Source organism: Filimonas zeae (genome assembly GCF_014641615.1).
GTDB classification, from domain to species: domain Bacteria; phylum Bacteroidota; class Bacteroidia; order Chitinophagales; family Chitinophagaceae; genus Filimonas; species Filimonas zeae.
The window spans coordinates 519,045-576,715 of sequence record NZ_BMIB01000002.1 but is presented as its reverse complement, the minus strand read 5'-3'; the positions used below and the strand labels follow the sequence as shown (position 1 = coordinate 576,715).

General features: G+C 47.0%; 46 protein-coding genes, 5 tRNA genes and 1 pseudogene (2 of these 52 cut by a window edge). 24 read left to right on the top strand and 28 right to left on the bottom strand.

What is annotated here, in order from left to right:
* The 4 genes in view from IEY13_RS09225 to IEY13_RS09210 are tightly spaced (at most 22 nt apart) and all read right to left on the bottom strand, a layout consistent with a single transcriptional unit that may run on beyond the window.
* On the bottom strand, positions 1-697 hold the 5' portion of the coding sequence (locus IEY13_RS09225) for an HlyD family secretion protein (protein ID WP_188951687.1). 614 nt of this gene lie to the left of the window's left edge; the window shows 697 of its 1,311 coding nt (coding positions 1-697); it begins with the start codon at positions 695-697; its stop codon lies off the left edge, out of view.
* Positions 698-706: 9 nt separating this feature from the next.
* Positions 707-2,935 carry a peptidase domain-containing ABC transporter gene (locus IEY13_RS09220; protein ID WP_188951686.1) on the bottom strand — a complete coding sequence of 743 codons (2,229 nt, stop codon included), beginning with the start codon at positions 2,933-2,935 and terminating at the stop codon, positions 707-709.
* Positions 2,936-2,955: 20 nt separating this feature from the next.
* Entirely contained in the window at positions 2,956-5,193 is a 2,238-nt protein-coding gene (locus tag IEY13_RS09215; protein WP_229687802.1) for a DUF707 domain-containing protein, read from the bottom strand.
* A 22-nt stretch (positions 5,194-5,215) separates the two neighbouring features.
* A complete protein-coding gene (locus IEY13_RS09210) occupies positions 5,216-7,438 on the bottom strand; it encodes a glycosyltransferase (RefSeq protein ID WP_188951684.1) in 2,223 nt (740 codons plus the stop codon).
* A gap of 321 nt (positions 7,439-7,759) precedes the next feature.
* Here IEY13_RS09210 and IEY13_RS09205 point away from each other — a divergent pair, with 321 nt between their 5' ends.
* The 3 genes from IEY13_RS09205 (at position 7,760) to glf (ending at position 11,248) form a co-directional block, all read left to right on the top strand.
* Positions 7,760-8,257, top strand: coding sequence for a hypothetical protein (locus tag IEY13_RS09205; RefSeq protein WP_188951683.1), 498 nt, complete (start codon positions 7,760-7,762; stop codon positions 8,255-8,257).
* A gap of 74 nt (positions 8,258-8,331) precedes the next feature.
* The gene (locus tag IEY13_RS09200) at positions 8,332-10,128 is read left to right on the top strand and encodes an erythromycin esterase family protein (RefSeq protein ID WP_188951682.1); all 1,797 of its coding nucleotides are present in this window, start codon (positions 8,332-8,334) and stop codon (positions 10,126-10,128) included.
* Positions 10,129-10,132: 4 nt separating this feature from the next.
* Complete coding sequence (glf, locus tag IEY13_RS09195) at positions 10,133-11,248, top strand: UDP-galactopyranose mutase (RefSeq protein ID WP_188951681.1); 1,116 nt, start codon at positions 10,133-10,135, stop codon at positions 11,246-11,248.
* Here the strand turns inward: glf and IEY13_RS09190 are convergent.
* The 10 genes from IEY13_RS09190 to IEY13_RS09145 all read right to left on the bottom strand — a co-directional run bounded on the left by IEY13_RS09190 (position 11,240) and on the right by IEY13_RS09145 (position 23,657).
* Positions 11,240-11,980, bottom strand: a complete 741-nt coding sequence (locus IEY13_RS09190) for a sulfite exporter TauE/SafE family protein (RefSeq protein ID WP_188951680.1) — start codon at positions 11,978-11,980, stop codon at positions 11,240-11,242. The genes glf and IEY13_RS09190 overlap by 9 nt on opposite strands.
* Positions 11,973-13,172 carry a molybdopterin molybdotransferase MoeA gene (locus IEY13_RS09185; RefSeq protein ID WP_188951679.1) on the bottom strand — a complete coding sequence of 400 codons (1,200 nt, stop codon included), beginning with the start codon at positions 13,170-13,172 and terminating at the stop codon, positions 11,973-11,975. The genes IEY13_RS09190 and IEY13_RS09185 overlap by 8 nt, the downstream gene beginning before the upstream one ends.
* Positions 13,173-13,182: 10 nt before the next feature.
* Positions 13,183-14,166: a GTP 3',8-cyclase MoaA gene (gene moaA, locus IEY13_RS09180; RefSeq protein WP_188951678.1), complete on the bottom strand. Its 984-nt coding sequence runs from the start codon at positions 14,164-14,166 to the stop codon at positions 13,183-13,185.
* Entirely contained in the window at positions 14,163-15,926 is a 1,764-nt protein-coding gene (locus tag IEY13_RS09175) for an XdhC family protein (RefSeq protein ID WP_188951677.1), read from the bottom strand. The genes moaA and IEY13_RS09175 overlap by 4 nt, the downstream gene beginning before the upstream one ends.
* 4 nt (positions 15,927-15,930) lie before the next feature.
* A complete protein-coding gene (locus IEY13_RS09170) occupies positions 15,931-18,147 on the bottom strand; it encodes a xanthine dehydrogenase family protein molybdopterin-binding subunit (protein ID WP_188951676.1) in 2,217 nt (738 codons plus the stop codon).
* 10 nt (positions 18,148-18,157) lie between these two features.
* Positions 18,158-19,135, bottom strand: a complete 978-nt coding sequence (locus tag IEY13_RS09165) for an FAD binding domain-containing protein (protein ID WP_188951675.1) — start codon at positions 19,133-19,135, stop codon at positions 18,158-18,160.
* Positions 19,132-19,725: a (2Fe-2S)-binding protein gene (locus tag IEY13_RS09160; RefSeq protein WP_188951674.1), complete on the bottom strand. Its 594-nt coding sequence runs from the start codon at positions 19,723-19,725 to the stop codon at positions 19,132-19,134. Before IEY13_RS09160 ends, IEY13_RS09165 begins: the two co-directional genes overlap by 4 nt.
* A 195-nt stretch (positions 19,726-19,920) precedes the next feature.
* Positions 19,921-22,158 (bottom strand): xanthine dehydrogenase family protein molybdopterin-binding subunit, encoded by a 2,238-nt coding sequence (locus tag IEY13_RS09155; protein ID WP_188951673.1) that lies wholly within the window; start codon positions 22,156-22,158, stop codon positions 19,921-19,923.
* Positions 22,159-22,174: 16 nt separating this feature from the next.
* Positions 22,175-23,194: an FAD binding domain-containing protein gene (locus IEY13_RS09150; protein ID WP_188951672.1), complete on the bottom strand. Its 1,020-nt coding sequence runs from the start codon at positions 23,192-23,194 to the stop codon at positions 22,175-22,177.
* Positions 23,187-23,657, bottom strand: coding sequence for a (2Fe-2S)-binding protein (locus tag IEY13_RS09145; protein WP_188951671.1), 471 nt, complete (start codon positions 23,655-23,657; stop codon positions 23,187-23,189). Before IEY13_RS09145 ends, IEY13_RS09150 begins: the two co-directional genes overlap by 8 nt.
* Positions 23,658-23,764: 107 nt before the next feature.
* Here IEY13_RS09145 and IEY13_RS09140 point away from each other — a divergent pair, with 107 nt between their 5' ends.
* From IEY13_RS09140 to IEY13_RS09115, 6 genes are all read left to right on the top strand, one after another.
* The gene (locus IEY13_RS09140) at positions 23,765-24,634 is read left to right on the top strand and encodes a hypothetical protein (RefSeq protein ID WP_188951670.1); all 870 of its coding nucleotides are present in this window, start codon (positions 23,765-23,767) and stop codon (positions 24,632-24,634) included.
* Positions 24,635-24,848: 214 nt separating this feature from the next.
* A tRNA-Trp gene (locus IEY13_RS09135) sits at positions 24,849-24,920 on the top strand.
* Positions 24,921-25,051: 131 nt separating this feature from the next.
* Positions 25,052-25,125 (top strand) — tRNA-Gln (locus tag IEY13_RS09130).
* Between the two features lie 7 nt (positions 25,126-25,132).
* Positions 25,133-25,216, top strand: a tRNA-Tyr gene (locus IEY13_RS09125).
* Between the two features lie 193 nt (positions 25,217-25,409).
* Positions 25,410-25,483 (top strand) — tRNA-Gln (locus IEY13_RS09120).
* A gap of 8 nt (positions 25,484-25,491) precedes the next feature.
* Positions 25,492-25,575 (top strand) — tRNA-Tyr (locus tag IEY13_RS09115).
* 101 nt (positions 25,576-25,676) lie between these two features.
* Here IEY13_RS09115 and IEY13_RS09110 read toward each other — a convergent pair.
* Complete coding sequence (locus IEY13_RS09110; protein WP_188951669.1) at positions 25,677-25,979, bottom strand: ankyrin repeat domain-containing protein; 303 nt, start codon at positions 25,977-25,979, stop codon at positions 25,677-25,679.
* Between the two features lie 50 nt (positions 25,980-26,029).
* Here IEY13_RS09110 and IEY13_RS09105 point away from each other — a divergent pair, with 50 nt between their 5' ends.
* Positions 26,030-26,449, top strand: coding sequence for a hypothetical protein (locus tag IEY13_RS09105; RefSeq protein ID WP_188951668.1), 420 nt, complete (start codon positions 26,030-26,032; stop codon positions 26,447-26,449).
* A gap of 3 nt (positions 26,450-26,452) precedes the next feature.
* Here IEY13_RS09105 and IEY13_RS09100 read toward each other — a convergent pair whose 3' ends face one another.
* Positions 26,453-26,842 (bottom strand): response regulator, encoded by a 390-nt coding sequence (locus IEY13_RS09100; protein WP_188951667.1) that lies wholly within the window; start codon positions 26,840-26,842, stop codon positions 26,453-26,455.
* 161 nt (positions 26,843-27,003) lie between these two features.
* On the opposite strand from IEY13_RS09100, the gene IEY13_RS09095 reads away from it, so the two are divergent.
* Together IEY13_RS09095 and IEY13_RS09090 are read left to right on the top strand one after the other, a co-directional pair.
* Complete coding sequence (locus IEY13_RS09095; protein ID WP_188951666.1) at positions 27,004-28,158, top strand: zinc-dependent alcohol dehydrogenase; 1,155 nt, start codon at positions 27,004-27,006, stop codon at positions 28,156-28,158.
* A gap of 11 nt (positions 28,159-28,169) precedes the next feature.
* On the top strand, positions 28,170-28,667 hold the full coding sequence (locus IEY13_RS09090; RefSeq protein WP_188951665.1) for a hypothetical protein: 498 nt from the start codon (positions 28,170-28,172) through the stop codon (positions 28,665-28,667).
* Positions 28,668-28,776: 109 nt separating this feature from the next.
* Here the strand turns inward: IEY13_RS09090 and IEY13_RS09085 are convergent, their stop codons facing one another.
* Together IEY13_RS09085 and IEY13_RS09080 are read right to left on the bottom strand one after the other, a co-directional pair.
* On the bottom strand, positions 28,777-29,244 hold the full coding sequence (locus IEY13_RS09085; protein WP_188951664.1) for an ankyrin repeat domain-containing protein: 468 nt from the start codon (positions 29,242-29,244) through the stop codon (positions 28,777-28,779).
* 300 nt (positions 29,245-29,544) lie between these two features.
* Entirely contained in the window at positions 29,545-30,399 is an 855-nt protein-coding gene (locus IEY13_RS09080) for a PKD domain-containing protein (RefSeq protein ID WP_188951663.1), read from the bottom strand.
* Positions 30,400-30,577: 178 nt separating this feature from the next.
* Between IEY13_RS09080 and IEY13_RS09075 the strand changes: the two genes are divergently transcribed.
* The 10 genes and pseudogenes from IEY13_RS09075 (at position 30,578) to IEY13_RS09035 (ending at position 41,831) form a co-directional block, all read left to right on the top strand.
* On the top strand, positions 30,578-31,276 hold the full coding sequence (locus IEY13_RS09075) for a hypothetical protein (RefSeq protein ID WP_188951662.1): 699 nt from the start codon (positions 30,578-30,580) through the stop codon (positions 31,274-31,276).
* Between the two features lie 223 nt (positions 31,277-31,499).
* Positions 31,500-32,132 (top strand): porin family protein, encoded by a 633-nt coding sequence (locus IEY13_RS09070; RefSeq protein WP_188951661.1) that lies wholly within the window; start codon positions 31,500-31,502, stop codon positions 32,130-32,132.
* A 136-nt stretch (positions 32,133-32,268) separates the two neighbouring features.
* On the top strand, positions 32,269-32,871 hold the full coding sequence (locus IEY13_RS09065) for an RNA polymerase sigma factor (RefSeq protein ID WP_308421161.1): 603 nt from the start codon (positions 32,269-32,271) through the stop codon (positions 32,869-32,871).
* A 54-nt stretch (positions 32,872-32,925) separates the two neighbouring features.
* The gene (locus IEY13_RS09060; RefSeq protein ID WP_188951659.1) at positions 32,926-34,104 is read left to right on the top strand and encodes a FecR family protein; all 1,179 of its coding nucleotides are present in this window, start codon (positions 32,926-32,928) and stop codon (positions 34,102-34,104) included.
* A 245-nt stretch (positions 34,105-34,349) separates the two neighbouring features.
* A complete protein-coding gene (locus IEY13_RS09055) occupies positions 34,350-37,667 on the top strand; it encodes a SusC/RagA family TonB-linked outer membrane protein (protein ID WP_188951658.1) in 3,318 nt (1,105 codons plus the stop codon).
* Between the two features lie 12 nt (positions 37,668-37,679).
* Positions 37,680-38,360, top strand: a pseudogene (locus tag IEY13_RS30430) (RagB/SusD family nutrient uptake outer membrane protein); the annotation flags it as partial.
* A gap of 165 nt (positions 38,361-38,525) precedes the next feature.
* The gene (locus tag IEY13_RS30425; protein ID WP_373286925.1) at positions 38,526-39,086 is read left to right on the top strand and encodes a RagB/SusD family nutrient uptake outer membrane protein; all 561 of its coding nucleotides are present in this window, start codon (positions 38,526-38,528) and stop codon (positions 39,084-39,086) included.
* Positions 39,067-40,356, top strand: coding sequence for a redoxin domain-containing protein (locus IEY13_RS09045; protein WP_188951656.1), 1,290 nt, complete (start codon positions 39,067-39,069; stop codon positions 40,354-40,356). The genes IEY13_RS30425 and IEY13_RS09045 overlap by 20 nt, the downstream gene beginning before the upstream one ends.
* 321 nt (positions 40,357-40,677) lie before the next feature.
* Entirely contained in the window at positions 40,678-41,097 is a 420-nt protein-coding gene (locus IEY13_RS09040) for a hypothetical protein (protein WP_188951655.1), read from the top strand.
* Positions 41,098-41,120: 23 nt separating this feature from the next.
* Entirely contained in the window at positions 41,121-41,831 is a 711-nt protein-coding gene (locus IEY13_RS09035; RefSeq protein WP_188951654.1) for a hypothetical protein, read from the top strand.
* A gap of 122 nt (positions 41,832-41,953) precedes the next feature.
* Here IEY13_RS09035 and IEY13_RS09030 read toward each other — a convergent pair whose 3' ends face one another.
* The 3 genes from IEY13_RS09030 to IEY13_RS09020 form a co-directional block, all read right to left on the bottom strand.
* On the bottom strand, positions 41,954-42,340 hold the full coding sequence (locus IEY13_RS09030) for a DUF7793 family protein (protein ID WP_188951653.1): 387 nt from the start codon (positions 42,338-42,340) through the stop codon (positions 41,954-41,956).
* Positions 42,341-42,419: 79 nt separating this feature from the next.
* Entirely contained in the window at positions 42,420-44,177 is a 1,758-nt protein-coding gene (locus IEY13_RS09025; protein ID WP_188951652.1) for a thiol-activated cytolysin family protein, read from the bottom strand.
* Between the two features lie 53 nt (positions 44,178-44,230).
* A complete protein-coding gene (locus IEY13_RS09020) occupies positions 44,231-45,460 on the bottom strand; it encodes a hypothetical protein (RefSeq protein WP_188951651.1) in 1,230 nt (409 codons plus the stop codon).
* 174 nt (positions 45,461-45,634) lie between these two features.
* Between IEY13_RS09020 and IEY13_RS09015 the strand changes: the two genes are divergently transcribed.
* The gene (locus tag IEY13_RS09015) at positions 45,635-47,644 is read left to right on the top strand and encodes a tetratricopeptide repeat-containing sensor histidine kinase (protein WP_188951650.1); all 2,010 of its coding nucleotides are present in this window, start codon (positions 45,635-45,637) and stop codon (positions 47,642-47,644) included.
* Positions 47,645-47,681: 37 nt separating this feature from the next.
* Positions 47,682-48,320, top strand: a complete 639-nt coding sequence (locus IEY13_RS09010) for a response regulator (protein WP_188951649.1) — start codon at positions 47,682-47,684, stop codon at positions 48,318-48,320.
* A gap of 3 nt (positions 48,321-48,323) precedes the next feature.
* On the opposite strand, the gene IEY13_RS09005 is transcribed toward IEY13_RS09010, so the two are convergent.
* From IEY13_RS09005 to IEY13_RS08975, 7 genes are all read right to left on the bottom strand, one after another.
* Positions 48,324-48,662 carry a hypothetical protein gene (locus tag IEY13_RS09005; protein WP_188951648.1) on the bottom strand — a complete coding sequence of 113 codons (339 nt, stop codon included), beginning with the start codon at positions 48,660-48,662 and terminating at the stop codon, positions 48,324-48,326.
* A 153-nt stretch (positions 48,663-48,815) separates the two neighbouring features.
* Complete coding sequence (gene xth / locus IEY13_RS09000; protein WP_188951647.1) at positions 48,816-49,589, bottom strand: exodeoxyribonuclease III; 774 nt, start codon at positions 49,587-49,589, stop codon at positions 48,816-48,818.
* Positions 49,590-49,643: 54 nt separating this feature from the next.
* Positions 49,644-49,946: a GldM family protein gene (locus tag IEY13_RS30120; RefSeq protein ID WP_229687800.1), complete on the bottom strand. Its 303-nt coding sequence runs from the start codon at positions 49,944-49,946 to the stop codon at positions 49,644-49,646.
* A gap of 429 nt (positions 49,947-50,375) precedes the next feature.
* Positions 50,376-50,825: a KTSC domain-containing protein gene (locus IEY13_RS08990; protein ID WP_188951645.1), complete on the bottom strand. Its 450-nt coding sequence runs from the start codon at positions 50,823-50,825 to the stop codon at positions 50,376-50,378.
* A 186-nt stretch (positions 50,826-51,011) separates the two neighbouring features.
* Positions 51,012-53,582: a zinc-dependent metalloprotease gene (locus tag IEY13_RS08985; protein WP_188951644.1), complete on the bottom strand. Its 2,571-nt coding sequence runs from the start codon at positions 53,580-53,582 to the stop codon at positions 51,012-51,014.
* A 112-nt stretch (positions 53,583-53,694) separates the two neighbouring features.
* Entirely contained in the window at positions 53,695-55,080 is a 1,386-nt protein-coding gene (locus IEY13_RS08980) for a RagB/SusD family nutrient uptake outer membrane protein (RefSeq protein ID WP_188951643.1), read from the bottom strand.
* Between the two features lie 11 nt (positions 55,081-55,091).
* Positions 55,092-57,671: the 3' portion of a SusC/RagA family TonB-linked outer membrane protein gene (locus tag IEY13_RS08975; protein WP_188951642.1), read on the bottom strand. It continues 1,017 nt past the right edge of the window; 2,580 of the gene's 3,597 nt are visible here — the last part of the coding sequence; the start codon falls outside the window, past its right edge; the stop codon is at positions 55,092-55,094.

Below are 57,671 nucleotides of genomic sequence, written 5' to 3'. Positions count from 1 at the left end.
ATTCATGGGCGTCTTTGGCAGAGACTTTATTCATATGTGTTTTGTCAATCTCTGCTTCTGCCAGTATATGTTCGGAGAACAGGGTGGAATCCCGTTTATAAAACTTATTGGTAAGGCGCATGGTTTCTGTACTGTTCTCCAGTTTTTTGTGTGCTAAATCCAGCAGGTTTTGCTGTTCTGTTATAGATTGGCGCAATACTTCTTCCTGTTTGGTAAACAGGTTGTGTTTATAGAACGAAACGAAGTGTTCGTAAGCACTGAGAAAGGAGAAGTAGGCAGCATTCAGTTCGCCCAGTGAAACGGTACGCGGAAATGCTTCCAGGCGTATGTTGGGAGCGTTCAGGTTAAAGTTTTCGGCAAGCAGCTGTATTTTCTGCACATCTGCTGCCTGGGCGGCATTTCTGATAATGGCAATGTAATCGCCTTTTTTTACGGCGCTTTGCGAGTGAAAACTGTTCAGATAAATATTGCCGGAGCTGTTGGCTACCAGTTTAACCGGGGCGCTTTCTGCGTTAATGGTAATGCTGCCTGTAACAACATCAGGATACCGTATGGTAAAACCGAATACAGCAAGTAGTATTACTATAAACAATACCACCATACTTATCCAGAAACCAAACCGGTTGGGCATCCGGTCTATAATTTCCTGTATCTCCTCGGTTCTTGCTACGTTTTTTAATTCAGGCTGTTCTGTCATAGCTATAGATTAAACAACTGCTGGTTGTGTGGTGGGTATGGGGTTTACGCTGGTTATGAGGTCTGATTGTGATTGAACCAGCTGATAGTACCTGCCTTTTTTTTCTATAAGGCTTTCATGCGTACCCATTTCTGCAATCATACCATCCTGCATTACTATAATCTGGTGGGCCCTGCGTATGGTGCTTAGCCGGTGTGCAATTACTACCACCGTTTTGTTTTCAAATACCTTTTCCAGGGCAGATACAATTTTTTGTTCGTTAATAGTATCCAGGGCGTTGGTAGCTTCATCAAAAAAAAGATATTCCGGGTTTTTATACAATGCCCTTGCAATCAGCACCCGCTGTTTTTGCCCACCGCTTAGTCCACGTCCCATTTCGCCCAGCATAGTCTGGTAGCCCAGTGGCAGCTGCTCTATTTCGTTGCCTATGTTGGCAGCAGCTACAGCGTGTTTTAACCGTGTGTAATCGGTATGTTCATCATCCAGTACAATATTATTAAGAATCGTATCGTTAAAAATCTGTCCATCCTGCATTACAGCGCCACAGGTGTCGCGCCATTGTTTCAGACTTACATTGTTAATATTCATTTCGCCCATTTTAATACTGCCATACGAAGGGCGGTATAGCCTTAACAGTAATTTCAGCAGGGTAGATTTGCCGCTGCCACTATCGCCCACTATAGCGGTGGTTTTACCATGCGGAATTACCAGCCGTATATTTTTTAACACCAGCGCTCCGTTGCCGGTATATTGAAAAGAAACATTGTCCAGTGAAAGGCTTTTGTTTTCGGGAAGCGTAATGTTGTTAGTGCCTGTTCTTTCATCCTCATCTTCCATCTGGTGTATTTCGTTAAGGCGCATAAAGCTTATTTTGGCCATCTGGGCCGATATAATAAATTGTATAAACTGAACTACGGGGCCATTAAGCATACCAATAATAAACTGTGTGGAAAGCATTACGCCAAAGGTTATTTCTCCGGCAATAACAGCTTTGGCCGAATAAAAGGTAATGCAGAGGTTTTTAAGGCTGTCAATAAACTGTGCCCCGGCGTTTTGTACATTGTTTACAGATAGCAGGTTCAGGTTCACTTTATATAGCCGGGCCTGTATGCCTTCCCACTTCCAGCGTTTGGCCTTTTCGTAGTTGTTAATTTTAATATCCTGTATGCCTTTAATGGTTTCTACCCAGTAACTCTGGTTTTTAGATATAAGTTCAAAATATTCCCAGTCCAGCTTCTTACGTATTTTTAAAAAAGCAGCAATCCAGCCTACATAGAGTAAACTACCCGCCAGAAAAATAAAAAACATAAGGGTGTTGTATATAAGCAGTATTACCCCGAATATAACAAACGTGAGTGTGGAGAATAAGGTGTTTAAAGAGTTGTTCATAATAAACGAACGGATACGTTCATTATCGTTGGCTCTTTGGAGTATATCGCCAGTCATTTTATTCTCAAAAAAAGTAACCGGCAGTTTCATCAGTTTAATCAGATAATCGGAAATAAGCGCTATGTTAATGCGCGAGGTTACGTGCAGCAGAATCCAGTCCCGTACAACGTTAGAGAGTGTAATGCTTACAATAATTGCTATGTTGGCAATAAGTACCAGATTAATAAAGCTAACGTCACGCGTTTGAATACCTACATCAATTACTGCTTTGGATACGAAAGGAAGCAGGGCCTGTAACAGCGTTACAATCAACATTACCAGAAACAACAGTCCAAAACTTTTTTTGTAAGGGTAAAAGTAGTTGAGCATGTTCTGGAAAGTTTTCTTCCGCTCTGTTTTTTCATTGGCTTCGCGCTGCTTAAAAGTGGCTTGCGGTTCAAGCGCCAGTACCACCCCTTTTTTTTCTCCGGAAGCATACCAGTGTTCTGCAAACTCTTTGTGCGAATAGTGCATCAGGCCTTTGGCGGGGTCTGATACATAAATATTTCTTTTGCTGGTTTTGTATACTACCACAAAATGACTGTTGTTCCAATGCACAATAACGGGTAGCGGCATTCTTATGCACAAATCGTCCAGGGTGGCCCTTAATGAAATGCTTCTTAAGCCTATATGCTCAGCAGCGTAACTCAGATCCAGAAAGGATACCCCTTCCCGTGTAATGCCACATTTTTCACGCAGGTATTGCAGTGAGTAAAATTTGCCATAATGCCGGGCAATGCTTTTAAGGCAGGCCGGGCCACAATCCATTTTATCAAGTTGCCGGTCGCAGGGAAAAGAGGTGAACTTCATATATCGTGTACTTGTGGCGTTTAAGAATGAAGAGATTCGCTTACATAAATATCCCTGCTAAGCCCATGCATTTCCAGGTATTGGTTAAGCTCGTCATGGTTGCTGGTTTGTACTGCGCGTGTGTGTATGGAATGGATATCATCAATAATAGCCATGGTGGTGCGGGGGCTGTCAAGTAAAGCCGCCCAGCGAAAATCAATACCCCATCCGGTGCGCGATTGTATAAAAGTGGGCAACACCCGCTGCAAGGCTTCTGCTGAAAAACACGGCTGCATAATTTCTACAAAATTGGTGTAACGCAGCCGGGAGTTTGCCTGTTTTACGGTATGCTGGTACGACCAGTGCAGACGTGCAATAGCAGGTTGTGCTATAGCCAGTGTATATTGCTCCATATAGCTGAAGAGCTTTTCTATTTCAGCCGGGCTGATAAGTATGTCGTCATCCGGCATATAAAAATACCGGTACCTGTTCAGCAGTTCTTTATTCTGGGTAAGGTATTCGTGTATCAGCTGAAACTTATATCCTTTTGATGCATGGAGGAATGCGGTGTCTCCGGTATGTTGCTGGTAAGAATCGTCATATACAATCAGGTGAAGATCGTATGCAGGGTTGTTGTTAATCCAGTTGCGGTGCAGGCTGTTGCTGCCAACGGCGGCAATAATGCAGTTGCTTTTTGTGGCTGATGCGCCTGAGCGTGTTTTTACCGGGTGGTATAACAGCGGTTTTGTCATTTCTTCCGTTTCTATACAGGGGCGGAAGCGCATGGAAGAAAGCGTTTTTCCGGCAGCGGTATGGTACGATGCGGCATAAAACCTGTTGCTGCATCCGGCGGGTACAAAAGCGCCGTTACCCCCAAAATCGTTTATTTCAAAACCTGCTTTGTGCAGTAATGATGGAAGCAGTACCTCGTGGTGGCCCTGCCAGCCTGCCTGTAACGCCTGGTGAAGAAAAGCCAGTGCACGGCCGGAAATGCGGAATATAGGGTTGAACGATTTAAGCCGGTTTGCCAACGGAATATTATCTGCATTGGTATGCTGCAGGGTGGGCCACCAGTGCCATCCAGGTTCCTGCCTGTAAGTAGTGATGTGGCTGGCCATAAAATCTGCAGCCTGTTTGCGTTGTATAAAAAAACGGAAAAAGTTATCCCAGGTATCCCCATACCTTACATCATCTTCCACCAACCAGTAATACTGGTATCCCGGATTGGCCAGGTAATACTGTAGTACCGGAAAATGTATACTACCAGGTAATAGCTGGGGGCTGATAGGGGTGTAGTTGAGGCGGGAAAGAATAGCATCACTGAATGCAAATGGTGTTTCCTGCTGTATGTTTTCCGGTATATCCGGGGTGGATTGGTGATAAAGCAGCACTGTTTTATGCAGGGTATTGCTTTGTATTTCCTGATAGGCCTTCAGTGTGGCTGCATCATTTTTATTGGTAAGAAATAATATTACCTGATTAGGCGGTTGCGGGGCGTATTGCTTATGGGGTGCTGACTGTGGTAAATGGCGTGGTGCGTTTAATATATGCGCATCTATTAAATCTGTTGTTTCAGAAACATGTTCTGTATTAAACTTTCTGGCAAATAATGCTTTGCTTCTTTTTATCAGATTAAAGTGCCGGGGGTGAAAGGTGCGTGGGTGCAGATACGGTTTATCCCATTTAATCAGTTTCAGATTGTGATTAACAATATGACCTGTTATAAAAATTTCATCACTGTTGAGCAGCAGGGTTTGAAAAAAGCTTTCATCGGGAATAACCACCGTTTTGAAATAATTTACAAACGCAGGCTGCTCCTGAACCAGTTGTAATATGAAACGGGCAACCGGTGCCGGAAACGACCACCATTGTGAGCCACAGTAGATTTTCATTACTGCATTAATGCGCTCAAAATTGGGAAACCGTATGCACCCGCCACGGTCCCATTTTTTATGGGGGAGTTCAAAATGGCTGATGTAAATAGCCTGTTCATTGTTTTTTAAATAATGATAAATAAACTGCGGTTTCTTGATAGGATAATCATCGCCGCTTAATAATATAATACGGGTTGTTTGTGGAATGGTTTCCAGAATAAACTCCATACCGCTTAAAGAGGCCGCAACCATTTCAAAACTCCCCCAGCTGGTGGCATGCCGCTGGTTAACAAAGTAAACCGGTAGCGGGGTGTTACAGAATATACGGGTAAAAGGGGTAATGTCCGTTCTGCTGTCTATATGTATAGCAAAAGAAGCGGCGGTATGTTGCAGGGCGTTTACCATGCGCAACAGTTGGGTGGGGTGCTTATGAGCTAGTATGAGATAGGTGATGTGCATATGGCGTAATAGCGTTAAAAGGTAAACCGCACCTGCTTTCTACCAGGTACTTTTTAAATTTATGAAGTGTGGCAGCCGGGTATTGTTGGGCTAGCAGAGATGTGCCGGTTATTTTATGCAGCCAGTTACCCAGGCGGGCCATTTTTTCAGCAGCATTAAAATACCTGGCTCCATAGCCCAGATGAATAGCCATATGCAGGGCCAGTTCTTCTGCGCTGTGCGATACCTCTATTTTGTCAAGCTCTCTTGATAATAGCTGCATTACGTTTTCCTGCATTTGTTTTTGCTGCTGGATAGAATGGTTCTGGCCATGTACGCGATAATCCAGCAGGGGAAGGTTGAGATTGTGGATTTTATGGCTTTCGGCAATTCTGAACCATAATTCATAGTCTTCGCAGCTGCCAAATGCCGTATCGTATAATAAATCTTTGGCAATACTGCTGCGCATGGTAACCGCCGGATGGGCAAAGGGGTTAAAAAACAGCAGGCTTAGTTTTAGCATGTTACTGTCTGTTAACGGGCATATTCTGTTAACAGGTAAGCCTGCAGCATTAATAATATTGTGCTGGGCGCCGGTCATGCCATAGGCAACATGCTCTTCCAGAAAATTTACCTGCCTTTCCAGCCGGTCTGGAGTCATACGGTCATCTGCATCTATACGGGCAATATATTTGCCCTGCGCCAGTTGTATACCCTTGTTCAGGGTGGCGGTAATTCCTTTGTTTTCCAGGTTCTCTATATGTATAATCCGGGTGTCTGTCTGCTGTCTGATAATCGTATCTGTATTGTCGGCAGAGGCATCGTTAATAATAATCAGTTCAAAATGTGGGTAGGTTTGTCTGAAAATACTGCTGAGGCATTCCGGCAGGTACGTGCCTGCATTAAAACAGGGTAATAGTATGGTTACCAGCGGAAGGGTATGTGCAGTGGGGAGTTGGTAAGGCGTATGCCCGTTAGCCGGTTGCAGCAGTTGCTCATACAAGGCTACCGTTTCGCTGGTCATTCTAAGGGCAGAGTAGCGTTGTAAGGCTTGTTGCCGGGCATGGGTGGCAAGTGCTGCTGCTGCCTGGGTATTGTGTAGCAGAAAGTTGATTTTCTGTTCCAGTTCTTTGCCGTTAATCAGGGGGCCTTTGGGGGTAAAGCGTATATGCAGCCGTAGTCCGTTCCGGGTATTGATCATTTCCTGTAAGCCGTCTATGTCTGCTGCCAGTACCGGCAGGCCGCTCATCATCATTTCAATGGCTGTATAACTGCATTGCTCGGTAAAAGAGGGAATAAGCCCTATATCGGCCATAGCGTAGAAGTCGTACAAAGTACCTTTGCAAAGGTTGCCGGTAAAGGTAATATGCGTCCATCTGCCTGTAATAGACTGCAGCGCCTCTTTATAATCGCCGTAGCCGGCAATTACCAGCCGTACATTTTTAAAGGAAGGTTTAGCTGCCAGACGGGAGAATTGCCTGATAACATGTATAATACCTTTTAATACAGTTACCTTTCCCACATACAGTACTATTTTTTCATGGGGGGCAAATCCGTATTTTTTTCTCAGGCGCTCCCTTGTAACGGGGGTATTTCTTTTTAATTCCCCGGGGGAAATTCCATTGGGTATCACTGTTATTTTGCTGCTGTCTATATTATATAAACCGGTAAGCGATCGCCTGGCTGAATTGGTAACGGTAATAATATGGTCAATATAATCGTAACTCATCATTTCCCGGCGCAGCAATACATGGCCAATGGCTGTTTTCTGGTTACGGGTGTAGGCTTTGTTCAGTTGGTAAAAGGTAGGGTAGTCTGCCGCCAGCAGGTCGCGCCAGGGCAGGCAGTGGCATGTTAATACAATTTTTGCATCTGTTGCATTTTTTAAATGCCATCCTAAAACACAATGATTTATCCAGTTCAGATGAATGATGGCGTTTGGGGTATTGCCTATTTCATTAATAATTACCTGTGCTATAGAAGGGTGGGTGCCATTGTGCTCCAATGCCTTGTTAATAGTATGGGGAACATGCAGGTGGCTGATGTTGCCGGTAACTGATTTTGAAATGGCTTCCTGGGGGCATTCCAGCCATATGATGGTTAGCCTGAGCTGCGGGTTTTGGGCCAGCCGGGTGGTAAGCTGATGGGTGTAAGTGTTAAGTCCATTGTTGTTTAGCTGATTGTGCCGGTCAATGAAGTATACAGGTATCATGAACTACGGGTTAAGGTGTTGGTTGTTTAGCAGTTTACTGATGTGTTTGGTTAATGCGGAACGGGGTGTTGCTTTAATATACATAAAGATGCTTTTTTAAAAATATAAACTGAGGGGGCGTTTTCGTTTTTTTAGGGGGACATATTCATTTAAAAAAGGGGGTGAGCGTGGTTGTGAAAAATGTAAGTATATATTATCTAAGTTATTATATTCCTGAAGTTGTTTTTGTGCCAGGCTGGATTTGTTTTTGCAAATAATGTGAATATTATTATATTCTACATTTGTGATAATTTTATTAACCATTTAAAACATTTGTTATTTATGACAAAAAAAGTAAGACTTGCATTTGAAATGCTGGAAAGCGAAATGGAGAAGATTTCCGGCGAAGAATTATCTGGCTTTAAAGGGGGCGATGGCTGGGGCGATTGTGTGTTTCAGTCCATTTCGTTTGCAACTGGTTTGTCAGTAAGCCAGATTCAGCAGGCATACGCCGATCATATTAACACCTATGGCTGGTCTTCCCAAACAGCTTACAACTATGTAGGCATACAGGGTGTAAGCGGTTCTGATGTGGCCTGGCTGATGTCTCAGTACGGCTTATCTTCCGGTTATTACTCTACCGGAGGGTATAACACATCCTCATCCGGCGATGCGGGTATTCTTTTAATTGATCTGGATGGCAACGGAACGCCCGATCATGCCATCAATGTTACGGGTAATGCCAACAGTACCGGCTATTATACTTACGATGCGCAGTCTTCGTCCGGTGGTACTATTTCTATGAACGATCCCAGAATTGTAGGTTCTTACGGGTTTTAATCAGATGCCTTCGGGCATTTAGTACAATATAACCTGTACACGTTGTGTACAGGTTATTCCAACAACCAATGAACGTGAAAAAATACCAACACCAGCTTTTTCTGTTGTTGCTGATAACCCTGGTTTTCAACCTTGCCGGAAAAACACAGACAACAGAAAAAAAGTATGACCTTGATTTCAGTGGCGTTAATGATTGCAGCTGGGGTTGGCTATCCGCACAAAGTCGCAGTAAGTTTGTGTACAGCAATTTTGAGCATGGAAAGCCAGCCCTGAAAGTTTCTTACCGCGCCTATGGCATGGATAAGGCTATGCGTTTTTTACTGCTTAAAACTATTCTGCTGCCTGGCAATGTTAAAGGCAAAAAGTGCCAGGTGGCTTTACAGGCTGCTGTGCCTGAGGGCAAAATGCTTACCCTGTATATTACCACTATGGATGCTGAGGAGCGCCCTATAGTGAACAGGCAGCTTACCTTTTCGGGTAGCGCACTTCAGAAAAAAGCAGTTTCTTTTACTGCCGGCAACGATAAAGCTATCAGCATAGGTATTTACTATCAGGGTGATTCTATACCCCAACAGGTGGTGTGGTTGCAGCGTATACAGGTAACAGTTAATGGAAAAGATATAGGCAATAGCCCGGAGTATGCAGCACGGAAAGATAGTACTGCGGCAGCAGGCAGTTTAAGTAAAAGCAGGCTGGTGCCACTTACTGCAGGAAATGACAGCACGCTGCTTCCGGATATTTCAGACCTGAACAATAACAGACTGATTGGGCTGGGGGAATGCACGCATGGTAGTGCCACCATAAGAAGTGCTGCTTTTCAATTTATCAAAAACCTGATTGTACAGCAGCGGTGCCGTTTGGTGTTACTGGAAACCCCGATGGATGTAACCTTACTGTGGGATTTATATGCCCAGGGCAGTATTGGCGCTGAATATGAGCAGCAGATTACCAACGATGTGAAGATGGGGTTTGGGGATTATGCCCTTTTTATGGATTTTTTGCGTTGGCTGCGCAACTACAATATGCATACAGATAAGCCGGTGCACATACTGGGCATTGATTATGTTATAGCACCTCAGTTGTACCTGTTGGAGTACCACCACGCGTTATTGGGTTCCACAAACGGGAAGTGGTATCTGCAACAGATACAGGATAAAAAATACGACCTTATTTATAACCACGCACAGGCAGATACGCTTCTGAGGCAGAAGCTGGATCAACGCTTTTTTCAGTTATATCTTTCTTACCTGAAAAGTTTGCCTGTTTTGCAGCCCGGCATTCTGATGCCTATGCCCGATGAGCGGGATAGTGGTATGGCTAAGCAGGTGCAAATGGTTATGGAAACCCTTTTACATGCGGGGGAAAAGGCGGTTATTTATGCGCATTCCAGCCATCTTACCGCACTACCCACCAATCGTTTTAAGGAAACCTATTACCCTTTGGGGTATTATCTGAAGCAGCATTACGGCAGGCAATACTTTACTGTCAGTTTTCAGATAGCGGCGGGTTATTATACGCAGGATGTATGTTCCGGTGGTGGCGGACATAGTAAGGATACGCTTAAACCACCACCTGTGTATAGTTTTGAGTACGCAGGGCTGGCTACCGGGCTGCCTTATTTCTATTATCCATCTGCACATATTGGCAGTGGCGTTCAGGCTTTTTGCCGTATAGAGCGTGGCAGCAGATTTAAAAACTGGTACCAGTTTGCTTCTCCCCAAAAACGTTTTGATGCTTTTGTTTTTATCAGAAACAGCGAGCCTTTACGTTTTGTAGAGGACATGCCTGCTTTTTATACCGGTAGCCATATTTATAAACGCAGTCAGGCCATGAAAGCTGTTTTAAAAGAAACCGGAATTACAACACCCTGAAGTTATGTGCGGTGAATATGATTTTTTAATAGTGGGTGCTGGTTTGTATGGCGCTGTGTTTGCCCGTGAAATGACGGATGCGGGATATAAGTGTATGGTAATTGACAGAAGAAAACATACAGGCGGTAATGTGTACTGCGAACGTATTGAAGGTATACATGTGCATCGCTACGGGCCACATATTTTTCATACAAACGACCGGGGTATATGGGAGTATGTGAATGCCCTGGCACCTTTTACCCCCTTTGTGTATTCACCGCTGGCAAGCTATAAGCAGGCGTTGTATCACCTGCCTTTTAATATGCATACCTTTTATCAGCTTTGGGGGGTAACTACGGCTGAGGAAGCTGCTGCTGTTATTCAGCAGCAGATAACGGCAGCGGGTATACGGCACATACCGGCCAACCTGGAAGAGCAGGCCATTGCCCGGGTGGGAACAGAAGTATATCAGAAACTGATAAAGGGATATACCGAAAAACAGTGGGGCAGAAAACCAAGTGAGTTACCTGCCTCTATTATTAACCGTATGTGTGTGCGGTTTACTTACGATAACAATTATTTTAATGATACCTACCAGGGCATACCCGTTGGGGGATATAACGGCCTGATTGCTGCCTTGCTAAAAGGTATTGAAGTAAAAACCGGAGTGGATTATCTGCAATCGCGCGGGGAGTGGAATGAGAAAGCAAAACTGGTGGTGTACTCCGGTAGTATTGATGAGTTTTACGGCTATTGTTTTGGTTGCCTGGAATACAGAAGTCTTTCGTTTGAAGACAAAATACTACCGGTTCGCGACTATCAGGGCGTAGCGGTAGTGAATTATACCGATGCTGCGGTGCCTTATACACGTGTGATTGAGCATAAGCATTTTGAGTGGGCAGAGCAGGCGCACACCGTAGTAACTTACGAAACGCCCCAAACCTGGGAAAAAGGACGGGAAGCTTTTTATCCGGTAAATGACGCGTTTAACAATTGCAGGTATAAGCAATACCGGCAGCTGGCAGCAACAGATGCAAAAATGCATTTTGGCGGCAGGCTGGCAGAATACAGGTATTATGATATGCACCAGGTAATAGCTTCTGCCTTAAAAGCCAGCAGAAACTTTATCGGCTTAATATAAATCAGGCAAAAACAGTTTAAATGCCGCTATCGCCAGCACCAGTGCCAGCAATAGTTTAATGGTTTTTTGCGGAAACTTCATGGCCCCAAACCAGGAGCCCAGCAACCCGCCACAAAAGGCGATGGCTACATAGGCAGTCATTTCACTACTGAAGGAGATGCCTTTGGTTAACTGACCCAGCAGGCCGGCTACGGAGTTAACAAATATAAACAGTGCGCTGATGGCGGCTGCCTGTTTTTGGTTGGTCCAGCGCAGCAGCAATAACACAGGCGAAAGAATAACGCCGCCGCCAATGCCCAGCATACCGGATAACAGGCCAATTACAGCGCCTATCAGCAACAACCATACAGGAGAGGGTTTGGCAGTTTCATTCACCTCCATATCCCGGAAAAATAAAAAGCGGGCTACGGGTATCAGCAGAAAAACGCCTAACATCTTTTTATAAATATCATCATGTATCTGCATGGCCCCGCCCACAAAAGCCATAGGTACAGAGGCCAGTGCCAGTGGTATAAACAGCTGCCTGTTAAAATACCGGCCGCGGTAATAGAATATAAAAGAGGTAAGCGATACAAACAGATTCAGTAACAGCGCGGTGGGCTTCATTACAGCGGCCTGCACACCAAAAAGTGCCATCAGCGCCAGATAGCCGCTGGCGCCGCCATGGCCTACAGAGGAATATAAAAAAGCAACTGCCAGCAGTAACGGGTATATCCAGAAATGATTATCCATAATGGGGTAATAAATACAAATCGGTTATTTCATTTTCAGAAAAAGTGCGTGCTTCGGCAGGTAGCTCTACCAGGCAGTTGGCAACGGCAAAGCTGCGCATACGGTACGATTCCTGTGCGGTAAGTATGGTAACTTTTCCGTTAGCATATATGCCTTTGAGAAAGTGGGTAAGCGGGTGTGGTTTGTTGTGCGTTGCTGCCAGGGGTGCCTGTATTTTTTGCAACTGATCGTTATGGCCGGTATACCTGCGTAGCAGCGGCCATACATACTGATAAAAGCAGGTAAGCACCGAAGATGGATTACCGGGCAGACCCAGTATGGCTTTGCCTTCTTTTACGCCTGCATACAAAGGTTTGCCAGGGCGTTGCAGCACGCGGTGAAACAGTTGTTGTACACCGCAGTTTTCCGCAGCGCGTACCACATAATCAAACTCGCCTACGCTTACGCCGCCGGTAAGTAATACTATATCTGATGGTTGCAGTGCGGCTGCCAGTGCAGCAGTGGTGGCTGTAAGATCGTCTGCTACGTGGTGTACAGTAACGCTGATGCCCATTTCTGCCAGCAATGCCTGTATCATTACCGAAGAGGCTTCATATACCTGGCCCCAGGCAAGTGGCTGCCCGGGTGTTTGCAACTCATCGCCTGTAACCAGCAACGTAACTACGGGTTGGCTGTATACGGTTACCTGGTGAAAACCCATGCCTGCCAGAAAGCCAATGGTAGCGGGTGTTATGCGCGTGCCTTTGGGCAGCGCCAGCTGGCCTTTGCTTATATCAGAACCGGCGTGCCGGAAGTTATCGCCCTGTTTTAGTGCGGGCTGGTGGTAGCTTAGTTGTCCGTTCTGTTCCTGTGTTACTTCCTGCATTACCACGGTATCGGCACCGGCGGGTATAGGTGCACCTGTGAACACACGGGCAGCCTGCCCTGGCTGCAGGGTAAAAGGTGTGCTGCTGCCGGCAGGTATTTTAGCAACTATCTCCAGTGTATTATGGGTAGTGTAATCGGTAAAGGCAAATGCATAGCCGTCCATAGACGACTGATTAAAGGCGGGTATATCTACCGGTGCAAACAGATCTTCTGCCAGTATACAACCTGCTGTGGTGGCCAGTGGTTTAGCTACGGTATGGGGTGTAACAGGCAGCTGTGCCAGCAATGCTTTAGCTTCTGTTACGGATATGAGTGAATGAGACATGTTGTTTATATTAACCTCCAATGCTTATCATGCTTCTGTTAATTACCTGTTCTGCGGCCAGCTGCTGATATGGCTGCTGGTTCAGTTGTCCGCCCAGTTGCTCTGCCTTACCCAGTATATTGGTTTGTATCAGCGGCTCCAGCGGCTGCCCTGCGCGGAGGGCTTCCAGCAAATTGGTTTCATCCGCAGCAAACAGGCAGTTTTTCATTTTGCCATCGGCGGTAAGCCGCATGCGGTTACAGCCTGCACAAAAGGGATTGCTCATGGTGCTGATGATGGCAAATGAGCCTGCAAAACCTGGTATCTGGTAGGGTGTGCTGGTAGAGTGTGCAGGTACGGGCAGGGTAGTAAAGGCATACTGCTGTTGTATCAGTTGTAGTATCTCCTGGCGTGTAAACACCTGTGCGCCCGACCAGCGGTTGCCGGTAAAAGGCATAAACTCAATAAACCGTATATCTACAGGCACGTTACGGGTCCATTCTATAAAATCAGGTATCTCAGCTTCGTTAATGCCCTTCATTACCACCACGTTTATTTTCACCTGCATACCTTTTTGCAGGGCCAGCTGAATATTATCCATGGTTTGTGTAAAGCGATCGCGCCGGGTAAGAAAAAAGAAACGTTCCGGCTGCAGGGTATCCAGGCTTATGTTAATGCTGCTTACCCCGGCCTGCAGCAATGTTTCCATATGCCGGTGCAATAAGGTGGCATTGGTAGTAAGCGTTAGTTTTACAGGCAGCTGGCGAAGGCGCTGAATAATATCTTCAAAGTCTTTCCGGGCCAGCGGTTCGCCGCCGGTAAGCCGTACTTTATTAACGCCAAGTGTGGTAAATATGCGTACTATTTCCGCTATCTCCTGCGGTTGCATCAGTTGCGCTGTGGGTAAAAAGGGATAGTCTTCCTCGGGCATGCAGTACAGGCAGCGGAGATTGCAGAGATCGGTTAGTGAAATCCGTAAATAATCGTGGGGTCTGTTATATCGGTCTGTAATCATGTAATCGGGCTTGTCTTTTCTTCTTCCTCTATTAGTTTCCACCAGGCTTTGCTATCATCCACATCGGTAGCCAATGCGGGGCAGGCTACCTGTTCCACTTCGTTGGCCAGGGCTTCTATCAGATAGCGGGCACCTTTATCGCCCTGTAGCTGTAGTAAGTCTGTAAACAACGATTGATGAAACAGTGCCGGTACGCCCTGGCGCTCTGCATAATAACTGGCAGTTACCCTGGCGCCGGTTTGTTGCTGCCGGTGTATCAGGTTACGCAAATGTTGTGCGGTAAGGTAAGGCTGATCGCACAGCATAATCAATATATGTTGCAATTGCGGATGCTGTTGTGTAAGCCAGGCTACACCGGTACGTATAGAACTGGCCATACCTTCGGCATAAGCCGGGTTTTCCAGTACGGTTACCGGCATGTCCTGTAACTGCTTTTTTACCTCTGCAGCGTTGTTGCCGGTAGTTACGGCTGTGGCAGCAACCCCCAGTGTGCAGGCGGTACGCAGGGCATTACGTAACAGCGTATCGCCTTTATACATCAGTTGCTGTTTGGGAAAGCCCAGGCGTTTACTCTGGCCGGCGGCCAGTACCAGTATGCCATACGTTTCCAGCGGGTTGCTGATGCGGGTATGGCGTTTGTGAATGCTGCCTTTGCGGCTGCGCAACAAAGCGCCTTTGGTTTGGGCAAAAACGGTTTTTATTTCGCTGAGTATAGACAGTGCAATTTCTTCCGGCGTTTCTGCGCCTATGTCCAGTCCGGTAGGGCCATAAATACGTTGTTCCTGTGCGGCGGTTATCGTTATGCCTTCTTCTTTCAGTTCCTGCAACATCCGCTCACGTTTTTTAGCAGGGCCCAGTATACCTATATAAGGCACCTGGCTTTGCAGGGCCTGTTTCAATGCTGCCTTATCGTACGCATAGTTATGGCTCATCAGCAGTATGGCGGTATAGGCATCGGGTGTAACACTACCCAGCGGATTGGTTACTGCGGCAATATGTATGCGGCAGAGGGGGAAGCGTGCTTTACTGGCATAGGCAGGTCTGCCATCAACCAGCGTGGTATCCCAGCCCAGTGTATGGGCCATTTGCACTACCGGTAATATATCGTTGCCTGCGCCTGCTATTACCAGTGCCGGAGCAGGGTGCAGGTATTCCAGAAATACCTGGCAGGGGTAGCTGCCGCCATGTGCCGGTGTATAGCTGATAAAGGCAGAAGCCTGCATGGCAAATACCTGCGCCACATCCGGCAGCAGACGTGGCAGGCCAACGGGCAGTGGGCTGCCGGTAAATGGCTGCTGCTGATGGTTTACCAGCAGGCGGGTACCCTGCTGCGTATCGCGGCTGTTATCCGGGGTAAAAAAAGTGGCTATTACCGCTGGTGTGCGGCTGCTTACGGCTTGTTGCAGTAAGGCAACAGGGTGGTGCGTGCCGGCAGCCAGCGGCTCCAGCAGAATACGTATAATGCCGTTGCAGCCCAGGCTTACGCCAATGCCGGCGGCATCATCATCTTCTGTAGTATCGTAAGTAACCAGTGCAGGCTGCTGCTTTTGCATTACCAGCAACGCCCTGCGCAAAATATCTCCTTCCAGGCAACCGCCGCTAACAGCACCGGTGGTTCTGCCATCCTCCTCTATCAGCATACGTGCACCGGGGGCGCGGTAGGCCGAACCTTCAATATGCACCACGGTAGCCAGCACCGCTTTCTTTTGCTGGTGCTGTGCCTGCTGATATGCTTCTGTTATTTGCCTGATTTCTCTCATCCGGTTAACCCAGTAATATTTTATCCGGCGTAACAGGCAGGCTGCGCAGCCGTTTGCCGGTGGCGTGGTAAATAGCGTTTACAATAGCAGCAGCACAGCCTATAATACCTACCTCACCCAGGCCTTTGGCGCCGGAGGGGTTGATGTTTTTATCGGGCTTGTTAATAAAAGCCACTTCAATAACAGGTGCATCGGCATTTACTGCAAAGTGATAGCCTGCCAGGTCGTTGCCTATCAGGCTGCCATAGCGCTGGTCGGTTGCCTGCTCTTCCATCAGTGCCATACCTATGCCACCCACTACTGCGCCGGATATCTGGTTGGCAGCGGCTTTTTCGTTTACAATGCTGCCACCATCTGCCACGGTAACCATTTTATCAATTTTTACCTTGCCGGTTTTGGTATGTACCTTAACCCGGCAAAAATGCGCGGCAGAGGAGCAGAAAGCGTATTGCTGCCTTTCGGCACCGGGGCCTGAACTGGCTTCTACTTCTACTGTGGTAAGATTGTTTTTCTCAAACAGGGAGGTATAGGCAATGAAATGATTTCCGGCGGTTTGCCAGGAAATACCGGTATCGGATAATACAATATCTGCGGCCTGTGCATTCTTATACGTGTCATCCTGCGCAGCTGCATAACCTGCCAGCTTTTGCTTAAGGGCATTGCAGGTAGCAGCTACCGCACCACTGATAGTGGAGAGGCCGGTGCTGCCACCCTGGCTGGGGGCGGGCGGCAGGTGGGAATTACCCAGTTCTATTTTGATTTTGTTTTTAGCTATGCCGGTTTGTTCATGGGCAATGTTTTGTATGCCCGTGCCGGTACCGGTGCCAATATCCGTCATAGCGGTTTTAACCGTTATAGCGCCATCCCGCTGCATGGTAATACCAGCGCTGGCATTGCCACGTCCGGCATTCCACATACCGGTAGCCATGCCGTAACCTATAGCCCAGTCGCCTTCTTTATCCTGACCGGGCAACGGCTTGCGTTGCTGCCAGTTAATAAGCGCGGCGCCTTTTTCTATACACTCGTTTAAGTAGTGGGTTGACCATGGTTTGCCGCTTTCAGGATCGTGCGTAATGGCCAGGTTTTTTAAACGCAGGGCCACAGGGTCCTGCTTTAGCTGGTAACTCAGTTCATCCACTGTACACTCCACTGCAAAAGCGCCGGAGCAGTCGCCCGGACCACGCATCCACGTAGGGGTGCTCATGTTTAACGGCACCGTAGCTTGCTCGGTTTTTACATTGCTGATATTATATACCATGCGCGAAATGCGGGTAATGCCATCGTTAAAGCTTTCGTATACAGAAGTGCTGTGCCGGGCCTGATGCAGCAAGCCGGTAAAGCGGCCACCTGCATCGGCACCCATACGAACCTTTTGCCACGATTTTGGGCGGTAGCCCGTAAGCAAAAACATCTGCGGCCGGGTAAGCACCAGTTTTACCGGCCTGTTTACCTGCTTTGCGGCCATAATAGCAGCCAGGCAATGCGGCCATACACGCAGGCCGGAGCCAAAGCCGCCGCCTACAAACTCACTGAATACTTCAATATTATCAGCTGGTATGTTCCAGAGCCGTGCAAACGTACGCTGCACGTTATTCACCCCCTGGTTTTTATCGTACAGCTTCAGTTTGTCAGGGCCTTCCCAATGGGCAATGGTGGCATGCATTTCCATGGGGTTGTGTACCTCATGCTCAATGGTATATTCTGCTTCTGACTGATAGGGGGCATCGCGCCAGGCATCGGCACTGCCACGTTCTTTACCTGCTGCATTCAGCGGAACAGCGGCGTGGGCTTTATCAAAATCTACCTTAGCCTCTGTAGTGGTATATTCTGCAGAAATAAGAGAAGCTGCATAGGTAGCATCTTCCAGGGTTTCTGCAATTACCAGTGCAATAGGCTGCCCTTTAAAATAAATGTTATCGGTATGAAACACCGGCAGGCCAAAGCGGGATTCTTTTATTTTGGCGGCATCTGCCATGCCCGGTACCAGCGGTTTGCGGGTATGGGTAATAATATCCAGTACACCGGCTACCTGGCGGGCATCGGTAGTATGAATGCTTTTAATAGTGCCGGAGGCTATGGTGCTGCCCGCCATTACGGCGTAGCACATGTTACCGGCGTGGTACTCCGCAGCGTATTTACCGCTGCCGGTTACTTTGGCTACGCCTTCCACACGCCCTTCCGGTGCATTGGTAACAGCAGGTTGATTTTCAAAAAATCTCATACGGTGGGTGTTAAGCGTTTAAACAATTGTGAAGTGCGGTTTCAATAGCGCCCTGCAGCATGGTTACCTTATAGCCGTTGTGCGATAAAGGTTTGGTGCTGCGTGCGGCAATAGCTGCTGCCTGGCTGAAGTTGGCGGCAGTGGCCTCTTTACCCTGTAAAAATTTTTCTGCCTCGTGCCAGCGCCAGGGCTTGTGTGCCACACCACCGGAAGCCAGCCTGGCAGCCGTAATTTTTGTGCCGCTCAGTTGCAGGGCGGCTGCTACAGATACCAGTGCAAAGGCGTAAGAAGTACGGTCGCGCACCTTAAGGTAGGCGTAGTGTTTATGAAAAGCGTTGGCAGGTATTTCAACCGCCGTAATAAGCGCGTTAACAGGCAGGTTATTGTCAATTTCGGGCGTGGTACCGGGTAACCGGTGAAAGCTGGCAAAGGGAATGGACTCACTTTTGCCGCCGCTGCCGGAAACTACCACACTGGCATCCAGTGCCGCCAGGGCCACACACATATCCGAAGGGTGTACGGCCACACAGTGTTCGCTATATCCCACAATAGCGCTCATACGGTTTTCGCCTTCCAGCGCCCCGCAGCCGCTGCCCGGTTTTCTTTTATTACAGGGCAGGGTAATATCATAAAAATACGGGCATCGTGTACGTTGTAACAGGTTGCCGGCGGTGGAGGCCATGTTGCGTATTTGCGGAGAGGCACCAGCCAGTATGGCTTTGGCTAACAGCGGGTATTGCGACTGAATGGCTGCATGGCTGGCTATATGGCTGTTGCGTACCATAGCGCCAATGCGTATGCCGCGGCTGCTGGTTTCTATACCCGCGCTGAGGGCGGTGGTAACATCCAGCAGGGCATCCGGCTCTGCAATGTGTTTCTTCATCAGATCTACCAGATTGGTACCACCTGCTATATAGGCTTCACCGGCTTTTTTTCCGGAGAGTGCCTGCTTAATATCGTTGGGCTTGCGTAAGGTAAATGGTTTCATCGGGCTGCTACTTTTTGAATAGATTCAACAATACCGTTATAAGCACCGCAGCGGCAAAGGTTACCGCTCATAAACTCTTTAATTTCTTCTACCGAATGGGTATGGCCTTCTTTTACACAGGCCACGGCTGACATAATCTGCCCCGGCGTACAGTAACCGCACTGGAAGCCATCGCATTCAATAAAAGCCTGCTGCATGGGGTGCAGCTGATCGCCTTCTGCCAGGCCTTCTATGGTGGTAATGGGCTGGTTTTGTACCAGCGCCGCCAGGGTAAGGCAGCTTAATACCCTTTCGCCATTTACATGCACGGTGCAGGCGCCGCATTGCCCATGATCGCAGCCTTTTTTGCTGCCGGTAAGCTGCAGCTGTTCGCGCAGCAGATCCAGCAGGGTGGTGCGGGTATCGGCCTGTACCGTGTACTGCTTTTGGTTAATGGTAAGCGAGAGGGTGTTTACGCTTTTTGCGGGTATAAACCGCTTTTTTACATTTTTGTAGAAAGCTTTTACATTGCCCGGTATCAGGGCAACCGCTGCCGCCGCCATGGAAGAGGTGGACAGGAAAAAGCGCCTGCTGTAGGTTTGTTTTTCCATAAACTATCATCAATTCATTGGTTGTTATTGCAAAACAGGCGGCATACCGTTATTGTTGTACGTGTTGGCAGAGCAATAACGGTAAACGACCGAATGCACACAGAATATTGCGTGTTCTAAAACTACGCTACTTATACCACACCACCGCTAACAAAAACAAACAATTACTTATGATATTCAAACCTTTTTATGCATTTACAACAACTCATCAAAATGAATGGGCAGTTTGTTTACCCGTTTGCCGGTGGCGTGAAACACGGCGTTGGCAATAGCGGCGGGCATGGCTACCAGCCCTATTTCGCCCACACCTTTTGAACCCAGTTCGTTAATAAGGGTATCTTCTTCCTCTGCAAAAATTACCTCCAGGGTGTTTATATCGGCATGTACAGGTATATGGTACTCGCCCAGGTTGGTGTTGATGTACTTGCCCAGATGTTCATCCAGAATGGTTTCTTCGTGCAGGGCTTTGCTGATGCCCCATACCATGGAGCCGCTTATCTGGCTGCGGGCCGTTTTAGGATTGATGATTTTGCCAGCCGCTACAGCGGTAATGGCCCGGGTAACTGTAATTGTTTTCAGGTCTTTATCAACCTCTACTTCCACAAAACAGGCGCTGTGGGTGGCTTTGGTGTATTTTCTCAGCTTTATGGCATGGGGCATACCCATACGGGTGGTTTTAATGGGTTTGCCGTTGTTGGCAGCAATAATCTGTTTAAATGAAACCGCTTGCCGGGGTGTTTGCCGCAGGCGTATAGTGCCGTTGGTAAAAATCACCTCCTCCATACCGGCATTTTTAAGGGGGGAGTTGGGTATGGACTGCGCTTTTTTCAGCAGCTTCTTTTTCAGCACTTCTGCTGTTACCATAATGGCTGAGCCGGTAGAAGCTGTAATGGCCGAGCCACCCTGAAACATAGAAAAAGGCTTTTTGCTATCGCCATATTCAAACGTAACAGCTGCTACAGGCAGGCCCATGGCATCGGCAGCTATCTGCGTCATTACGGTTAAGGTACCGGTACCAATATCGGTAGTGGCATTGTGTACCACCAGTTTGCCTTCGGCCGTAATAATGGCTTCTACGCGTGCGGGAAACTGATAGGCATCCCATATGCCCGTAGCCATACCATACCCCACCAGCTTATTGCCACGGGTGGTAACGCCGGGGCGCCCATCTCTTTTAAACCAGTCAAACTGCGTGGCAGCACGCAGATAGCAGGTTTTCAGGGCCTTGCTGGTAAAGGGTTTACCGGTAGAAGGATCGGTTTCTGAATAATTGAGCAGCCGCAGTTGAAGCGGGTCTATTCCTATACGGTAGGCCAGCTCGTCCATAGCGCATTCTATAGCATGCATGCCGGTGCAGCCGCCGGGTGCCCGCATATCGATAGGTGTGTTGAGGTGTAAGGGAACCACCTTAAAATCGAACAGGGTATTGGGGGCGGGGTAAAGCTTATGGCTCCAGGCTACCACCTGTTCTGTATAGTCTTCAAACTGCGATGTTTCAGATACCGCCAGGTGGCTCATAGCCGTAAGTTTACCCGTGGCATCTGCACCAAAGCGGAGGTTCTGTAAGCTTTGTGGCCGGTGGCCCAGCGAGAACATCTGTTTTCTATCCAGTACCACCCGTACATTCCGTTTCAGATGCAGGGCAGCCATTACACACAGAAACAGCTGATACTGTGGCCGCAGGCCCGAACCAAAAGCCCCGCCTACAAAAGGGGCGAGCACCTGCACATTTTTGTAATGCAACCCAAACACGTTGGCAACAAACAGCTGATTGTTTATGGTGCCCTGTGTTTTATCGTATATGGTAAGTTTGCCATTGCCTTCGTAAATAGTGGTGGTGGCAAATAACTCTATAGGGTTATGGTGTTCGGTGCTGTGCCGGTAATCTGCATCTACCGTAAAAGCTGCATTGGCAAACGCTGCCTCAAAGTTGCCGGTTGGTTTGGGTGGCGGGGGGCGCAGGGCGGTGGCAAAGCCTTTTTTGGCGGGCCGTGCTTTTTCCGGGTGGTTTTGCAAACAGGTATCAAACGGCTCTTCTTCCCACACAAACCGGATAAGGGTGGCGGCGTAGCGGGCGGTTTCAAAGCTGGTGGCTACCACCAGCGCAACAGGCTGGCCGTTGTACAGAATATCAGCATTATGCAATGGTTTAAAAACAGTGCCGGGCGGGGCATCCATATCCGTATACTGCAGATCGAACCAGGCAAGGCCGGGTCGGTTTTTATGGGTAAGTACTTCCACCACGCCTTCCACTGCCAGTGCAGGTATGGTATCTACCTGTACAATACGGCCTTTGGTAATGGGGCTGTTTACTACATAACCATGCAGCAGACCGGGCACATTATAGTCTGCCGCGTATCTGGCGGTACCGGTAACTTTTTGTTTGCCTTCGATGCGGCTGAGGGGCGTGCCTACGGCGGGTGTTGTTTTCATAACAGAATATTGTTGATTATGCAGAAGGCTGTGCGCCGGGTAATTGTGTTTCAGGATGCAGGGCCATTAAGCCGTTGCGTATAATAGCTTTTTTGGCCAGTTCTATTTTAAACTGATTATGCGGGTAGCCCTGCGCACCTTCCAGTAATTTGTCCGCTGCCTGTGCAAAGCTTTCGGCAGTAGCGGGTTTGCCTTGCAGTAGTTGTTCTGCTTCCGGTATGCGCCAGGGTTTATGTGCTACGCCGCCCAGTGCAATACGGGCCTCTTTTATTTCGTTGCCTTCCAGCTCCAGTGCTGTAGCTACAGATACCAGCGCAAAAGCGTAGGAATGTCTGTCTCTCAGTTTCAGGTAAGAATAATGATGCGCAAACTCTTTGGCAGGCAGGTCAATGGAAGTAATAATGTCTCCCGCTTGCAGGGCGTTGTCTTTTTCGGGTGCATTGCCCGGTAAACGGTGAAAGTCTGCAAACGGAATGCTGCGTTTGCCTTGCTGCCCGGTTATCTGTACTACTGCTTCCAGTGCGGCCAGCGCCACACACATATCTGAAGGAAAAACAGCAATACAATGTTCGCTGGCACCCAGTATGGCGTGTATGCGGTTGTAGCCCTTTATTGCAGAGCAGCCGGTGCCTGGTTCCCGCTTGTTGCAGGGTACATCGCCATCGTAATAGTAATAACAACGTGTGCGTTGCAGCAGGTTGCCGCCGTTGGTAGCCATATTGCGTATCTGCGCCGAAGCGCCGGCCAGTATGGCTTTGCTCAGCAATGGATAGCGTTGTTCTATTAACGGGTGATAGGCCGTGGCGGCGTTGGTTACCAGTGCACCCAGTTGCAGGCCACCCCCTTCTTTTGCTTCAATGGTATGGTAACCGGGCACACCATTCAGATCAACCAGTGTTTGTGGATGCAACAGGTTGTATTTCCACAGATCCAGCAGGTTGGTGCCTCCTGCAATATACATGGCCTGAGGGTGGCGTTTGGTATGCTGCAGTGCTGCGGTAATGCTACCTGCAGTTGTATAGGTAAAGTTATTCATGGCTGTAGGTTTCTTTTACCTGCATAATAGCGTCTATAATGCCCACATTGGCGCCGCAGCGGCACAGGTTGCCACTCATCAGCTCTTTTACTTCTTCACGGGTGCGGGCCTTTCCTTCGTGCAGCATACCTATGGCACTGCATAGCTGGCCGGGTGTGCAGTAGCCGCATTGGAATGCATCATGATCTATAAAAGCCTGTTGCAGCGGATGCAGTTTTTCGCCATCTGCAATACCTTCTATAGTGGTAATGCTGCGGCCGTTTTTCATAACAGCCAGCGTAAGGCAACTGAGAATGCGTTTGTCTTCGCAAAGTACCGTACAGGCACCGCATTGCCCGTGGTCGCACCCTTTTTTGGTGCCGGTAAGGTGTAAGTGTTCCCGCAGGGCATCCAGCAGCGAAACCCAGGGCGCTACTGTTACAGTACGGGGCTGCCCGTTTACGGTAAATGAGATGTTCGTCATGGCATGAGTTATGGTTTCCGGTACAAAAAAATTATGCCGTGCTGCCATTGCCGCATAAGCGGCCGTTCCGTTAACTTTAATCAGCTTTTACATAACAAGGCCATAACATGAAAAACGCACGGGTATTATTTATACTGCTATGCGCAGGCACTTCTGTACTACATGCGCAATACACACCTGCTTTTCAACGCCGGGAAATTTCCATAGGACCGGAATATGCGATTCCTGTGGCAGCATTCAGAAAAGGTGCGGGTGTATTTGATGCACCCGGCACCAGGTTTCATTACGGTATTGGCGGCTCGGCTAAGTACCTGTACCGTATTAAGCCTGCTTATGGCGTATCGTTACAGGCAGGCGCAATACGATATCATTCCTCCGGACCGGTGCAGACTGTTTCGGGCGGCACTTTCAGCTTTACTGCTATACCGGTTAAGCTGGGTGCTGATATCCGGTATAAAAACCTTTTTGCAGAACCGCAGCTGGGGTTTACGTGGTTTTCTGATAACCATACCATGTACCAGAGCAGATCTACTACCTATGGTATAGGCGTTGGTACTTATGTTATTCCCCATGTAACACTTTCCGGAAATTACGAGCGGTGGAACAGAGGCGGATTTGCGGCCAGCCACTGGGGCCTTCGGCTGGCTTATACGCTTTATCCGTCAACGCCCGCTATGGCAGACAGCGGCAAACCGAAAACCATTGCTACCCCGCATATTCCCTGGTGGTATGATACCGAAAGTACTTACTGGAAAAAGCACCGGACTTTTAAAACCCTGGGCTGGGTATCGGTAGGTGTGGGGGTGCCAATTACACTGGCAGGGCTGGTTACTGCTATTGCCGCTATTGAAAACTCCCGTATACGCACTGGTACCTACGAATGGATGATAGCTTCGGGCGCTGCGGTTACGGTTTCGGCCGTTCCTTTTTTTCTGTTATCGCATCATTATAAGAAGAAGGCCAGGGTGGCGCCGTAGTAACTGCCAGGGTTACTTTAAAAAATAAATACACATGAATTTGTTTTTTAAATAGGAATATTAATATACTTTTGCCTTCATGAAACAACAACAAACATATTTTAGTCCCTTTAGCTGGTATCAAAGTGGTATCAGGTGGGCTATTGTATGACGTTAGTGATAATGTTTCGCAGAACCCGCCTGGTTATTGACCTGGCGGGTTTTTTGTTTTTACACGGGTTTATTTCCAATGGTAGAATGTTGGTCTCCAAAACCGAAGGTGCGGGTTCGGATCCTGCAGCCCGTGCACTATTTCTATGTCCGTAGGGAAGGAAATATAGTTTATAGAATGTATGATATGTGTCTGTAGCAAACATGGTGTATGCGCCGGTCTGAAAAACCGGAGATGTGGGATCGTTACCCAACTGACACACTCAATGCCCTTTCGTATAACGGTAATACGTCAGATTTTGGTTCTGGATATACAGGTTCGATTCCTGTAGGGGCAACCAGTTTTTAGGGGGTATATTCTGTAAGAGGAAGCAGGCCTGACTGTAAATCAGGTGCCGCAAGGCTCAGCAGGTTCGAGTCCTGTAACCCCCACAAAAGGAGAGTAGGCAAATGTTGGTTTGTTGCGGCATCCTGCTAAGATGTTCCGTGTAAAAGCGGCGATGGTTCGATTCCATTGCTCTCCGCTATTGTTTATTGAATTTGATATGTGTCTGTAGCAAACATGGTGTATGCGCCGGTCTGAAAAACCGGAGATGTGGGATCGTTACCCAACTGACACACTCAATGCCCTTTCGTATAACGGTAATACGTCAGATTTTGGTTCTGGATATACAGGTTCGATTCCTGTAGGGGCAACCAGTTTTTTAGGGGGTATATTCTGTAAGAGGAAGCAGGCCTGACTGTAAATCAGGTGCCGTAAGGCTCAGCAGGTTCGGGTCCTGTAACCCCCACAAAAGGAGAGTAGGCAAATGTTGGTTTGTTGCGGCATCCTGCTAAGATGTTCCGTGTAAAAGCGGCGATGGTTCGATTCCATTGCTCTCCGCAATAGTTGTTAACGCAGTTTAGCATAACGGTACTTAATGCTTTGAGCCTTTTCTGTAAAGAGCACCGCAATAGCTGTTTTCTCAAATCCGTTTGCAATGGTTAAAGCGGTTTCGCCTGCTTTGTTAATGAGGGCCGTGTTTGCGCCTGCCTGCATTAACAGCGAAGCCATTCTTACATCTCCTCTTGAAGTAGCTTCCATCAGAGCTGTGTTATCCAGTGCGTTTTTGGCATCTATCTTAGCTCCGTTTGCCAACAGTAACTTTGCAGCTGCATAGCTTCCGCTTTTGCTTTTTTGCTTTTTTTTGTTCATTATTGAAAAAAAACAAGAAATTGGTTAGGCTACTTGTATCAGTATAATTAATGAATGCTAATATTTTCAGATTGAACAGCGTTATTGCCTTGCTGGCACTTTTGGTAACGGTATTGCTGGCCGCAGGTTGTGCATCCCGCAAAAGCGTTTCTTATGGGGATATGGCAGAAATTGCCTGGAATGAGGATACTGTAAATACCTGTCAGCTTGTGATGTTTAAAACCGGTGCATTTACGTATGTTATTCCAACGGGTGTAGGGAATAGGCACAGGATGTACTATACTGGTAAGGTGTACAGCGCTTCTCACAAGGATACCATTTACCTGTGCTATAAGCACAATAAGGTGCCTCCGGGGTTTACCAGTTATCTCATAAGGGATGTTTCAGGTAGTTATCTGATTCAGAAATACACTAGTAAGGAAGAGCGATTGTTTTTACGCAAGGTGAACATATCAATGCCAGGCAGATAATAATTATCCAAACTCCTCAATCATTCTGGTAAGGGTTGCAACCGAACCGGGCCGGGCAATCACGGCATTCACCCCCAACATCAGCGCCTCTCTTTTAACATCATTGGTAAGGAGAGAAGAATAAAATATAATAGGGGCATTACTTTCAGGATAAGTTTTCCGGAACGACTTTAAAAAATCAATGCCATTAAGCCCCGGCATGTGATAGTCCAGCAAAATAAGATCGGGATTGTGTAAGTTGCAGGCTTTCAATGCATCTGCTACCCGTGTAACCTGTATGCATTCAAAGTAGGTTTGCGTACGGCACAGTGCCAGTAATACAAAGGTTTTGGTGTCCATATCATCATCCACCAGTAGCAACCGTTTCTTTTTTCCGGATAGTGTGTTATTCATAGAATGAATACTAACGGCAATAATGGGTAAAAGTTGCTGGTTGGGAACTGCCTGCCACAGTAAATGACCCCGTTTTCGGTAGTTCATGGGTGTATAGCGGTCAGCCCCGGGCAGGGAATAGTATTTGTATCGCCCGAAGGAGAAACATCAAATAAATCAATATGCTGGCAATGAATTACCGCGGTCCTTACCGCATACGTGCAGATTATAATATGCCTTACCCGGAAATATTGCACCCCAGAGATGCTATTATACGGGTTACCCGATCGTGTATCTGTGGCTCTGATCTTCATCTGTATCATGGCCTGGTGCCTGATACCAGAGTAGGTACCACCTTTGGGCATGAGTTTACCGGTATTGTAGAAGAGGTGGGGCCCGATGTGCACAACCTGAAAAAGGGCGATCATGTACTGGTACCTTTTAATATAGCCTGTGGCGGATGCCCCTTTTGCAAACAGGAGCTTTTTGGCAACTGCCACGAATCTAACCCCGAAGCCACTGCTGTAGGTGGTATTTTCGGCTACTCGCACACTGCAGGTGGGTATGACGGCGGGCAGGCGGAATATGTACGGGTACCTTATGCAGATATAGGGCCTGTGGTAATACCGGCTGATATGGACGCGGACGATGCGGTGCTGTTAACAGACGTTGTACCCACCGGTTACCAGGCTGCTGAAATGGCCGGTATTAAAAAAGGCGATACCGTGGTGGTATTTGGTGCAGGACCTATTGGTATTATGGCTGCGCGGTGTGCGTGGTTGTTTGGTGCAGGCCGGGTAATTGTGATAGATCATATAGAGTACCGGCTGGAGTTTGCGCGGCATTATGCGCCTTGTGAAGCATACAACTTCCGCTCGCTGGAAGATCCGGTATTGTTTATTAAAAAAACGACAGGTTATTTTGGTGCCGATGTTTGTATTGATGCAGTGGGCTGCGAAGCAGCCGGCAGTGCCATGCAAACCATTACCGGTCGTAAACTGATGTTACAGGCAGGATCGGCCACCGCGCTGCACTGGGCTATTAACTCCGTTAAAAAGGGAGGGATTGTTTCTATAGTAGGTGTGTACGGCCCCACTGGTAACCTGATACCTATTGGTAACGTAGTAAACAAAGGCATTACCATACGCGCCAACCAGGCATCTGTTAAACGGTTGCTGCCCAGATTAATTGAACATGTACAGGCTGGCCGCATTAACCCCAGAGAACTTGTTTCGCATAAAGTGCCGCTGGAAGAAGTGTCAGATGCCTATCACATTTTTTCTTCCAAACTGGATAATTGCATTAAAACCATTCTGGTTCCTCCTTCTGCACGATAAAAAATAATCATATGGAAAACATGTCTGAAGAATATGCACATATTAACGGATGGGGCGTAGATGCCGATCCGGAAAATGAACCAACTTATCCCATGAAAAAATACACCGGGGATGACCACCGGAGGTTAAATTATGAAAGGCCGCAACTGCAGCCGGAAACAGTGGAAGTACTGCATTCTAACGAGCGCCCGGGTGTAAGCGCCGTATTTGGTACTTCCGTACCGCCATCGGGTTTAAGCGGTATTGTACGGCGTTACTCCTTCAAATACAGTGAGGGCAGTTTTGGGCACTGGATACCCTTGTTGCTGGCTGACCGTATAAATGTAGTAGAAGGCATTATAGACGATTTTAAGAGAGGGCACATACCCAATATACTGGCCGAAAAAGGCTGGAAAGCCGAATGGAAGTATAACAGAAGCGGAGCTGTGAAAAAAATACTGGTGGCAGCGGCTGTTACAACTGCGCTGGTGTTATGGCTATCCCGTAAAAAGAAGAAAAGCCTGATATAAGAAAACAAATGCCTGCCTGCGGGCAGGCAATTTGTGTTTGGGATCAACAGACCCTTTGGGAAGGTTGTGTTACCAACGATATATAAAGCGGGGCTTTGTTGCCCGGCAGTTAACGCAGTTTAGCGTAGCGGTCTTTTGTATGCTGATCCTGATTGTTGAACAGACTTGCCACCGCGGTTTTTTCAAAGCCCTCTGCAATAGTAACAGCAGTTTCACCTGCCCTGTTTACAATGCTCATGTTGGCACCAGCCTGTAACAGCATTTCCGCCATTCTTTCATCGCCTCTTAAAGTGGCTTCCATAAGGGCAGTGTTACCCAGTTCGTTTCTGGCATCTACTTTGGCCCCGTGTGCTAACAATAATGTTGCTGCTGCATAGCTGTGGTTTCTGGCTGCTTCCATAAGCAGCGTATTGCCATAGAAGCTGGTGGTGTTGGCTTTTAAACCATAATGTAAACAGGTGGCCAGTGTAGTAGAGTCGTTCAGTTTTACAGCATCAAATACACCTAAAGTTTTTTGACTAAAACCGGAAACGCTTACTGCGATAGTGAACAGAGTGGCTAATAATGTAGTTTTCATATTATTTTATTTGTTGAACCGGAGGTGATTTTTATTGTGTAACCCCGCTGTTTATTTTGTTCAGATTTAATTACAATGCATAGGTACAACGTTTGTGATTTGTTACATACAGGGGCAAACGCACAAAGCCCCTCGCAGGGCTTTGTTGCATAAGTAACTTTTGTGATAAGTAATGTGTAACGATACTGAAATGTAATGGCTTATAAAGCCGGTGTTTACCCACTTAAATAAAGCTGATAGCCCGTTAAAATACGATCAAAGAAAAGCTAAACGCTTTTAGTGAAGCCATAGGGTGCTTATTTACTGTGCGTTTATCTTCAGGTTTATCTGAAATGCTTTAGAGGTAAGGTTTCCTTTTTTAGCAATTAACGTAATAGGATAGATGCCCGCAGTAGTAAAAGTAACCAGCGGATGCATTTCGGTAGTGGCAGCGGGGCCATTGGGGCCAAAGGTCCATTGCCAGGTATCTGCGTTGGTAGATAAGTTTACCAGTTGTACCTGCTGACCCACCACATAGGGGATAGGCTGGTAATTAACTGCAAAGCGTGCTACAGGATCGGTATTGGTTGCTACGGTTATCACCTGTTCATATGTAGCAGAACGTTCTGTGCCATTGAGGGCCACAAGGGTAATGGTGTGGTCGCCTGCCTGATTAAAGAGGATAGGAGTGGGCGTGGTTTCCGTATTTAATACGCCATCTACCCGCCACTCATAACGGTCTGCATTTACCGATTCGTTTTTAACAATAATAGTAGCAGGTGCCATAGAGCGTTGGTCTTTAAACAACCAGGAAAAATGCGCAGCTGGTTTGTTGTCTGCTGTAATCAGCAGTGTTCTTTTTATCAGACTGCTTTTGTTGCCACGTTTGGCAGTAAGAATAATATCATAGCTGCCGGCTGTAGTAAAAGTTACTTTATCTGGTGTGTGTTTAACAGAGGTTTGCCCGTTACTGAAGTTCCAGTGGTAGGTTTCGCCATACAGGGTTTTGTTGGTGAAAGTAATTTCAGCTGGCACCTTCTGGCTGCCTGTCCATTCAAAATGAGCAACGGGTTCGGTTTCGTCTATAGTAATAGTAGTACTGCTATGGTTTTTTTTACAGGATGCGCAGAGAATGAGCGCCAGAGATAAAAATAAGTTATGGGTTATTTTTTTCATAAAACTAAATTAGGAATGATTGTAAAGCCAGTACGTATGTGGGAAGGTGGACGTGCGTGAAATAGGGATGAATGGCTGAAATAAAGGATAGGGGGCGGATTGCATGTATTATAAATTACCTACATTTGAAAAGCCCTTTACCAACTAACCGGGCACTTAGTTATTCCATATGAAACCAATGAATCTGTTAGTAATTGCTTTCGCTTTTACGTTGCTTAGTACATCCTGTAACCGGAAGGAAACAACATCCGCCCCACTTCCCGATCCGTATCTTGAATTGTGGCATGGAGAAGATACTTTATACACTCCTGAAAATAACATGCAGGTGGCCAGCGTAACTGTGAGCGATAATAAAGTATTAACCGCCAGTGTTACCGGTGGCAAGGCATTTTTAAAAACGGTTGAGGCGGGAGGTGTGGATGTGGAGTTTACAGGTATTGATGGCCGTAAGGAAAAACTGAGGGTTTGGGTACGTGTTCCGTTTTATATGTGGAGAAGCCTGGTAAACCATGCTACCTACAAACCTCAGGTAAAAGTAAAGATAGCAGACGCAGCACTGTCTGCCGCTGTAACCAAAGAACTGACTGAAAAACTGGCTAAGCCTTATTACATAAACTTTAGAAACGAAGACAGCGCCTGGTATTTTAACATACCGGAAACGCAGCGTTTTACAGCCTGGTATTCCTATAAGGATTTGAGGTTTATATTGAAGGTAAATGGTGAAACCAATGAGTACAAAGTTCTTACGCATAAAGACCGTAAGATACTGGGGCTGGAGCAGGACCTTACTACCCGTTATCAGGCACTGCATCCGGGTAAGGGTGTGGAGTTGGTGGTAACCGTAGAATATGTGCAGGATCAACTGCCTCCGGGTTAATCAGTTATACCGTATTCAAATAAAAGCCACCTCAGCAACATAGCGGGGTGGCTTTTTTATACTCCCATATACTTCATCACGTATTCTCTGCTTATGCTCAGGTGAATAACATACCGCTCATCCTAAAAAATCATCGTCTTTTTATTTTCTAACAAATCCTCTTTTATCTTTGCGGCGCAACCTGATAAACATTAAATAAGTTATTTATAAATCGATATAAACCATGAAAAAGTCTTTATTGTTAGTAGCAGCTTTTGCCTGCACAGGCCTTTTTTCCTTTGCGCAAACCACTTCTTCTAAAAGCCAGCCATTAAGCTTTGGATTGAAGGCAGGTGTAAACCTGGCTACCATTACAGGAAATAACGGAGCAGGTGATGGTAAAAGCAGTCTGGTAGGTCTTAATGGTGGCGCATTTGCAACCTTTCATGTAAGCGAATCATTCGGCATTCAGCCAGAACTTACCTGGTCTACTTTAGGTGTAAAGTATAAAGGCACTTTCCTGGGTAGCAACTTTACCAGTAAGCAATTATTAAACTATCTTACTTTGCCGGTTCTGGCTAAATATACTTTCGCCGGCTCTGGTTTCAGTTTATATGCAGGCCCTCAGATTGGTTACCTGTTAAGTGCAAAGCTGAAAACAAGCAATGAAGATGGCAGCGGTTCCATAAGCAATAAAGACGCGTTCAAAAGCACCGATTTTGGCGCTGTAGCAGGGGTGGAGTTTGAAATTCCCAATACGCCATTGAATGTTTCCGGCAGATACCAGTTTGGCTTAACCAAAATTGGCGACAACACCGGTGCGGGTGACAATAAAAACGCTGCAGCTACCTTTACGGTAGGTTACCGCTTATTTTAATCTGCAAAGAAATTTCTATGATTCAGGGAGCTGTTCCGCATTAAACGGGGCAGCTCCTTTTTTTAAGTTAGGGGTAAACCAGGGATAAGTTCTATTATTCCCGTGGACTTGTTACTTTTGAACCAATTCACAATCACTGGTTCTGGAACATCTGTTACCCGATAATGAGCTACTGCTGCTGAGAGAAATTGCTGATGGTAATCAGGAGGCATTCCGGCAGTTATTTCACCGCTACCGGCATAAAGTGTATGCAGTGGCGCTGGATACAACGGGTTCTCCGGTGATGGCAGAGGATGTTTTGCAGGATATTTTTCTGAAAATATGGCTGCACAGGGCCCGGCTGAACCAAATTACCCACTTTAAAGCCTATTTGTTTACGGCTACCCGTAACCACATCATCAACCTGCTGAAAAAAGAGCAGCGGCAAAGCAATGCTTTACCGGAGCAGTTGGAACTGGCTGCCGGAGCAAGTGAATATGATGGTGAAATATACCTGATGGAAAAGGAATACGGGGCGCTGTTGCAGCAGGCCATCAGCCGTTTACCACAGCGGCAGGCCGAGGCTTACCGGCTGATACGCTTAGCGGGCCTGAAGCGGGAAGTGGCTGCGCAACAAATGGGCGTATCGGAAGATACCACTAAATCTCACCTTACCCAGGCGCTGCGGAATATCCGCGCTTTTTGCATGGCGCATCTGGACTGCATTATTTTTTTACTGCTGGCTCACCCTTTTGTTTAACACAGCTGTCTCCGGGTGAGACGATTCTTGTACTATCAACTAAACAAAGAAAATATGGAAAGGCCCAGGGCGGAATATCTTTTTCAGAAATGGGTGCAGCAACAATGTACAGCGGCTGAAAAGGCAGAGCTGCTTGCTTTGCTGGAAACAGATGAGACCGGTATACAGCAATTGCTGGACGAGTATATAGAAAAACGGGAAGAAAAGCCTTTACTGTCTGATGAAGCGGCAGAAGGCATTTTAACCGCTGTTTTTCAGGCAGAAGACCAGGGGGATAAAGTGGTGCCTATGCCTGTGGCAGCGCGTAAAACAGGCAGATGGCTGTGGTGGTCTGCCGCGGTGATGATACCGGCAGCCGTGGTTGGCTGGTTGCTGTGGAACAAACCCGCAGCAGAACCGGAAAAAACAACCGCCCAAACCCAGGTACAGCCGGGCAGCGATAAAGCAGTGCTGGTGCTGGAATCGGGCGAAGAAATAGCGCTGGAAGGGGGTAAGGAACAAAAAGGCGATGTGCCGGAGGGGCAGGGTTTTGTAATAATGGAGCAGGGCGTATTGAAATACAGGAATATACCTGCAGCGGTGCCGGATGGCATGCATACCCTGCGCACGCCGCGTGGCGGGAAGTTTCAGTTGCTGCTGCCGGATGGTACGCATGTATGGCTGAATGCGGCCAGCACACTGCGCTTTCCTACCGCCTTTACCGGCAGGGAGCGCCGGGTAGAGCTGAACGGTGAGGCTTATTTTGATGTAGCGGCCAATGCAGGCAGTGCTTTTTATGTAAAAGCCGATAGTATGCAGGTAAACGTGCTGGGAACCGGTTTTAATGTAATGGCCTACCCGGAAGAAGGGCCGGCAAAAACCACGCTGGTACAGGGTAGCCTGCAGGTGAAGCAAGGCCATAGCGCGGTGGTACTGAAACCGGGGCAGCAGGCAGAACCGAAGGCAGATGGAAAACTGCAGGTAAAAGATGCAGACCTGGAAGTAGCACTGGCCTGGAAGGAAGACAAATTCCGGTTCAGAGATGCAGATATAAAAACCATTATGCGGCAGGTGGCCAGATGGTATAACATACAGGTAAGCTATGAGGGAGATGTGCGGGGCAGACGTTTATCGGGTATGGTAATGCGCAGCAGTGGTATAAAGGACATGCTGGATGTGCTGGAAGAAGCAGGCAATGTGCATTTTTTGCTGGAGGATGATAAGGTAACCGTGCTGGAAGGAAAGAACAGATAATGGCTTATTTATTCATCATACTTAAAACAACGGACAACCCTTTTATGGAAAAATGACTTACGGTGAAATGAGCTTATAAAAAAGCCGGAAATGGTTGCGACCCATCGCCGGCGGTATTTCAGGCTCATTGCTTTAGACTTTGCAACATCTATATGTAATTAACCCAAAACTATTCGAAAGTTATGCACTTGATCGAACATGGCAAAGTGTTGTCTGCACTTTGTCGCTCAAAACTATTGTTGATAATGAAACTGACTGCGGGTTTAATACTGCTGATGTGTTTACAGGTGAGCGCCAGAACGTACTCACAAAAGATTTCTCTTTCGGCCCGGGAGCTTACGCTGGATAAGGTTTTGCATATAATAGAAAAGCAAAGCGGCTATGGTATTGTATATCCGGAAGAGCTGATGCGTAAATCGAAAACAGTATCGCTGGAGGTGCGGGATAAGCCGCTGGAAGAAGTGCTGAAAGCCTGTCTGGAACCGAATGGCCTTACCTGGGTACTGAAGAATAATACTATTATCATCCGCGAAAAAGCAATGCCGGCAGTAGCACAGCAACTGCAGCAGCAGGCTTTACTAATGGAAGCGGCTGCAGAAGAGCAGGAGATAAGCGGTGTGGTAACAGACGGGACGGGAGCGCCGCTGGCCGGAGCTTCGGTACAGCTGAAAGGGAAAAACATAGGCGCTGTTACCAATGATAAGGGCGCTTTTGAACTGAAGAAAGTACCTGCGGGTAGTTATACACTGGAGTTTGCATTAATTGGCTACGCCGCTTTTGAACAGAAAGTGGTAGTAGGCAAATCGCCGCTGGTGGTGAATGTAACCCTGAAGGTATCGGTAAACCAGCTGGATGAAACCGTAATTATAGCCTATGGCTCTACTACCAAACGTTTAAATACGGGTGCCGTAAGTTCTATTGGTACCGATGCCATAGCCAAACAAACCGTAACCAACCCGTTAACCGCTATGCAGGGCCGTATTGCCGGTGTGCAGATTACGCAGGACAATGGCTTAAGCGGTGGTGGTATACGTATGCAGATACGCGGACAGGGAACAGCAGCGGCTGGTTTTATTCCGCTGTACGTAATTGACGGCGTGCCGTTTACACTGTTTAATGGGGCTGCACCGCCCAGTGATGGACTGAATGCCTTTGGCATCAGCGGTGCCAGCGGCAGTATAAGTCCGTTCAGTGTTATTAACCCCGATGATATTGAGCGTATTGATGTGCTGAAAGATGCAGATGCTACGGCCATCTGGGGTTCTAAAGGTGCCAATGGTGTGGTGCTGATTACCACTAAAAAGGGTTCTAAAAGCAAAACCACCTATAATGTCAACTTTTATCAGGGTGTGGGTAAAGTAAACCGTTATATACCCATGATGGATACAAAGGAATATCTGGCTATGCGCCGGGAGGCCTTTGCCAATGCCGGTGTTACACCTACTACCACCAACGCAAAAGACCTGCTGGTATGGGATACTACGGCGTATACCGACTGGCAGAAATGGGCCATTGGCGGCACGGCGAATATATCGCACGCCTCTGTGGGTGTTTCCGGTGGTAACGCGCAGAATACCTTCCTGATCAATTCCTCTTACCACCGTGAGGGTACTGTGTTTCCGGGAAGCTATCATACCAACACTTTTTCTACCCGTGCTACTGTAGGCCATACCAGTGTGGATACTAAGTTCAATATTCGTTTAACGGCCAGCTATACCTATTCCGGTAACAACCTGCCAATAACGGATATCAGTACGCTGTATAACCTGGCACCTAACCTGCCCATATACAACAAAGACGGATCGTTAAACTGGGACCAGACCAACCCCACCGCGTACCTGATGCGTACGTATACCGGCAGAACTGATAACCTGATTACCGGGTTAGATATGAGTTACCGTATACTGCCGCAGTTGCAGGTGCGTGCCAACCTGGGTTATACCAACACGCGCTTACGGCAAACCAATGCTACGCCTGCCCGTTCGGTAAACTCTACGGCAACGGCTTCCAATACACTTACTTATGGCGATAACAGCAACGATAACTATATAGTAGAACCGCAGATAGAATATTCACCCAGAGTGGGTGAGGGCAAACTGCAGTTGCTGGCAGGTACCACTTTTCAGCAAACCCAGGCAACAGGTATTTCCTTAAACGGTGTGGGTTTTCCCAGCGAGGCGGTAATGAATGCTATTGGTAGTGCAGCGGCTGTTACGGTAACCTATAACAACTACTCGCAGGTAAAGTACAATGGCGTATTTGGCCGGGCTAATTACAACCTGCATAGTAAATATCTGATGGATATTACTTTCCGCAGAGATGGTTCTTCCCGTTTTGGACCGGGCAACCGCTTTGGTACTTTTGGCGCTGCCGGTGCAGCATGGGTGTTTTCGAAAGAAAACTTTATGAAGTCTGTTAACTTCATCAGCTTTGGTAAGCTCCGCGCCAGTTATGGTATTACCGGTAATGATCAGATACCTAACTACACGTATCTGGGATATTATACAGCGGCAAGTTCAACCTACAGTTATATGGGTAACAATGCGCTGGTACCCAGCAATTTTGCCAATCCGGGTTTAAAATGGGAAACCAATAAGAAGCTGGATATAGGGCTGGAATTAGGTTTCCTGAACGATAAGCTGATGGTGAAGGCAGACTATTACAGAAACCGTTCTTCCAATCAGCTGGTATCTGTTCCTTTGCCGGAGCAGGCAGGCAGCAACTCTTACTCCGGTAACCTGCCTGCATTGGTGCAGAACAAGGGTTTTGAGTTTGAAGTGAACGCTACACCAGTGATGACCAGAGACCTGAAATGGGATCTGGCATTGAACCTGGCATTTAACCAGAATAAGTTACTGGAGTTCCCAGGGCTGGAATATTCTCTTTACAATCTTTCTTATGTGATTGGTTATCCTATTACGGTTGCACAACTGTATCAATACACCGGACCGGATGCTACTACAGGTAACCCCACTTTCCTTGACAGAACAGGAGAAGGAACTATTAACCAGTACGACCGGTTACCTGCAAAACAGGGTACGCCTTACTTTGGTGGTTTATCCTCTACACTCAGCTGGAAAAACTTTACACTGGATGTGGCTTTTCAATTCAACCACCGTTATGGGTTCCTCAACAGTAACCTGGCTAATAACTTCAGTCCTTTCGGTTCGGCTACTACCAATCAGACGGAGCAGGTGCTGAACAGATGGCAGGCAGGCAAACCGGTAGATGCAGATGCAGTACCCAGGGCCAGTGCAGGTTCGGCAGGATCGTTATACAATTATTTCGGTAACTCCACTGCCAACTGGGGCGACGCTTCTTTCATTAAGTTTAAAACACTGAGCCTTACTTATAACCTGCCCAAGCAACTGGTAAAACCAGCAGGCTTTACCAATGCAGCTGTGTTTGTAAGAGGGCAGAACCTGTTTGTATGGGCAAAGCAGAAGTATACCTACGATCCGGAAACAACGGTACCGGGTACCGGCTTTGCGCTGGGCACCGGAACCTATATTGCTTTTCCACAGTTGCGTGTGCTGACTGCAGGTGTTAATCTTTCATTTTAAAAGAACAGGACAATGACATTATTCAATAAACATACATTTTCTGCACTGCGTTCGGGCGTACTGTGTGTAGCGCTGGGAGCGTGTTTGGCTTCCTGTGAAAAATATGTAGATGTAGATAAAGCGCCAAACATGCTGGATAACAGCAGTGTGTTTCTGGCGGATGGTACGGCTACCGGCGCGGTAATGGGTATCTATTCTTATTACAATACCACTGGTGCGCTGCAGTATTTTACTTTTGCAGGCGAACTGGAGTCGGGCGAAATGGAATACCAGCTGGCAGCTTCCACGCCTGAAATAAATGAGTTTCAGCAATCGGCCGTGCTGCCAACCAGTGGTACGCTCAATACGAATTTGTGGATGTATCCATACATGTCTATCCGGTCGGCCAACCTGGCATTGGAAGGGCTTACGGCTTCTACCACACTTACACCTGCGCTGCGCACCCAACTGCTGGGTGAAGCGCGCTTTTTACGGGCTTTCTTCTATTTTCATCTGGTAAACTATTTCGGGCCGGTGCCGCTGGTATTAAGTTCTGACCAGAACGCTACCGCTACCTTGCCACGTTCTTCTGTAGATTCGGTATACAACCAGATCATTGCCGATCTGAAAGAAGCCGAAAGCCTGCTGCCAGGTGTATACACCGGTAACTTTCGTACACGTGTAAACAAGTACGCAGCTACAGCCTTGCTGGCAAGAGCCTATTTGTATAAAGGCGAGTATGCCAATGCAGAAGCAGCTGCTACCCGTGTAATTGGTGCTACAGACGTTACCTATAACCTGCCTGAGCTTACCGGCGCTTTTGTTAACAGCAGCAATGAAATAATTCTGCAGATTGGTACTTTATTCGGCAGCTCGTTTATGGGCACCAACTACCGTACTACGGCGGCTTCTGGTATACCCAACTATTACCTTACCAAAGCAGCGGTAAGTGTATTTGAAACCGGTGATAACCGCCGTGCGGTATGGGTAGACAGTGTGGTAAACAACACTATACTTTACCGCCGTATTAATAAATATAAAGTAGCTACTGCCACGGCAGCCAGTGGCGGTAATGAGTACAATATTATGTTACGCCTGGCAGAGCAGTACCTGATACGTGCAGAAGCCCGTGCTAAACAGCAAAACATAGATGGTGCACAAAATGATTTGAATGCGGTACGCAACCGTGCAGGGCTGGGTAATACCCCTGCAGCTACAGAGGGAGATCTGGTGGCAGCAGTGCTGAAAGAGCGCCAGACAGAACTGTTTGGTGAAACCGGCCACCGTTGGTTTGATCTGAAGCGTACCGGTAATGCCAATACGGTAGTAGGCGCGCTGAAACCAGCCACCTGGAAAGCTACTGCTGTGTTGCTGCCGATACCTTTTACAGAACTATTGAAAAATACAAACCTGAAACAAAATGATGGTTATAACCCATAACTGGAAAAAGGCTGCCTGCCTGTTATTGCTGGCAGCATGTTGTAAAGGATATGCGCAAAGCGGTGCTGTAACAGACACCGCTGTTGCTGCACGTGGTGAGGGGCTGAAAAAAGTATACGATACAGAAGACCCTATACAGAAAGAAGCCGCTTTTAAGCAATGGATCAGCCGCTTTGCACCGGAACGTTTTGGCAGCGACAGACTGGTGTATGACTATGGCCGCAATGCCGTAGCCAATGCTTTTGCGCAGGTTGACAGTGTTGCTAAAGCGCTATATTATACCGGCAGCCTGGAAACGCCATTCTGGCGTGCCGAAGGCTGGTCAGGGGTGGCATCTGTATTGTTACGCAAAGGCCATACGGCAGAAGCGGAAAAACTGTATAAGAAAGCGGTACAGCAATCGGGTGAATTTGTTGCTATACCTAACCCGGATAATAAAGCCCGTTTTGCAGCTGTAGGCTATCCCAACTATTGCGCTGCGGTAGCGGAGATTGCTTTTAAAGCAGGGCGTTACGATACAGCGCTGGCGTATCTGGAACCTGCTTACCGTTTAAAGCAAAGCGATAATATTACAGAGTTGTATGCCAACACACTGGCAGCACTGAATCGTAACAGCGAGGCCTTACTGCTGCTGGAAAAAATGGTGAAGCAGGGCCGTGCTTCTGCCAAAAACGAAGCGCAGCTGAAACAGCTGTATACATTAGTGCATGGCAACAAAGCTGACTTTGCTACCTACGTTGCTGCCCTGCACGACTCTATGGCAGTATATGTAAAAGAGAAAGCCCGTGCAGCTATGGTACACCGCCCGGCGCCGTTGTTTACCCTGAAAGACCTGAAGGGTAAAACCGTATCGCTGGATGCACTGAAAGGTAAAGTAGTGGTGCTGGATTTCTGGGCTACCTGGTGCGGCCCCTGTAAAAGATCGTTCCCGGCTATGCAGCTGGCAGTAAACAAATATCAGCAGGATACCACCGTTCGCTTTTTGTTTATAGATACCTGGGAGCGTACAACCGATGCGGTTGCTGCAACAGCAGTAAGTAGTTTTATACAATCCAACAATTACACCTTTCAGGTGTTGTTAGATGGTAAAGACGCGAAAACGAATACCAATAAAGCGGTAACCGACTACGGCGTGAAAATGATACCCGCCAAGTTTGTAATAGATGCGCAGGGCAATATCCGTTTTGAGCTGGCCGGTTTTGACGGTAGCAACGAGAGTGCGGTAGCGGAGTTGTCAGCTATGATAGAGCTGGCGAAACAAGCTTCATAATAACTTCCCCTTTGTGTCAGATAAACGGAGCCGGAGCATTTGTTCCGGCTCTTTTTATAAAAGAGTGCTGATGGATTTTCCGTCAGCAATGCCTTAACACTGTTTTTTGCGTTGGTATATAAATACAGCCGGTATATTTGTTAGCATATAACCCATAACCCTCATATGCCGAAAAAAAGCGGTTCTCCTGAAAATGCGTCCCGCCTCACCACTGTAGCCAGTATTTTATTCGCGATTATATTTACGGCATCAATATATTTTGTTGTTACGGGCATTCATTGGCTTTCTGATAAGTTTGGAGGAAAAACTGCTGCAAATGATATGATGCAGCATTATTATAAAGTGGCAGCAGTAGTAGCCGATAAGCGCGGCCGATATACACAATTGGGCTATGAAATACAGGGGCGGGGGTATAGTTACACCGTCAAAGGAGGGGCGAAACTGGAGATAGGAGAATGGTATGAAGCCCGCGTGAGTACGATGGATCCCAATTATGCGATTGTTTATTTTGCCCGGCCTGTAATAGATACACTCAGGTTTAAGTTTCTTGTTACACAACCCATTGATATAGACAAAGGTTTTTGGTCGAAGGACTGGTTGGCGTTTAGTTACCAGGTGAATGGTATTGAATACAAAAGGGAACAGAAATATGACAAGGGTAAGCGGCCTGAGAATGTAACTAGGTTAAAGGTAAAATACCGGGCAGACAGAGCTGAGATTGGATACCTGGTTGAAGAGTAGTTTTTGCAAAAAACTGAATGCTTATGCAATATTTTTTTTCATTTCTGTTATTGGTTTTTACATTATTCAAATCTTTTACACTTCAGGCACAGTATGCAGTTGTGCGGGATAAAGATGGGTATGTGAATGTGCGGGAAGACTCCGCAGGAGATGCCAGGATTGTAGATAGAATTAGCAACCAGTCGCTGGTATGTGTATGGTTAAACGAGGTGAATGACTGGTCAGATGTGAGTTACATGAAAAATGGAAAAGAATATTCCGGCTATATTCATGCTTCCAGACTGGTGGCGGTTGATTCTATTCCAGGTGTAAAACTGCTTAAAAAAACAAAGCATACCGGAACTACTGCCGTTTTTCAGCATGATTCTATAAAGGTAACCATAGCTGTAAAGCCGTTTGTGGCAAAGGAGCACAAGTTTACCTACAGCGATAAAGCACATACATCGATTGCAAAAATTGATGGTAAACCTTATAAAGGAAAAGATGGCGAAATGCCCGGTACTGAATTCAAAAGCATTGAGGTACAATGGGGTAAAATGCGTTCTGTCTTTCCCGCATCCTGGATAATGAATATGTGTGAAATACGGGCTTCGGCCGCTACCATATACGTAGATGAGAAAAAGCAGCGTATTTATCTGGAAATGAGTTCTTTCAGCGATGGGGCTGGCTGGTATACCGTTATGTGGTTGTGGGAGAAGGGAGAGGTAAAATCCCGGTTAACATGGACGCCTTAGTAATTATTCCTGTATGCATATCCATAGCAACTGCATGTATGGTGCATGGATACTCCATACACGGAGCATAGATACTGCATAGGGAGTACATTAGATATGTATGAAGCAGGGTATTTAGACGTTTATACGTATTGTTGCAGCCATTCTTTTGCTGCTGCATCCGATGTAAAGCTTTTCATGGGTATGGGAGAGGGCTTTAATGCAAACAACAACTTCATAATAAACTGGGCCAGCCCCGGCTGCGATACCATAGCCATAGCTTTATAAATAACAGGTAGTTGTGTGGTGGCAAACTGCCGGGTGGCTTTATCGGGTATGGGCGATTTACACAGGTAAATTAGCAAAGCTGCCGGTTGATTGCCGGTAATTGCTTTTACTACTGATACATTTTGGGTAATGTTGGCAACGGTGCGTTTAGGTGGTTTAGACAGCGATACGAGTATGCTACCTTCCCACCAATAGGTGGCTATTTCACTTTCGTATACCGGGCGGTCAGTGGGAATAGTCATAGGTAACAAATATAAAAGAACTATATGAAAAGAGGATGCACCGGTAACGGGCATCCTTTTTCTGTATGCTTGAGTGCGTTTAATTTCTGGTTACTTTCACCTGATAAAGTACGGATATAGAAGCGCTGCTTTTATCACTGTTTTCGTACAGTTTTAATTCCTGCGTGCCTTCATCCAGTAAGGTGCTTTCGCCCTTGTCCAGGGCCATTATTTTATTAAGGCGGCCGGTGGTAATCTGGTATTTGCCATCCAGTGGCTGGGCCAGTTTAAACTCCGGCTTCTGCAGCAGTTCCCAGTCTTTCAGTTCTGAAGTAAAAGTGAGTATGTAAGTTGCCAGGCGGTCGAGTGTAATGTTGTCGCCTGCCAAAACAGTTTTAAGATCGGCAGAGGTGGTGCCTGCTTTAATGGAGAGTGCACTGTTTTCAGGAATATCGGCCAGCCTTTTTCCATTTACAGAACATCTGCCAAATACATCTTCTTTATCATCGCCCGGTGCTTCCACTACCTTGTTGCATTTAATGCCTTTGTATATAACGGCTATGTCAAAATGCGGCTGAATACAGCTTTGTGCGTTGTAGTTGGCAGTAGAGCGTACGCCTACTACCGCATCGGCATTAACTTTTTCCAGAATATACTGTATAGGCACCTCGCCGGTAGCGGCGGATAAACTTGCGGCACGGGTATCTTCTATGTAAGATTTAATGGCTGCCGGATCGTGAAATATTTTATTTCCCAGTTCTGCACTACCGCCCTGTACAAAAGCATGAAAAGAATTGATCTGCTGCTCAAACCTGTTTCTGATTTCCGCATCTACCTGCAGGCCGGCAGATACACCCAGATCGCCGGTGGTGCTTACGCCCAAACGTTCGCGCACGGTGGTTTTTACGGTTTCCAGTGTTTCTGACGATTTAATAAGCATGGTTATTCTGCGCCCATAAACAACGCTTCGTACCATTACGGCGGTGGGGTGTTGTGCAGCGGCGCCGGGGGCGGTAAAGAAGAGTGAGCGGTCAATTTCTTTCACTGTATAATCATACATCGGTTGCTCGTAGGTAAGCAGATAGCTGTACACTCTGCGGGAGGATGTATCGCTTACACCTACAGAAATGCCCTGGGAAATTTCAACAGGTACGCCCAGTTCTTCCAGTGGAATCATTAAACCAACGGTAAGGTCAAAGTTGGCCTGTAGTTGGGTAAGGCTGTTAACTTCCACTGCATTCATTACCAGGTAAGCAGGTATCTGTGTGCCAAAGCTTTTGTTACGGAGTGCGGTATGCAGCTCGTTGGTGTAATTAGAGCCGAAGGTAGTGGCGGTAAAATTCTTAATGTTTTTACTATCGTTAATAGAAATGCCAATGTTCAGTGGTGCGCGGCCGGTAGCGCTGTAGGCGGAAGGGCGGTTGGTAAGCAGGCTTTGCGCTTCTATAAACGCACCGGGGTATACAGAGGCAGGCAGTGCTCTGGTATAACTGTTAAATACCCCCACGTTCAGGTAATCCATATTATAGTTCTGCGATTCGCAAACGCTGCTGCCGTTGCGCTGTGTGGTTACGGCCCCAACGGTTTGTACCGGTGTGGCGCGTGGCGTCATGTTTACCACTACTTCACTTTTACCCAGCGATCCGGTTTTGGTAGCGAGTGTTTGTCCGCCGCTGGTGCTTACTTTTTTAGAGGTTTCTGCCAGTCTTTCAAAGTAGGCATTAAATGCGGGCCTTTTTATCAGCTGAAAGCGGCTGATGCTTTTAGCCAGCGGTGCTTTCTGGGCATGTAACGGACTGTTTAACAGCATGGTGCTGCATAGGGTGAGTGCTACACCCAGGGTAATTTTGTTGTTCATACGTAATTGTTTGGAAATGGTGATTGATTATAGTTAAGAGTGAAATGCCAGAATTAACGCATCATGCAGGCGAGGGTAACAATAGGGGTGAAAGTGGTGAACTTCCATTGGTTATCGAACACGCAACGCATGCCGTAGTTGATGATAACGCTTTTGCTGATGCGCCAGTCGCCGCCAAAGCTGATAGTATTGGGGTGTACCACATCCCACTTAACACTGTTGCCCACCACTTCAAAGCCATCTGGTGTACCAAAGGCGTCAGACAAGGCTTCCAGTGGTGTTTTAAGGCCTTTGCGTTCATACAGAAACTCAGCAAAGAAGGTATATACAGATCCGCCATACCGCAGGTTAACGCCCATGCTGAACAGTGTGTTGGCGGCTACTGCTTTTTGCGTTTGTTCTTCGCCGGTGCTCAGGTTCCTGAGTTGAAAATCCAGTTCTTCTTCATAAAAGCTGGTACGGAAAAGGCCGGATAGCAACAGGCGTTTACCTAAGCCTATACTGCCGTTGAGCCAGCCTGCATAGCCGGTGTTCCGGTTAAGCCGCAGGGTATGTAACGCGCCTGCACTGTCTGTTTGATAAGCGTATACCCGGCCAAAAGCCACATCAAGCGAAGAGGCGTTCCAGTGTTCTTTTACAAACACAGCAGCACGTTCGTTAATTTCCTGGTTGCGGCGGGTATGCAGGGTGTTCAGCTGTTCTTCCACACTGCTTATCTGCGTACGCAGTGCGGGTTTGGCCATAATATCGGTAGTGGTATCCAGCTGTTCCTGTGTTTGTTTCAGGCTGGCGGTTAAAGACTCTTTTTCCAGCCGGTATTTTTCAGTCAGATCCTGATACAGCTCCCGGGCCATCAGCGGATCTTTTTCTTTAAACAGATTGGCTTTAATGGCAAAGCCAATACGGCGGTCGTTGTTTTCATCCTGTACCGAGCCTATAGATACATCTACTGCCGCCAGCCTGCGCATAAAACGCCCTGCCTGCTGATACTTACCCAGATCGCGCCGGTTATAAAAGGCCTCCCATATGGGTTGCGACTGTATAGCCAGGTTGGGGCTGAGCTTCCAGGATTTAAAAGACCAGTCTACTTTAAACTCTTTAATATCTGCCGTGCGGTTAATCTGCGATGGGGTAACACCCATTACATCAAATACCGGTGAGGCAGGAATAGCCAGCTCTTTGGGGGTAAAGCGGCTGTTGGTACTTTCTTCCTGCGCCATCAGCGCCGGAGCGGCCAGCCAGAGAACAGCCGTAGCAGGTATTGTTTTCAGAAGGTAGTGCATGTTGTTTCGCTTGATAGAACAAAGCTATTTTGCTATGCAGCCCTGTTCAATACCAATACACAGTGAAAATAGAAGGTAAAAAATACCTGAAAGCAGGTAGTTATGTATTGCCGCCCCGGAATTAGATTTATAAGACAAATGAAACCGATGCGCGTAAAACCCCTTATTGTTTGTATGTCAGCTTTACTATGCATGGGCGGAAGTGTTGCTACGCTGCACGTGCAGGCACAACAGTTAAATGAAGACAGTATACGACGGGTGATTGCCGGTACAGGTAGCGACTCTGTAAGGGTATTGGCGCTGCTTACCCTGGGCAACTATCAGCTGAAACATAAAATGCAGGATAGTATTGGGCTGCATACGCTGGAGGAAGGGCTTGGGTTGGCAGGCCGTATTCGCTTCAGGCAGGGGATTGCACAGGGGTTGATGATAAAAGGCAGCTACTATAATAGCAAACATCAGCTGGCGCAGAGTCTGGATGCTTATGATGAGATGATGCAGGTAGCAGAGGATATACCCAACGATAGCATCCGCAACCGCCTGCAGATGATGGCTTATAACAATGTAGGTGGTATTTATAATGACAATGGAGACTTTCGCAACTCGCTTATGTACCGGCTGAAGGCGCTTGCCCTTGTAGAAAAATACACGCCTGGCAACTACACTAATCTGGCCATTGTGTATCTGAATATAGCCAGCGACTACCGGCAACTGAAAATGCCGGCAAAGGCACTGGAATATCTGGATAAAACCACCGCCTTTTTTCCAAAGCTGAATGAACGGCTAAAAATGGAGTATTACTATGAATACTATCATAACTATCTGGCATCGGGTAAGGCGGTGGTGGCCAAAGCAATGCTGGGTACCATTGAAGAAGGCTTACGCACTTTCAATCTCTCAGATTTTCAGAAGAAAGATTATGCGCTGATGCTGGCTAAACTGAATGGCATTTTTCAGCTGGAGTACGACAGAAATTACCCCCGGGCTTTGCAGTATTATCAGCGTTATGAAGCCCTGGCTAGGGAGCTGAAGCTGAAAACGGAAATTACCGAAAGTTTGTATCGTATTGGTGAAACCCAACTGGCAGCAGGTAATATTCCGGCTGCAATTGCCAGCCTGCAGCAGTCGTACAATATGGCAGCTGCCAACGGATTTAAACATCAGCTGATGAAGGCAGAGCTGCTACTGGCTGATGCGCATAAGAAAAACGGTAATGCTACAGAGGCAAACAACCTGCTGGAAAAGGCCATGGCACAGCGTGCAGAAATATATAATGAGCATGCTGTAAAGGAACTGGCATTTGCCGAGGCACAATACCAGAGCGAAAAGAAAAAGGCTGAAATAGCCGCTTTAACCCTGGCCAATACAGAAAAGGCTTTGAAGATTGCCAGGAGAGACCGCCTGCTGCTGGCGGGAAGCCTTATAACAGGGTTGCTGCTATTGGTGGTGGCCTGGTTTTATAACAGCAACAACAGAAGAAGAAAAGACGCAGAGCGCGCTGAAAAAGAGCAGCAGAAGCAAATTGTTTTTCTGGAACGGCAGCAACAGGTAGTGTCTCTTCAATCTATGATTAATGGACAGGAAACGGAACGTACACGTATTGCCAAAGATTTGCATGATGGATTGGGCGGTCTTTTTTCTACTATTAAAATGCATCTAAGCACCTTGCAGCATGAGGTGCAGGACTTACGTAGCTATCCGCTGTTTACCCGTAGCTATGAACTGGTGAATGATGCTTCTGATGAGGTGAGGCGCATTGCACATAATATGATGCCCGAGGTGCTGATACGTATTGGATTGGTGCCTGCGGTGCGCGAATTGTGTAACAGTATTAATGCCGGAAAACTTTTGCAGGTGAAGCTGCAGGATTATGGTATGGAGGAGCGTTTACAGGCTGCTACTGAAATTATGTTATACCGTATTATTCAGGAATTGCTGAATAATATTATGAAACATTCCCAGGCCACCGAAGCGGTTATTCAGTTTAACCGGGAAAACAATCAGTTAAGTATTACGGTGGAGGATAATGGATGTGGCTTTAATGTGGATGCGGATAGCGGTTCCGGCCGGGCAGGATTGGAATCGGTTAAAAGCAGGGTGAACTATCTGAACGGTTCTTTGTCAATTGACTCGCAGCAACAGATTGGCACTACTGTAATGATGGTGTTCCTGATAAATCACTAGCGAAAGAGCGCGGGTTGTTTATTATCTTGTTGTAATTATGATACCGATACCCATACTGATTATTGACGATCACCCGCTGGTGGCAGGTGGAATTGCTATGATGCTGCGGGACGTAACCTGGCTACAGGTGGCATGTGCCTGCACCAATGCAGCCGATGCGCTTAATTTTTTGAATGATAATACGGTAGACATTATATTACTGGATATAAGCCTTCCGGATACAGACGGGCTTACGTTATGTGCACAGATACGGAGGATGCATAAAGCGGTAAAAATTATAGGGCTTACTTCTATTAACGAAGCAGGTATAATTTCGCAGTTTCTTGCCCATGGCGGTAATGGGTATTTGCTGAAGGATATGGGGCGGGAAGAACTGCTGGAAGCCATTGATGCTGTGATGGATAATAAGGTGTTTTTGAGTAAGGGGGCCAATCAGAAGCTGCTGGAGCAGTTTTGCAGTACGGGTGATGCCCTGAAAAATGCGCCGGTACTTACCCGCCGCGAAAAGGAAATTCTGTTGTTGCTGCATGAAGGACTTAACGGGCCGCAGATTGCAGAAAAACTTTTTTTAAGCAGCTATACTATAGAAACACACCGTAAAAATCTGATGCAGAAACTGAATGTAAGCAGTACGCAACTATTGCTGAAAAAAGCGAAAGAATGCAGAATGATCTGATACTTAATGGAGCGTAAAGGAATGCATGGTTTTTAAAAACGCATTCCGCTGTTCGCCCCACTGAGGTATATTACAATGAATGGTTATTACCAGTAATTCCTCTTGTTGCCGGAAGGCTTTTACCACCCATTGCGCGTTGGCGCGTTTGTATTCCTGATAATATTCTGTATGGGTACTTTTAGGCATAATGAGAAAGTTGACCGCATCGGGCGGCAAGCCTTGTATTTCTGCCAGTAGCGCAGGTGTGGCATTTTCCGGAACGGTAATGTTTTCGTACCGCACAATACTTAGGGTACCGTAGTTTTCGGTAGGGTAGATGCTTACTATACTGTTTTCTTCCACACATTCCCAGTTGGGTGGATAGCTGATATGAAAGCCTTTGCCTTTATACAGTTTGTCTTTGGCTTTTTGTATAAAGGCAGGCAGAATAAGTAAGCTGATAAAAATAAAAAGAAGTAAAAGGTTCTGGTTCAGGTGTAACTGTTTAGCAGGTTATTAATCTTGTATTTCAATCCACACAGGTCCATGATCGCTTGTTTTTTCCCAGCCGCGTACAAAGCGGTCTACTTCTGCTTTCTGTAGCCTCGGTGCCAGTTGCGGACTCAGCAGAAAATGGTCAATACGTAAACCCGCATTACGGCCATACGCATCCCGGAAATAATCCCAGAAGGTATACACCGTTTCATCCGGGTGCAGTTTGCGTATGGCATCTGTCCAGCCCTGTGCTATCAGGTTATGATAAGCCTTGCGTGTTTCCGGGCGGAATAAGGCATCTTCTGTCCAGCGCTCGGGCTTGTATACATCTTTCTCTGTAGGTATGGCGTTGTAATCCCCGGCCAGCACCACCGGTACGCCTTCATTCAGCAGCTGCTGTGCATGCTGGCTGAACCTTTTAAACCAACCCAGCTTGTAATCGAACTTAGGGCCCGGAGCCGGGTTGCCATTGGGCAGATATAAACAACCTACCACAATATCTTTAATACGGGCCTCTATATAACGGCTTTGCAAATCTTCCGGATCATCGGGTAACACACGGCAGCGTTCTTCTATCTCTTCCGTACGCGATAAAATGGCCACGCCATTCCAGCTTTTCTGTCCGTGCCAGATGGCTTTATATCCCGCATCGCGGATAGCCTGCTCCGGAAACTTCTCCTGCGGCGCTTTCAGTTCCTGCAAACAAACCACATCCGGCTGTGTTTCTTCCAGCCAGCGCAAAAGCACCGGTAAGCGGGCGGTAATACCATTCACGTTATAGGTGGCTATCCTCATACTACACAACGGATTTTGGGCCAATATAGCTATAAATGGGCAAAGTGGTGTTGCTTAACGTACACGGCGGCTTTCAAGCAATTCTGCGTAAGTGTGGTTGATAGCGGTGTTAATTTTCCGGATGGTTAAAGAGCATCCATATTGTATGTAGATGTTATCAATAATTATGTTGTCATCCGGCTGTAGCCGCTCCAATGCGAGTAATGTTTCCCTATTATAAAGATTTCCAGGTTGTGGAAACACAAGTGGTGGTTTTCCTTTCCGGAGAATAGTTATGGTGAATTTTACCACTTTAAAGGGAATACCCTCCAGCGGGAAATTTTCCAGATCGGCCCGTAGGGCAAATTCGTTTGCCATAATTGTGGGGTTAGGCAAAGGGCGGATGCTAAACCTGAATACACAGGAGTCTGCGGACTTTTGCCTGGAGCGTAGAATTACGGTGCCGGATGTGTCTGAGGTATTACAGATAGTCCATATGTACCTGTTGCCTGAAGCGGTGGATATGTTACCTGTACTAACAGTGGCGATGTATGAACTGGCGGGTTTATTTGCAATGGAAATTTTGAATTCATTGTTAGCACCTATATATACAACACGACTGGCAGGGCTGTCTATGATAATCTGCGCGTACAGTTTTGTGGAAAATAGCGTGCAGATAAGTAGTAGGGAGGCGCTTTTATTCAAGGGCATTGCTTTACTCTAATATAGGGCATTTCATATGATAAAAGGGCGTCTCCACCAGGAGAACGCCCTTTTACTATTTTGTAATTACCAGAGAAGAGCAGCTTAGGCTTCTTCCGTTGCCTTGCTCACTTTGCGGTAAATAAACTCGTGGTAAATATGTCTGCGGCAGAACCGGTCTGGTATATCGGTTTGGCAAAGTTTGATATACAGGTTTTTAGGTACGCCGTAGTACTCATAAGTGCTGCCATCGGTAAACGTTATTTTCAATATCTCTTTTTCGAAGTTGAAATCCATTACCTGAGAATTGGTAATCATTTCTTTATACTCCGGTAAAGCCTGTTCAATGGTTTCCGGGGCAATGCTTACCAGAAAATGGTAGGCATTGATTAACACCTTGCTTTTTTCTTCCGCTGCCAGCTTTTCTTCTTCGCTATGGGCGAATTTGTCCGGATGCCACTCTTTCATCAGATTGCGGTAAACGGATTTCAGTTCTTTTAAATCAGCTTCCGGTGTAACCCCCAGAAGCCTGCGGTAGTTGGCTATTCTTTTCATTGCGGCTGCAAGGTAGTGCAACAAAACGGTGGAAAGGGCTGTAAGGAGATTAAAATGAGGTTATGAATGGAGAAATGACAGTTTTTTAACCATTTTAAGCCTGACAGAGGGATATGTACACAAAAAAGGCGCCTCCCGTTGAAGGGGAGACGCCCGTTTTTTAACAATCAAACCCGCAGGCTGTGCTTAGCGTACAGTTTGCGAATCTGCTTTAAAGCCTGCATCTATCCAGTTAATCAGGTCCTGGCAATGTAAACGGGTAAATTTATCGGTGCCGGGGCGCTGCATGCCGGTTTTCAGCAATTGCTGAATCTGACGCATTTCGTCTTTCAGCAGCGACATAATATCAGACTGGGAAATACGGTAAGTAGTTCCCGGTACAATGGTGCTGAACGGATCGCCTGCTACAAATACCTGATGCATAAAGCGGCCAACATATATTTTCTGCAGGTTACGGCGGTAGCTGTCTACATTCTTGCCTTCGTACAACTCTTTAAATATGCCTTTACGGAAGTCGCTGAGCATTTCGGTAAGGGTATATACCTTTTTGCCGTTGGCGTTTTGCTCCTGCCACCAAAGGCTGCTGTAACGGAAGCGTGTATTCAATGCTTCAATTATCTCGCGTTGAATAGTACTGAGTTCAATGCCAAAAGAAACGGGGGCATTGTATTCGTGAAGGCGGTTGAGTATATCATCATTCTTCAGCCACAAAGGAGTAGCAAACACCTGCTCGTTCAGAAAACGTACAGCATTTTTGCTTTTTTCGTAAGGGGCTACTTCAAACACAGGACCTGGCTGGCCTGCTACTTTGGGGGTATGATTTACGCCGCCTATGTTTTTAACTACATGCCCTACGTACCGACCGAACTGGCCCAGTAATTCCGCATAATGCCTTTGCAGATTGGCATAACCTTCATCAGGTCTGGTAGTCCAGTTAATCAGTTGCGGAAGAATTCTTTTCAGGTTTTTGATACCGTAGCTGCTGGCCAGTACGGCATCATCACCCAGATCTTCAGACTGGCTGCGGGCATCTACGGGTTCCATTTCACTGCCAAACCATAAACGGTTGTTTTTAGCCAGGCTGTCTGATACTATTTTGGTTAAAGCTTTCTTTTCTTCTGCTGCGGTTTTGTATTCCGGACGCAGACGATAACCCCACTCAATAGCCCACTCATCATAATCGTTTATACGCGGAAACAGACCTTTATCGCCAATATTATCTTCCGGCTGTGCCACGTAGTTAAAACGGGCATAGTCCATAATAGAAGGAGTGTGGCCGTGTTTTTCTACCCATGCTTTATCGCGCAGTTTTTCAACCGGCACGGTAGAGCTGGAACCGAAGTTGTGGCGAAGACCCAGCGTATGGCCCACTTCGTGAGAAGATACAAAGCGAATCAGCTGACCCATCAGCGAATCGTCAAATTCCAGTTTGCGCGCACGTGGGTCAACAGCTGCACACTGCATCATATACCAGCTGTGCAGTATAGACATTACGTTGTGGTACCAGAAAATATGGCTCTCAATAATTTCACCACTGCGCGGGTCGGCAACGCTGGGGCCCATGGCATTGGCAACGGCAGAAGGGCGGTAAATGATAGCAGAATGGCTGGCATCATCAATACTCCAGGTGCTGTCTTCCTCTCTGGAAGGTGCTTCTTTAGCCATGATGGCATTTTTGAAGCCTGCTTTTTCAAATGCTTTTTTCCAGTCGTTTACACCCTGCATCAGGTAAGGAACCCATTTTTTAGGGGTAACAGGATCAATATAGAATACAATAGGTTTAACAGGTTCCACCAGTTCACCACGCAGATATTTGTCCATATCCTCTGCTTTAGGCTCCAGGCGCCAGCGGGTAGCATAAATGGTATTGGATACGCCCTGCGGATCAGCATCAAAATCGCGGAAGCCCGTTGCAAAATAACCCACACGCTCATCCATAATACGCGGCTTCATGGGAACGGCCGGTAACAGTACCAGCGAGGAGTTCAACTCAACCGTGTAGTTAGAAGAAGTAGGGTTCATGCCCGCTGTATAGGTTTTAACCGCATGTATTTCTATGTTGGTTGAATAAGTGTGTACATACTCAATATAACTGCGGTCGTTTATCTGCGACCCCATACCTGCGCGGTCTTTAAACAGCTTTTTCTGGAAGTACAGAATGTCGTTATCGCTGTTTATAAATTCAGTAGCATCTACCACTACAGCAGAGGAATCTGGTTTAAGCGCTGCAATGGGAAACGCCATGGCTATAGCCTGTACGTTGTTCTTTTGTACGGCAGAGTACATAGCCTTACTGCTATCACCTGCATACTCAGAAAACGAAATACGGCGCATGAACAGCTTGTTAGACGGGCCTTTTTCAAAACGGTATACCGCTTCGCCAATCTGGTCGCCGGCATAACCGCTGGAACCATTGCGCATATCAGCGGAGGCTTTGGATACACGGGCAATAATCATAATCTCCCGGCCCAGCAGGGTATTGGGAATTTCAAAAAAGAACTTGTCGTCTTTCTGGTGAATGGTAAAATAGCCGGTGCTGGTTTTCATGCCCGCGGTAATCACATCCTTATACGGCTTCAGCGCATTAGGGGCTGCGGCATTTTTGCGCGTGCTGTCTGCACTTTTCTTAGTAGTGTCAACGCCTTTGCCCGGTGTGTTTTCCGGAGCGCGTTTTTTCTTCTGAGCTTCAGCTGCGTCTGTCAGCAACAAGGCAATAGCAAAAGCGCCCAAAGCTGCAAACCGTCTTCTTCTAAACATAATTGGTAGTATACTTGATTTAAACTTTTATTTTTTCAGCAGGGCGTAGGAAAACCACAGCCAACGGATATACCGCAGCTGTGGCTGGTTTTCATGGGGGAGGGCTATTTAATTATCTTGGATTTTGTTGTATTTCAGGGTTCAGATAGATGTACTTATCCGCTATGGGGAAAGTGTACCTGTTGCTGCCTGGCGCTAAGGTATAGGTGGCACCTTTAAATGTTCTGGTAACGGTAGATATGAAGCCGTCTTTCTGTAAACGACGTTGATCAAACCAGCGTATACCGGTATTCATCAGTTCCTTTCTTCTTTCACGCAATACCAGTTGCAGGGCTTCGCTACCATTACCGGCAGTAACATCGGTATAACCTGCAGTTGTATAGCGTTGCTTGCGCAGGTTGTTCAGTACTGTTACAGCGGCAGAGGTATTTCCTGCACGTGCCTCACATTCTGCCTGTATCAGCATCATTTCCGGTACGGTAGGGCCAGACATGTAGCCATTGTTAGCTATGCTGGTTTTGAAGAATACCCTTGTGTAATAGTTGGCCCAGGAGTTTACAAAGGTGCTGGGACGTGTTAATACAATGTACCGGAGGTCTGTTGCGCTATCTGCAAACACCTGCTTCAACGAATTGCTTAATGGGTAAGCATAAGCAGTAGATGCTGTTTTAAGCAAAATTACTTCCGGGTCTGCATGACGTTGAGGATAGCCGGTGAGTACCGATGTATAATTGTTTAAGTTAAGCAGAGTGCCTTGTAACTGTAAGGCCTTAGCTGCTGCCTCTCTGGCTGCGGTAAAATTGCGCATGTTCAGGTAAGTGCGGGCCAGCATGGCATAGGCACTTGCTTTAGATGCCTGGTAAGTATACCGGGCTACATCCGGTAGTTCAGCGGTGTTAACAGCTGCATTAAGATCGGCCAGTATCTGGTTGTATACGGTTTGTACAGAAACTCTGGTCAGATCTCCATCAATCAGATCGTCAAGACGCAACGGTAAACCTGGTGCTGTTGCGGCAGTAGCTGAATCGTACTGAGATGCGTAAATGTTTACCAATGTGTGATAATAGAAGGCGCGGTGTACCAGTGCAGAAGCCCGTATTCTAAGCTTGTCTGCATCGGTTCCACCTTTGCTGTTCATTACATTGGTAATAACCTGGTTGCTGTAATATACCGCTCTGTACATGGCAAGCCAGTCATTGTCTTCTGCATTGGTTCCGTCCGTAATTATTTTTTCCCCCCAGGTATACGCGTTGGCATTGGGTGTGCCGGCTACCAGATTGTTCTGCCAGTTGGCATCATCCATACCACCATCGTCGCTGGAATAGGTAAGGTAGCTGTATGTACTAAGCATAACGTTGGTGTTATTCAGCAGCCCATCGTAGTCCTGGGTTAATTCCAGCACGCGCTGACCTTCCTGGGTTATTTCAACGTATTTGCGGCATGATGCGGTACACAAGGTAAACGCCAGGCCTATATATAGAAGATGAGAATGTTTCATATTAACCTTGATTAGAAAGTGAGGTTTAAATTCAATGAATAGTTCACTGCTGGCGGCAGGTTATTGTAATCGTTGGTCATCACATAATCCGGATCAATACCCTCTTTGTTCTTACGCCAGATAATGCCCAGGTTAGCTGCTGTAAAGTTGATAGCAGCTGCTTTGAATACCGGCATTTTTTTCAGCATGGAAGAAGGCATAGCGTAGCCCAGTGTAACCTGCTGTAGTCTGATGTGACTGCCATCAGCTACGCTGATATCGGAGAGGTTATACCATTCTACGGTTTTGCTGTTGGCATTGCTTATGCCGGGTACATTGGTAATTGCCTCATCACCCGGCTGGCGCCAACGATTGGCCAATGCACGGCTGGTGCTTAAACGACCACTGAGCTGAGTACTGGTGGGGTAGCTGCCGTTGAATATTTCATTTTTCAGAAACTTATATCCCATATAGTAAGCCATTCTTGCGCTTAACGACCAGCTTTTGTATTGCAGGGTGTTGGTAAAACCTCCGAAAACTTTAGGGGTGGTACGTCCTACATATATCATGTCTGCTGCATAGGTGGTAGGGAAGCCTGCGCTGTTAATAACGGCGTCTTTTGAATTGTAAATCTGCGGCTGACCGAGATTGTTCAGGCCCGCCCAACGATAAGTGTACAATCCGTCTACCGGCTGGCCTGTACGTAGCTGAGTGGTGGTAGCTGCACCGGTTGTATTAAGCGGATAGCGGTTGTCTGTAATTTCATTGGTGCTGTACGCCAGGTTAAAGCTGGAGATAAACTGCCAGTTTTTACGGCGTATTACCTGCCCGGTAACACTAAATTCATACCCGTGGTTGCTCATGTCAGCTGTATTGTAGCTGATATCGTTAAATCCATAAGTACTGTTGAAGTTGAAGCGGGTGAATATATTGTAAGATTTTTTGCGGTAGATATCGAAGGTTATCGCTAACCGGCTGTTAAACAAGTCTGCATCTATACCGGCATTATAATTTTTAACTGTTTGCCAGGTAAGTGTAGGGTTGGCAAATCCGTTAATGCTGGCCATTGGTACGCTGGTATAGCTATCATTGCTAAGGGTAACCACTGTAAATGCAATGGCATCACGGGGAATAACACCGCCTGTGCCGGTAGAGGCTCTTACGCTGAGATTGTTAACCCATTTTACGTCTTTCATAAAGTCTTCGCGGGCTATATCCCAACGTAAACCGGCCGACCATAGTGGCGTACCACGCTGGCTGCGGCGTACGCCCAGCATACTATAATCTTCAAAACGGGCGCTGGCTGTTGCATGATATCTGCCCAGGTAAGAATAAGTAGCGTTTGACAGGTAGGAGAGATAACGCTGTCTGACTTTATAAACTGCATTGTCTGAATAACCCAATGTAGCGGTGTAGCCGTACATGGTGGTGTAAGGAACCGTAGGGTTAATGGTGGCAGAACTGGAAGTGATAGGGTCGTAACCAAACCGGGTTTGTTTGTAGCCGGTTGATTTCAGCTGTCTTATTTCAGTGGCAGCCAGTGCGGTAAGCTGGTGTTTACCACCACCCCATCCTTTGTTAAAGTTCAGCTGGGCACGCATGCTGTAATCTTCGCCGCTGCTGTTGCTGGTTTTGTATATACCACCTTTTGGTACATTGTTTACTGCTCTGCCGTTGGTGATAACAGTGCCGGTGTTTACCAGCTCACGTGTGGCCAGGCTTTGAAGATCCTGCAGGTTTACCTGATCTTCTATATTGCGTTGCAGTTGACCAGCCAGCTGAAGGTTTAGCCAGTCGGTAATTTTTCCTGTTAAGGAAACATTGGCACGTAAAGCTGTTTTGGTAAGGGTTGTGTTGTTGTAGTTAAGTTCGTCTACGGGGTTATATGTCCAGGACAGATGACCCAGGCGGGTAAGACTATCTGACACACGTCTTGTAAAGGAAAGACCACGCTGAATGGTGTTGCCATTAGCATCTACCAGCATATCGTAAGGCGAAAGACCCAGGCGCCCGGCGCTTAAGGCACCTAACGCAGCGGTGTTCATTACGCTTTTGTAATAAGTATAGTTGAGGCCTGTATTCAGTGTAAGTCTGTTATTAAGAAAATTATTGCTGGTATTGGAATTCAGAAAATAGTTTTCTCCGTAGTTGCTTTTGTATACAGGTCTGTTGCGGCTATAGTTGCCTGATATATGATAGCTTCCGTTAGCATTGCCACCTGATACAGCCAGGTTGTACTGCTGTGCGGTAACAGATTGCAGCAGGTAATCTCTGATCTGGTCGTAATTGCTTCTGCCAGAAATTTCTGCCAGAGCAGCTTCGCGCTGGTCAGCTGTTATTTCACCTCTTTTGGCGCGGTACATAATTTCTACAGCTTCGCTCTGGGCTGCGTATCGGTAATTGGTAGCAGCATCAAAATAAAAGTTTTTATCAAATAGTTCGCGCTCCAGATTTACGTAATCCGTGGTGCTCATCGCATTCAGATTAGAAAGCTTTGCGGGGGCCGATGCACTGTAAGTAGCGTTAAGGCTCACAGAGGTGGGAGCATTTTTTCTGCCTTTTTTGGTCTCTACCACAATTACACCATTGGCTGCCTGGGCACCCCAAATAGC

Excerpts from the sequence above, each read along its gene's own strand:
- IEY13_RS09100 (WP_188951667.1), bottom strand. The coding sequence starts at position 26,842 with ATGAATAACACACTATCCGGAAAAAAGAAACGGTTGCTACTGGTGGAT.
- moaA (WP_188951678.1), bottom strand. The coding sequence starts at position 14,166 with ATGATTACAGACCGATATAACAGACCCCACGATTATTTACGGATTTCA.
- IEY13_RS08985 (WP_188951644.1), bottom strand. The coding sequence starts at position 53,582 with ATGTTTAGAAGAAGACGGTTTGCAGCTTTGGGCGCTTTTGCTATTGCC.
- IEY13_RS09085 (WP_188951664.1), bottom strand. The coding sequence starts at position 29,244 with ATGAAAACTACATTATTAGCCACTCTGTTCACTATCGCAGTAAGCGTT.
- IEY13_RS09185 (WP_188951679.1), bottom strand. The coding sequence starts at position 13,172 with ATGTCTCATTCACTCATATCCGTAACAGAAGCTAAAGCATTGCTGGCA.
- IEY13_RS09095 (WP_188951666.1), top strand. The coding sequence starts at position 27,004 with ATGCTGGCAATGAATTACCGCGGTCCTTACCGCATACGTGCAGATTAT.
- IEY13_RS09155 (WP_188951673.1), bottom strand. The coding sequence starts at position 22,158 with ATGAAAACAACACCCGCCGTAGGCACGCCCCTCAGCCGCATCGAAGGC.
- IEY13_RS09160 (WP_188951674.1), bottom strand. The coding sequence starts at position 19,725 with ATGGAAAAACAAACCTACAGCAGGCGCTTTTTCCTGTCCACCTCTTCC.
- IEY13_RS09170 (WP_188951676.1), bottom strand. The coding sequence starts at position 18,147 with ATGAGATTTTTTGAAAATCAACCTGCTGTTACCAATGCACCGGAAGGG.
- IEY13_RS09040 (WP_188951655.1), top strand. The coding sequence starts at position 40,678 with ATGATGCAGCATTATTATAAAGTGGCAGCAGTAGTAGCCGATAAGCGC.
- IEY13_RS09045 (WP_188951656.1), top strand. The coding sequence starts at position 39,067 with ATGATGGTTATAACCCATAACTGGAAAAAGGCTGCCTGCCTGTTATTG.
- IEY13_RS09035 (WP_188951654.1), top strand. The coding sequence starts at position 41,121 with ATGCAATATTTTTTTTCATTTCTGTTATTGGTTTTTACATTATTCAAA.
- IEY13_RS08990 (WP_188951645.1), bottom strand. The coding sequence starts at position 50,825 with ATGAAAAGAATAGCCAACTACCGCAGGCTTCTGGGGGTTACACCGGAA.
- IEY13_RS09030 (WP_188951653.1), bottom strand. The coding sequence starts at position 42,340 with ATGACTATTCCCACTGACCGCCCGGTATACGAAAGTGAAATAGCCACC.
- IEY13_RS09020 (WP_188951651.1), bottom strand. The coding sequence starts at position 45,460 with ATGCACTACCTTCTGAAAACAATACCTGCTACGGCTGTTCTCTGGCTG.
- IEY13_RS09110 (WP_188951669.1), bottom strand. The coding sequence starts at position 25,979 with ATGAACAAAAAAAAGCAAAAAAGCAAAAGCGGAAGCTATGCAGCTGCA.
- IEY13_RS09150 (WP_188951672.1), bottom strand. The coding sequence starts at position 23,194 with ATGAATAACTTTACCTATACAACTGCAGGTAGCATTACCGCAGCACTG.
- IEY13_RS08980 (WP_188951643.1), bottom strand. The coding sequence starts at position 55,080 with ATGAAACATTCTCATCTTCTATATATAGGCCTGGCGTTTACCTTGTGT.
- IEY13_RS09165 (WP_188951675.1), bottom strand. The coding sequence starts at position 19,135 with ATGAAACCATTTACCTTACGCAAGCCCAACGATATTAAGCAGGCACTC.
- glf (WP_188951681.1), top strand. The coding sequence starts at position 10,133 with ATGTGCGGTGAATATGATTTTTTAATAGTGGGTGCTGGTTTGTATGGC.
- IEY13_RS30120 (WP_229687800.1), bottom strand. The coding sequence starts at position 49,946 with ATGGCAAACGAATTTGCCCTACGGGCCGATCTGGAAAATTTCCCGCTG.
- IEY13_RS09070 (WP_188951661.1), top strand. The coding sequence starts at position 31,500 with ATGAAAAAGTCTTTATTGTTAGTAGCAGCTTTTGCCTGCACAGGCCTT.
- IEY13_RS09090 (WP_188951665.1), top strand. The coding sequence starts at position 28,170 with ATGGAAAACATGTCTGAAGAATATGCACATATTAACGGATGGGGCGTA.
- IEY13_RS09145 (WP_188951671.1), bottom strand. The coding sequence starts at position 23,657 with ATGACGAACATCTCATTTACCGTAAACGGGCAGCCCCGTACTGTAACA.
- IEY13_RS09215 (WP_229687802.1), bottom strand. The coding sequence starts at position 5,193 with ATGGTAAACGCCCTGCAACATACCGCCGCTTCTTTTGCTATACATATA.
- IEY13_RS09140 (WP_188951670.1), top strand. The coding sequence starts at position 23,765 with ATGAAAAACGCACGGGTATTATTTATACTGCTATGCGCAGGCACTTCT.
- IEY13_RS09010 (WP_188951649.1), top strand. The coding sequence starts at position 47,682 with ATGATACCGATACCCATACTGATTATTGACGATCACCCGCTGGTGGCA.
- IEY13_RS09205 (WP_188951683.1), top strand. The coding sequence starts at position 7,760 with ATGACAAAAAAAGTAAGACTTGCATTTGAAATGCTGGAAAGCGAAATG.
- IEY13_RS30425 (WP_373286925.1), top strand. The coding sequence starts at position 38,526 with ATGGGCACCAACTACCGTACTACGGCGGCTTCTGGTATACCCAACTAT.
- IEY13_RS09055 (WP_188951658.1), top strand. The coding sequence starts at position 34,350 with ATGAAACTGACTGCGGGTTTAATACTGCTGATGTGTTTACAGGTGAGC.
- IEY13_RS09015 (WP_188951650.1), top strand. The coding sequence starts at position 45,635 with ATGTCAGCTTTACTATGCATGGGCGGAAGTGTTGCTACGCTGCACGTG.
- IEY13_RS09060 (WP_188951659.1), top strand. The coding sequence starts at position 32,926 with ATGGAAAGGCCCAGGGCGGAATATCTTTTTCAGAAATGGGTGCAGCAA.
- IEY13_RS09075 (WP_188951662.1), top strand. The coding sequence starts at position 30,578 with ATGAATCTGTTAGTAATTGCTTTCGCTTTTACGTTGCTTAGTACATCC.
- IEY13_RS09220 (WP_188951686.1), bottom strand. The coding sequence starts at position 2,935 with ATGAAGTTCACCTCTTTTCCCTGCGACCGGCAACTTGATAAAATGGAT.
- IEY13_RS09175 (WP_188951677.1), bottom strand. The coding sequence starts at position 15,926 with ATGAGAGAAATCAGGCAAATAACAGAAGCATATCAGCAGGCACAGCAC.
- IEY13_RS09105 (WP_188951668.1), top strand. The coding sequence starts at position 26,030 with ATGAATGCTAATATTTTCAGATTGAACAGCGTTATTGCCTTGCTGGCA.
- IEY13_RS09210 (WP_188951684.1), bottom strand. The coding sequence starts at position 7,438 with ATGATACCTGTATACTTCATTGACCGGCACAATCAGCTAAACAACAAT.
- xth (WP_188951647.1), bottom strand. The coding sequence starts at position 49,589 with ATGAGGATAGCCACCTATAACGTGAATGGTATTACCGCCCGCTTACCG.
- IEY13_RS09080 (WP_188951663.1), bottom strand. The coding sequence starts at position 30,399 with ATGAAAAAAATAACCCATAACTTATTTTTATCTCTGGCGCTCATTCTC.
- IEY13_RS09025 (WP_188951652.1), bottom strand. The coding sequence starts at position 44,177 with ATGAACAACAAAATTACCCTGGGTGTAGCACTCACCCTATGCAGCACC.
- IEY13_RS09190 (WP_188951680.1), bottom strand. The coding sequence starts at position 11,980 with ATGGATAATCATTTCTGGATATACCCGTTACTGCTGGCAGTTGCTTTT.